At 58.3% G+C, this 55,643-nt stretch carries 59 protein-coding genes (2 of these 59 cut by a window edge); 23 read left to right on the top strand and 36 right to left on the bottom strand.

All coding sequences use genetic code 11. The features are described from left to right. On the top strand, window positions 1-629 hold the end of the coding sequence (locus tag AC2FEB_RS18065; protein WP_496675571.1) for a lytic transglycosylase domain-containing protein. Its footprint begins 1,345 nt before the window's first position; the window shows 629 of its 1,974 coding nt (coding positions 1,346-1,974); its start codon lies beyond the left edge, outside the window; it ends in the stop codon at window positions 627-629. On the opposite strand, the gene AC2FEB_RS18060 is transcribed toward AC2FEB_RS18065, so the two are convergent. Both AC2FEB_RS18060 and mnmC2 read right to left on the bottom strand, forming a co-directional pair. Continuing rightward, window positions 603-1,472, bottom strand: a complete 870-nt coding sequence (locus AC2FEB_RS18060) for a DMT family transporter (protein WP_496675569.1) — start codon at window positions 1,470-1,472, stop codon at window positions 603-605. The two genes, AC2FEB_RS18065 and AC2FEB_RS18060, sit on opposite strands and share 27 nt — an antisense overlap. Next, entirely contained in the window at window positions 1,469-2,134 is a 666-nt protein-coding gene (gene mnmC2, locus AC2FEB_RS18055; RefSeq protein ID WP_496675566.1) for a tRNA (5-methylaminomethyl-2-thiouridine)(34)-methyltransferase MnmC2, read from the bottom strand. Before mnmC2 ends, AC2FEB_RS18060 begins: the two co-directional genes overlap by 4 nt. A gap of 55 nt (window positions 2,135-2,189) precedes the next feature. On the opposite strand from mnmC2, the gene AC2FEB_RS18050 reads away from it, so the two are divergent. Further along, window positions 2,190-3,227: an NAD(P)/FAD-dependent oxidoreductase gene (locus AC2FEB_RS18050; RefSeq protein ID WP_496675563.1), complete on the top strand. Its 1,038-nt coding sequence runs from the start codon at window positions 2,190-2,192 to the stop codon at window positions 3,225-3,227. Here the strand turns inward: AC2FEB_RS18050 and AC2FEB_RS18045 are convergent. The 4 genes from AC2FEB_RS18045 to AC2FEB_RS18030 form a co-directional block, all read right to left on the bottom strand. Then, window positions 3,219-4,010 carry an HTD2 family dehydratase gene (locus AC2FEB_RS18045; RefSeq protein ID WP_496675562.1) on the bottom strand — a complete coding sequence of 264 codons (792 nt, stop codon included), beginning with the start codon at window positions 4,008-4,010 and terminating at the stop codon, window positions 3,219-3,221. The genes AC2FEB_RS18050 and AC2FEB_RS18045 overlap by 9 nt on opposite strands. 15 nt (window positions 4,011-4,025) lie before the next feature. Then, a complete protein-coding gene (locus AC2FEB_RS18040) occupies window positions 4,026-4,568 on the bottom strand; it encodes an NADPH-dependent FMN reductase (protein WP_496675560.1) in 543 nt (180 codons plus the stop codon). 132 nt (window positions 4,569-4,700) lie between these two features. Next, entirely contained in the window at window positions 4,701-5,372 is a 672-nt protein-coding gene (locus tag AC2FEB_RS18035) for a YiaD family glycine zipper/OmpA-like lipoprotein (protein ID WP_117872101.1), read from the bottom strand. Window positions 5,373-5,498: 126 nt separating this feature from the next. Further along, the gene (locus tag AC2FEB_RS18030; protein ID WP_496675557.1) at window positions 5,499-6,191 is read right to left on the bottom strand and encodes a helix-turn-helix transcriptional regulator; all 693 of its coding nucleotides are present in this window, start codon (window positions 6,189-6,191) and stop codon (window positions 5,499-5,501) included. Window positions 6,192-6,298: 107 nt separating this feature from the next. Here AC2FEB_RS18030 and AC2FEB_RS18025 point away from each other — a divergent pair, with 107 nt between their 5' ends. Beyond that, window positions 6,299-6,490 carry a hypothetical protein gene (locus AC2FEB_RS18025; protein ID WP_170345624.1) on the top strand — a complete coding sequence of 64 codons (192 nt, stop codon included), beginning with the start codon at window positions 6,299-6,301 and terminating at the stop codon, window positions 6,488-6,490. Window positions 6,491-6,492: 2 nt separating this feature from the next. Here the strand turns inward: AC2FEB_RS18025 and AC2FEB_RS18020 are convergent, their stop codons facing one another. Continuing rightward, complete coding sequence (locus AC2FEB_RS18020; RefSeq protein ID WP_496675554.1) at window positions 6,493-7,140, bottom strand: RluA family pseudouridine synthase; 648 nt, start codon at window positions 7,138-7,140, stop codon at window positions 6,493-6,495. Between the two features lie 96 nt (window positions 7,141-7,236). Here AC2FEB_RS18020 and AC2FEB_RS18015 point away from each other — a divergent pair, with 96 nt between their 5' ends. After that, the gene (locus AC2FEB_RS18015) at window positions 7,237-7,647 is read left to right on the top strand and encodes a nuclear transport factor 2 family protein (RefSeq protein WP_496675552.1); all 411 of its coding nucleotides are present in this window, start codon (window positions 7,237-7,239) and stop codon (window positions 7,645-7,647) included. A gap of 2 nt (window positions 7,648-7,649) precedes the next feature. After that, window positions 7,650-8,360 carry an SGNH/GDSL hydrolase family protein gene (locus AC2FEB_RS18010; protein ID WP_496675549.1) on the top strand — a complete coding sequence of 237 codons (711 nt, stop codon included), beginning with the start codon at window positions 7,650-7,652 and terminating at the stop codon, window positions 8,358-8,360. On the opposite strand, the gene rarD is transcribed toward AC2FEB_RS18010, so the two are convergent. From rarD to AC2FEB_RS17945, 13 genes are all read right to left on the bottom strand, one after another. Next, window positions 8,351-9,256, bottom strand: a complete 906-nt coding sequence (gene rarD / locus AC2FEB_RS18005; RefSeq protein WP_496675546.1) for an EamA family transporter RarD — start codon at window positions 9,254-9,256, stop codon at window positions 8,351-8,353. The two genes, AC2FEB_RS18010 and rarD, sit on opposite strands and share 10 nt — an antisense overlap. Window positions 9,257-9,519: 263 nt before the next feature. Beyond that, window positions 9,520-11,973, bottom strand: coding sequence for a GcvT family protein (locus AC2FEB_RS18000; protein WP_496675544.1), 2,454 nt, complete (start codon window positions 11,971-11,973; stop codon window positions 9,520-9,522). An 89-nt stretch (window positions 11,974-12,062) separates the two neighbouring features. Beyond that, a complete protein-coding gene (locus AC2FEB_RS17995) occupies window positions 12,063-13,040 on the bottom strand; it encodes a GlxA family transcriptional regulator (RefSeq protein ID WP_496675541.1) in 978 nt (325 codons plus the stop codon). 8 nt (window positions 13,041-13,048) lie between these two features. After that, a complete protein-coding gene (locus AC2FEB_RS17990) occupies window positions 13,049-13,942 on the bottom strand; it encodes a homocysteine S-methyltransferase family protein (RefSeq protein ID WP_299900891.1) in 894 nt (297 codons plus the stop codon). 11 nt (window positions 13,943-13,953) lie between these two features. Further along, window positions 13,954-15,006, bottom strand: coding sequence for a zinc-binding dehydrogenase (locus AC2FEB_RS17985; RefSeq protein ID WP_496675538.1), 1,053 nt, complete (start codon window positions 15,004-15,006; stop codon window positions 13,954-13,956). A gap of 1 nt (window position 15,007) precedes the next feature. Beyond that, on the bottom strand, window positions 15,008-15,295 hold the full coding sequence (locus AC2FEB_RS17980; RefSeq protein ID WP_496675535.1) for a cupin domain-containing protein: 288 nt from the start codon (window positions 15,293-15,295) through the stop codon (window positions 15,008-15,010). An 18-nt stretch (window positions 15,296-15,313) separates the two neighbouring features. Further along, entirely contained in the window at window positions 15,314-17,764 is a 2,451-nt protein-coding gene (locus AC2FEB_RS17975; RefSeq protein ID WP_496675532.1) for a GcvT family protein, read from the bottom strand. Window positions 17,765-17,779: 15 nt separating this feature from the next. After that, window positions 17,780-18,160, bottom strand: coding sequence for a GFA family protein (locus AC2FEB_RS17970; RefSeq protein ID WP_496675529.1), 381 nt, complete (start codon window positions 18,158-18,160; stop codon window positions 17,780-17,782). A 4-nt stretch (window positions 18,161-18,164) separates the two neighbouring features. After that, window positions 18,165-18,788 carry a LysE family translocator gene (locus AC2FEB_RS17965; RefSeq protein ID WP_299641966.1) on the bottom strand — a complete coding sequence of 208 codons (624 nt, stop codon included), beginning with the start codon at window positions 18,786-18,788 and terminating at the stop codon, window positions 18,165-18,167. Continuing rightward, window positions 18,788-19,357: a helix-turn-helix domain-containing protein gene (locus tag AC2FEB_RS17960; protein ID WP_299900905.1), complete on the bottom strand. Its 570-nt coding sequence runs from the start codon at window positions 19,355-19,357 to the stop codon at window positions 18,788-18,790. The genes AC2FEB_RS17965 and AC2FEB_RS17960 overlap by 1 nt, the downstream gene beginning before the upstream one ends. Before the next feature lie 333 nt (window positions 19,358-19,690). After that, entirely contained in the window at window positions 19,691-20,440 is a 750-nt protein-coding gene (locus AC2FEB_RS17955) for a hypothetical protein (RefSeq protein ID WP_496675526.1), read from the bottom strand. Window positions 20,441-20,581: 141 nt separating this feature from the next. Continuing rightward, a complete protein-coding gene (locus AC2FEB_RS17950) occupies window positions 20,582-21,037 on the bottom strand; it encodes a GAF domain-containing protein (RefSeq protein WP_496675523.1) in 456 nt (151 codons plus the stop codon). A gap of 72 nt (window positions 21,038-21,109) precedes the next feature. Further along, window positions 21,110-22,282: a thiolase family protein gene (locus AC2FEB_RS17945; RefSeq protein WP_496675521.1), complete on the bottom strand. Its 1,173-nt coding sequence runs from the start codon at window positions 22,280-22,282 to the stop codon at window positions 21,110-21,112. A gap of 102 nt (window positions 22,283-22,384) precedes the next feature. On the opposite strand from AC2FEB_RS17945, the gene AC2FEB_RS17940 reads away from it, so the two are divergent. From AC2FEB_RS17940 to ggt, 3 genes are all read left to right on the top strand, one after another. Then, window positions 22,385-22,723 (top strand): STAS domain-containing protein, encoded by a 339-nt coding sequence (locus tag AC2FEB_RS17940; protein ID WP_496675519.1) that lies wholly within the window; start codon window positions 22,385-22,387, stop codon window positions 22,721-22,723. A gap of 21 nt (window positions 22,724-22,744) precedes the next feature. Beyond that, the gene (locus AC2FEB_RS17935) at window positions 22,745-23,194 is read left to right on the top strand and encodes an ATP-binding protein (protein WP_117872065.1); all 450 of its coding nucleotides are present in this window, start codon (window positions 22,745-22,747) and stop codon (window positions 23,192-23,194) included. A gap of 217 nt (window positions 23,195-23,411) precedes the next feature. Beyond that, window positions 23,412-24,989 (top strand): gamma-glutamyltransferase, encoded by a 1,578-nt coding sequence (ggt, locus tag AC2FEB_RS17930; protein ID WP_496675517.1) that lies wholly within the window; start codon window positions 23,412-23,414, stop codon window positions 24,987-24,989. Between the two features lie 35 nt (window positions 24,990-25,024). Here the strand turns inward: ggt and hspQ are convergent, their stop codons facing one another. Continuing rightward, window positions 25,025-25,351: a heat shock protein HspQ gene (hspQ, locus tag AC2FEB_RS17925; RefSeq protein ID WP_117872061.1), complete on the bottom strand. Its 327-nt coding sequence runs from the start codon at window positions 25,349-25,351 to the stop codon at window positions 25,025-25,027. A 79-nt stretch (window positions 25,352-25,430) separates the two neighbouring features. Here hspQ and AC2FEB_RS17920 point away from each other — a divergent pair, with 79 nt between their 5' ends. Next, window positions 25,431-26,312, top strand: a complete 882-nt coding sequence (locus tag AC2FEB_RS17920) for an AEC family transporter (protein WP_117872059.1) — start codon at window positions 25,431-25,433, stop codon at window positions 26,310-26,312. Between the two features lie 62 nt (window positions 26,313-26,374). Further along, window positions 26,375-26,953, top strand: a complete 579-nt coding sequence (locus tag AC2FEB_RS17915; RefSeq protein WP_117872056.1) for a transglycosylase SLT domain-containing protein — start codon at window positions 26,375-26,377, stop codon at window positions 26,951-26,953. Window positions 26,954-26,970: 17 nt separating this feature from the next. Here AC2FEB_RS17915 and AC2FEB_RS17910 read toward each other — a convergent pair whose 3' ends face one another. The 4 genes from AC2FEB_RS17910 to AC2FEB_RS17895 form a co-directional block, all read right to left on the bottom strand. Beyond that, entirely contained in the window at window positions 26,971-27,567 is a 597-nt protein-coding gene (locus tag AC2FEB_RS17910; RefSeq protein ID WP_117872054.1) for a LolA family protein, read from the bottom strand. Between the two features lie 39 nt (window positions 27,568-27,606). Further along, window positions 27,607-30,531: a DNA translocase FtsK gene (locus AC2FEB_RS17905; protein ID WP_496675511.1), complete on the bottom strand. Its 2,925-nt coding sequence runs from the start codon at window positions 30,529-30,531 to the stop codon at window positions 27,607-27,609. 14 nt (window positions 30,532-30,545) lie between these two features. After that, on the bottom strand, window positions 30,546-31,727 hold the full coding sequence (locus AC2FEB_RS17900; RefSeq protein ID WP_496675509.1) for an aminotransferase class I/II-fold pyridoxal phosphate-dependent enzyme: 1,182 nt from the start codon (window positions 31,725-31,727) through the stop codon (window positions 30,546-30,548). 108 nt (window positions 31,728-31,835) lie between these two features. Beyond that, complete coding sequence (locus AC2FEB_RS17895) at window positions 31,836-33,164, bottom strand: amidase (protein ID WP_496675506.1); 1,329 nt, start codon at window positions 33,162-33,164, stop codon at window positions 31,836-31,838. 52 nt (window positions 33,165-33,216) lie between these two features. Here AC2FEB_RS17895 and AC2FEB_RS17890 point away from each other — a divergent pair, with 52 nt between their 5' ends. Further along, the gene (locus AC2FEB_RS17890; protein ID WP_496675504.1) at window positions 33,217-34,479 is read left to right on the top strand and encodes an FAD-dependent monooxygenase; all 1,263 of its coding nucleotides are present in this window, start codon (window positions 33,217-33,219) and stop codon (window positions 34,477-34,479) included. Here the strand turns inward: AC2FEB_RS17890 and AC2FEB_RS17885 are convergent. The 4 genes from AC2FEB_RS17885 to AC2FEB_RS17870 all read right to left on the bottom strand — a co-directional run bounded on the left by AC2FEB_RS17885 (window position 34,476) and on the right by AC2FEB_RS17870 (window position 37,105). Continuing rightward, on the bottom strand, window positions 34,476-34,661 hold the full coding sequence (locus tag AC2FEB_RS17885) for a Trm112 family protein (protein WP_117872046.1): 186 nt from the start codon (window positions 34,659-34,661) through the stop codon (window positions 34,476-34,478). The genes AC2FEB_RS17890 and AC2FEB_RS17885 overlap by 4 nt on opposite strands. Further along, entirely contained in the window at window positions 34,658-35,299 is a 642-nt protein-coding gene (locus AC2FEB_RS17880; protein WP_496675500.1) for an LON peptidase substrate-binding domain-containing protein, read from the bottom strand. The genes AC2FEB_RS17885 and AC2FEB_RS17880 overlap by 4 nt, the downstream gene beginning before the upstream one ends. A gap of 27 nt (window positions 35,300-35,326) precedes the next feature. Beyond that, window positions 35,327-36,241, bottom strand: coding sequence for a thioredoxin (trxA, locus tag AC2FEB_RS17875; protein ID WP_496675498.1), 915 nt, complete (start codon window positions 36,239-36,241; stop codon window positions 35,327-35,329). Window positions 36,242-36,316: 75 nt separating this feature from the next. Then, a complete protein-coding gene (locus AC2FEB_RS17870; RefSeq protein ID WP_496675496.1) occupies window positions 36,317-37,105 on the bottom strand; it encodes an exodeoxyribonuclease III in 789 nt (262 codons plus the stop codon). Between the two features lie 242 nt (window positions 37,106-37,347). On the opposite strand from AC2FEB_RS17870, the gene AC2FEB_RS17865 reads away from it, so the two are divergent. After that, window positions 37,348-38,166, top strand: coding sequence for a DUF2189 domain-containing protein (locus tag AC2FEB_RS17865; RefSeq protein WP_496675494.1), 819 nt, complete (start codon window positions 37,348-37,350; stop codon window positions 38,164-38,166). A 218-nt stretch (window positions 38,167-38,384) separates the two neighbouring features. Here AC2FEB_RS17865 and AC2FEB_RS17860 read toward each other — a convergent pair whose 3' ends face one another. Beyond that, window positions 38,385-39,071, bottom strand: a complete 687-nt coding sequence (locus AC2FEB_RS17860; RefSeq protein ID WP_117872957.1) for a response regulator transcription factor — start codon at window positions 39,069-39,071, stop codon at window positions 38,385-38,387. A gap of 162 nt (window positions 39,072-39,233) precedes the next feature. On the opposite strand from AC2FEB_RS17860, the gene ribA reads away from it, so the two are divergent. Together ribA and AC2FEB_RS17850 are read left to right on the top strand one after the other, a co-directional pair. After that, entirely contained in the window at window positions 39,234-40,325 is a 1,092-nt protein-coding gene (gene ribA / locus AC2FEB_RS17855) for a GTP cyclohydrolase II (RefSeq protein WP_496675491.1), read from the top strand. Continuing rightward, entirely contained in the window at window positions 40,322-40,822 is a 501-nt protein-coding gene (locus AC2FEB_RS17850; RefSeq protein WP_496675489.1) for a L,D-transpeptidase family protein, read from the top strand. The genes ribA and AC2FEB_RS17850 overlap by 4 nt, the downstream gene beginning before the upstream one ends. On the opposite strand, the gene AC2FEB_RS17845 is transcribed toward AC2FEB_RS17850, so the two are convergent. Together AC2FEB_RS17845 and AC2FEB_RS17840 are read right to left on the bottom strand one after the other, a co-directional pair. Continuing rightward, a complete protein-coding gene (locus AC2FEB_RS17845) occupies window positions 40,806-41,465 on the bottom strand; it encodes a YggS family pyridoxal phosphate-dependent enzyme (RefSeq protein ID WP_496675487.1) in 660 nt (219 codons plus the stop codon). The genes AC2FEB_RS17850 and AC2FEB_RS17845 overlap by 17 nt on opposite strands. 101 nt (window positions 41,466-41,566) lie before the next feature. Further along, window positions 41,567-42,622 carry a porin gene (locus AC2FEB_RS17840; protein WP_117872956.1) on the bottom strand — a complete coding sequence of 352 codons (1,056 nt, stop codon included), beginning with the start codon at window positions 42,620-42,622 and terminating at the stop codon, window positions 41,567-41,569. Window positions 42,623-42,907: 285 nt separating this feature from the next. Here AC2FEB_RS17840 and AC2FEB_RS17835 point away from each other — a divergent pair, with 285 nt between their 5' ends. The 4 genes from AC2FEB_RS17835 to holA all read left to right on the top strand — a co-directional run bounded on the left by AC2FEB_RS17835 (window position 42,908) and on the right by holA (window position 47,629). Next, window positions 42,908-43,390: a DUF3576 domain-containing protein gene (locus tag AC2FEB_RS17835; RefSeq protein ID WP_117872955.1), complete on the top strand. Its 483-nt coding sequence runs from the start codon at window positions 42,908-42,910 to the stop codon at window positions 43,388-43,390. 72 nt (window positions 43,391-43,462) lie between these two features. Then, complete coding sequence (gene leuS, locus AC2FEB_RS17830) at window positions 43,463-46,126, top strand: leucine--tRNA ligase (protein ID WP_496675484.1); 2,664 nt, start codon at window positions 43,463-43,465, stop codon at window positions 46,124-46,126. Further along, window positions 46,113-46,604 (top strand): LPS assembly lipoprotein LptE, encoded by a 492-nt coding sequence (gene lptE, locus AC2FEB_RS17825; RefSeq protein ID WP_299643929.1) that lies wholly within the window; start codon window positions 46,113-46,115, stop codon window positions 46,602-46,604. The genes leuS and lptE overlap by 14 nt, the downstream gene beginning before the upstream one ends. Next, window positions 46,601-47,629, top strand: coding sequence for a DNA polymerase III subunit delta (gene holA / locus AC2FEB_RS17820; protein WP_496675482.1), 1,029 nt, complete (start codon window positions 46,601-46,603; stop codon window positions 47,627-47,629). The genes lptE and holA overlap by 4 nt, the downstream gene beginning before the upstream one ends. Window position 47,630: 1 nt before the next feature. Here the strand turns inward: holA and AC2FEB_RS17815 are convergent, their stop codons facing one another. Beyond that, window positions 47,631-48,815, bottom strand: coding sequence for a TIGR03862 family flavoprotein (locus AC2FEB_RS17815; RefSeq protein ID WP_496675480.1), 1,185 nt, complete (start codon window positions 48,813-48,815; stop codon window positions 47,631-47,633). 48 nt (window positions 48,816-48,863) lie between these two features. Between AC2FEB_RS17815 and AC2FEB_RS17810 the strand changes: the two genes are divergently transcribed. Further along, complete coding sequence (locus tag AC2FEB_RS17810; protein ID WP_496675478.1) at window positions 48,864-49,160, top strand: HNH endonuclease; 297 nt, start codon at window positions 48,864-48,866, stop codon at window positions 49,158-49,160. On the opposite strand, the gene AC2FEB_RS17805 is transcribed toward AC2FEB_RS17810, so the two are convergent. The 3 genes from AC2FEB_RS17805 to AC2FEB_RS17795 are packed head-to-tail and all read right to left on the bottom strand — an operon-like array spanning window position 49,161 to window position 51,243. After that, a complete protein-coding gene (locus tag AC2FEB_RS17805) occupies window positions 49,161-49,898 on the bottom strand; it encodes a VOC family protein (protein WP_496675475.1) in 738 nt (245 codons plus the stop codon). Then, window positions 49,895-50,503, bottom strand: coding sequence for an enoyl-CoA hydratase/isomerase family protein (locus tag AC2FEB_RS17800; protein ID WP_496675472.1), 609 nt, complete (start codon window positions 50,501-50,503; stop codon window positions 49,895-49,897). The genes AC2FEB_RS17805 and AC2FEB_RS17800 overlap by 4 nt, the downstream gene beginning before the upstream one ends. Further along, entirely contained in the window at window positions 50,500-51,243 is a 744-nt protein-coding gene (locus tag AC2FEB_RS17795; RefSeq protein ID WP_117872017.1) for an SDR family oxidoreductase, read from the bottom strand. Before AC2FEB_RS17795 ends, AC2FEB_RS17800 begins: the two co-directional genes overlap by 4 nt. A gap of 140 nt (window positions 51,244-51,383) precedes the next feature. Between AC2FEB_RS17795 and AC2FEB_RS17790 the strand changes: the two genes are divergently transcribed. The 4 genes from AC2FEB_RS17790 to AC2FEB_RS17775 all read left to right on the top strand — a co-directional run. Continuing rightward, on the top strand, window positions 51,384-52,898 hold the full coding sequence (locus AC2FEB_RS17790; protein ID WP_496675469.1) for a DUF2125 domain-containing protein: 1,515 nt from the start codon (window positions 51,384-51,386) through the stop codon (window positions 52,896-52,898). 172 nt (window positions 52,899-53,070) lie between these two features. Continuing rightward, window positions 53,071-54,417: a TldD/PmbA family protein gene (locus tag AC2FEB_RS17785; RefSeq protein WP_496675467.1), complete on the top strand. Its 1,347-nt coding sequence runs from the start codon at window positions 53,071-53,073 to the stop codon at window positions 54,415-54,417. Then, window positions 54,404-55,204 carry an inositol monophosphatase family protein gene (locus AC2FEB_RS17780; protein WP_496675465.1) on the top strand — a complete coding sequence of 267 codons (801 nt, stop codon included), beginning with the start codon at window positions 54,404-54,406 and terminating at the stop codon, window positions 55,202-55,204. Before AC2FEB_RS17785 ends, AC2FEB_RS17780 begins: the two co-directional genes overlap by 14 nt. Then, on the top strand, window positions 55,201-55,643 hold the beginning of the coding sequence (locus AC2FEB_RS17775; RefSeq protein WP_496675463.1) for a 3-deoxy-D-manno-octulosonic acid transferase. Its footprint extends 796 nt past the window's final position; the window shows 443 of its 1,239 coding nt (coding positions 1-443); the start codon lies at window positions 55,201-55,203; its stop codon lies beyond the right edge, outside the window. The genes AC2FEB_RS17780 and AC2FEB_RS17775 overlap by 4 nt, the downstream gene beginning before the upstream one ends.

Below are 55,643 nucleotides of genomic sequence, written 5' to 3'. Positions count from 1 at the left end.
TGGGCGATCTGGTGATTGAACTGCAACAACCGCATCTGGCCGTAATGATCGCCAAACGGGCGGCGACCAACGGTACTGTCCTTCCTGCGGCCTATTACCCGGTTCACCCGGTGGCCGATATGCGATTGCCTATGGCAAAGGAAATGACACTGGCCATCGCGCGCCGCGAAAGCGAGTTCGACCCGGTTGTTGTCAGCGGTGCAGGAGCGCGCGGTCTGATGCAAGTAATGCCCGCCACGGCCAAGCTGGTTGCAGGTGAGTTGGGCATTCTCGGCGGCCATCAAACCGGGCGTTTGACCACCGACTGGAAATACAACGCAAAGCTTGGGGCCAACTACCTTTCCGGTCTGGCGGCCGATTTCAACGGCAACGTGGTGATGATGGCCGCGGGGTATAACGCCGGGCCAAGACGACCGATCTCGTGGATGGAACGCTATGGTGATCCGCGCGCTGGCGAGGTTGATATCGTCGACTGGATCGAGACGATCCCGTTCAGCGAAACGCGGAACTACGTTATGCGCGTGACCGAAAGCCTGCCTGTCTACCGTGCCCGCCTGGGGCAGGCCGCCCTTCCGATTCCTTTTTCGCAGGAACTGATCGGTTCATCTCTGGCGGCGTTCGCGCCATAAGGTGAACAGGCCTGCGGCCACGACGATGGTTGCGCCCGCCATGACTTCGGGGCGCAACGTTTCGCCAAAGATCGAAATTCCCAGGATCGCGCTCCAAACCAGGTGGAAATATGCAAAGGGTTGAACCGCACTGGCTTCGGCCATCTCATAACACTTGATCAGCAACCAGTGCCCGAATACCCCACTGACGCAAAGCAGCGCCATCCAGAGCCAATCGCCGCGCGCCATCGGCTCCCAGAACCACATGCCAAACACGGTCATCGCCACGGCACCGGCGACACCGGTCCAGAAAAAGCTGGTCGCCGCGCTGTCCTTACGGGCAACATATCGCGTCAAAAGACCATAGATCGCAAACAGAAACGCAGAGATCAAAGGTATGACAGCCCACGGGTTAAAGACCCCGGCACCCGGTTGCAGAATGATCAGAACTCCGATGCATCCTACGCCGATCGCGACCCACCGCCGCCATCCGACATTTTCACCCAGAACCGGCCCGCTCAGCGCGGCGACAAGCAAAGGATAGCAAATGAAGACGGCCATACTGTCGATCAGGCCAAGGACCGTAAACCCGAACACCGCGATGCATATTTCGGCAGCCAGCAACACGCCCCGCACAATCTGCAAAACCAACTGATTGGTCTTTGTTGCCGCCTTTAACCCACCTGGGGCCCGCGCAGCCAGAGCGATGACGAAAGCCGCAAAGAACCAATAGCGGATCATGACCACCATGTAGGTGTTGTAGGTTCCGGCCAGATGGCGCGAGATACCGTCCTGCAGGGCGAAGACAATCGTCGCGCCCACCATCAAGACGATGCCCGCGCCTACATTGTTCTTCTGGGTCATGCCTTGTGTGCCCGCGTCATGTGCCGCTTGCGGCCATAGCCGGGCGTGCGGGTAACGTTGAAACCGGCACCCTCAAGCCCCCGGCGCACAAAACCAGCGGCCGTATACGTGGCCGCCGTCCCCCCCGTGGCAGTGTGGTTTGCCACTTCCTGCATCAGGTCCGCGCCCCACAATTCAGGGTTCTTGGCCGGTGAAAAGCCGTCGAGAAACCAGGCATCTGCCATACCCTCCCAGTTCGGCAATGTCTCGCGCGCGTCGCCGATCACCACCTCAAACTGAAGCGACTCCAATGTACATGTGCGCCCCGTCCAATGCGCCAGAAACCGGCTGCTCCACGGATGCAATTCAGGAAAGGACTCAAGCGCACGTTGCATGTCTTCCGCGGCCATGGGAAAGGCTTCGAAACTGGTAAAACGCAATGGCCCTTTCTGGCCGGATGCCTCCCATTCTGACCAGGCCGTCAGCAGGTTCAGGCCGGTGCCAAAACCCAACTCGGCAATGTGAAACCCTGGCGTAAACCGCGCAGGCAAATCATTTCCCGCCAGAAACACATGGCGCGTCTCTTCCAGCCCGTTCTGCAACGAATAATAAGGGTCGTCGAAGCAATCCGAGACCGGGATCTGATCTTCGGTCCACGTCAATTTGGCGCGCTGGTCTGCCATCGGGGAATCCTGTACCTAAGCGGCGCGACACTGAACAACGTAAAGGAAATTGGCAATGGTCGATGTGACGGTTCGCGGCGCAGGAATTTTCGGCCTGTCCATCGCCTGGATTTGTGCGCGACGCGGCGCAAACGTGCAGGTTGTCGATCCGTTCGGACCGGGCGCGGGGTCCAGCGGAGGTCTGGTCGGCGCGTTGGCCCCGCATGTGCCGGAAAACTGGAACGCCAAGAAAGCTTTTCAGTTCGACAGCCTGATTATGGCTGAACCGTTCTGGCGACAGGTCGAATACACCGGCGGGGTTTCTCCCGGCTACGGCCGGCTGGGCCGTCTTCAACCAATCCCGGACACGCGTGGCCTGGAATTGGCCCGCCAACGCGCAGGCACCGCAGATGAGCTTTGGCAAGGCCGCGCGGAATGGCGTGTCGTCACCACGGCCCAAGCGGGTTCATGGTGCCCGCCCAGCCCCACAGGTTTTGTCATCCGGGATACGTTGACGGCACGGATACACCCAAGGCGGGCCTGCGCCGCTCTTGTCGCTGCTCTCGAAGTCATGGGCGTCCAGGTTGTCAGAGATGGCGATGACAACAAGGGACAAATTGTCCACGCTACCGGCATTGCAGGATTACAGGAACTGAACACAGCCTACGGCAAGACCATAGGGAACGGTGTCAAAGGACAAGCCGCCCTGTTGCGCTTCGACGCGGGAGAAGTGCCGCAACTATTCGCCGACACGGTTCACATTGTGCCTCATGCTGACGGAACACTTGCGATAGGATCAACCTCGGAACGGGACTACGATGACCCAACCAGCACGGACGAGTCGCTGGATGATGTGATCGACCGCGCCACGCGTGCGCTGCCTCTGTTGCATGGGGCCGAGGTGATCGAACGCTGGGCCGGAGTGCGCCCACGCAGCAAAAGCCGTGCACCGATGTTGGGGGCACATCCACTGCATCATGGTCAGTTCATCGCCAATGGCGGGTTCAAAATCGGGTTCGGCATGGCCCCCAAAATCGCCGAGGTCATGGCCGATCTTATGCTGGAAGACCGGGATACGATCCCTGATGAGTTCCGGCCCGAAGCCTCACTGTGACTGTACGACGGCCTGCATGCATTGCCGCCCGTCAGGGCCGCGCACCCACATCTTTTCATTTCTCCGGCACAACTGGGCAGTTTCGAAATGCATCAACGGTGAAGTCGCACGGAACGAAAACGATGCAAGCGGACCGCTCAGGTCGACCGCGAACAGCATCAGAAGTTGCGCCAATAGCGGCCCGTGCACGACCAGCCCGCCGTATCCTTCCACATCGCGCGCATAGTCCAGATCATAGTGAATACGGTGGCCATTGAAGGTCAGAGCCGAGTAGCGGAACAACAACGTTGAATCGAACCCGACTTCGCGGACATCAGTTTCATCGGTGCGCGCTCTGGGCGGTTGAGGCATTTCAGCATCCGGCGCAGGATCTTCGCGATAGACAAGATCCTGCCACTCTGTCAGGCGCAACTGACCGTTCTGCCAGATCTCGTGCCGTAAAGTGACAAAGCCCAACGGGCCGGACCGCCCCACCTTGGTGCCTTGACTTTCAAGAACCGATTTCTTTTCGGCGGTGATCCCTGCGACCAATGGTGCGTGAAAGGTCAACCGCCCCCCGGCCCACATTCTGCGCGGCAACCCCATATCCGGGATCAGGCCCCCAACCTTGGGATGCCCATCCCTGCCCAATGCGGCAGCCGGTTGCGCGATCCAGAAATAAAGCTGATGGAAGAAGGGCGGCAAATCCGAACCACTGGCGATCGTAGGCACAGCGCCCAGCGCCACCTGAAATGCGGCCGCTCGGGCCGGGTCCAAGAGATCGGTCTGTCGCTCTTGCGTCATTTGTCTGACCCGCGCTCAGAAACCGGCCTCGGCCCGAAGTTTCTGCATCAATTCATGCAAAGGCTTTTCGTATCGATCCGAACGCAGCTTCCCCTGATCGTCGAACTCACTCGAACTGTTCGCCAGATGGATTTCGGGCCCCTGCTGGATGCGCGGCTGAAAGGGAACCATACAGGCCCGCAGGATCATCTGCGCCCGTTCCCCGCCTGCACGACCAGCGGCCGCCGACATTACCGCAACCGGTTTGTCGGCCCATGGATTGCCTTGCGTACGGCTGACCCAATCCAGCGCGTTCTTCAGAACGCCTGATGGACCCTTGTTGTACTCAGGTGTCGAAATGATCACCGCATCGGCTTGCGCGATCTGATTGGCCAGCGTCTGAACCGTCTCGGGAATCCCTTCTTCGCCTTCCAGATCACCATCGTAGAGGGGCAGGTTCAAATCCGCTTCAACAAAGCTCACCGGATCGAACAACCGTGCCGCCTCGCGCAGAAGCTTACGGTTGGTCGCGTTCTGGCGCAGGGACCCGGACAGGCCAAGAAGGGTCGGTTGGGACATCGGGAAAGCTCCGTTTCTGTGTTTGTCGCAAGTTAGACCGAGTTCACCCTGATCCAAACCCCATTTGACGCACAGTCAATGCGCGAACGGGGCCGCCCAAAGGGCGACCCCGCTGTTCACAGTACGCAGTGGTTACGCGTTTCCGCTGGGCACCACGACAATCTCGACACGCCGGTTTTGCGATTTTCCTTCCGGCGTGAGGTTGGAGGCGACAGGGTTGTTTTCGCCCTGCCCGATCGTGCGAATACGGTTGTAGCTGACACCATTGGCCTGAAGAATATCGGCCACGGCATTTGCGCGACGCTCTGATAGGCCCTGATTGTAGGTTGCGTCTCCGTCGCTGTCGGTGTGACCGATGATCTGCACGTTCGAGTTCGGGTAGTTGACCAGGTTCTGGCCCACTTTCACCAGATCAGACCGCAGCGCCGGGCGCACGGTCGAACTGTCGGTGTCAAAGGTGATATCATTCGGGACCGTCACAATCAGGCGATCGCCTGCGTTGACGATTGTAATTCCGTCATTTGCCAGCTGTTGACGCAGCTCCGCGGCCTGCTTGTCCAGTTGATTGCCAATCACACCGCCCCCGGCAGCACCGATTGCAGCACCGGCCAGCGCACCAAGACCCGGGTTCGAGTTATTGGCAATCGCCCCGATACCAGCGCCAACCAGACCACCCAATACGGCGCCCTGTTTGGCGTTCTGGTTCGGATCGTTTTGTACTGTCAGCGTGGCCGGATCGGTACAGGCCGCCAACACAAGGGCTGAACACAAGCCTGTGGCCACGAAAAACTTGGAAATCGTCATGATATCACCTTCTGCTCCAGCACCCGTTATTCGGGCATGCTTCGTTTTCCTCAGTATATCACTGTGCAGGCTTGGTGGCTCAAGCAACAATGCGGTGAAGTAGGCGAATACCCGCCAAACACGTATTCACACCGATTCAACGAGCGTTTCTGTATTCTGCTGTTCCTGCCAGAGATCGCGCAACGACCTGCTCTGTCCTGAAAAGCTTTCTTCCGTGCATTCGCTGGACCAGATACGGTCGGTGCGGAAATGGCGAAAGCCGTTGCGCAGTTCACACCAGCCTGCCAGCATCGTGCATTCGATGTGGTAGATCAGCGCCAGAGGACGCACGACCCGGGCCGTGCGTTCGCCTTCGCCATCTTCATAGGTGATACGAATTTTCCGTTCTGCCCGAATGGCCTCGCGGTAATGTGCGATCGATACACAACCCTTTTCCGGATCGTCCGCCGGGGCACCCCATGGCGCCACCTGTAGCCAGTCTGCAGGACAATGCAGCGCGTCTATCTTCTGGCATATCCGGTTGGCGGCCCTTTGCAGGTGGCTGTCGCCGGTACGTGCAAGAAGGGACAGGCCAACCCACAAAGCCTCAACTTCTTCTGCATCGAAATTGAGCGGCGGCAAATCGTAGCCGCGTCGCATCACGTACCCAATACCGGCCTCTCCTTCGATGGGCGTCCGTTGCGCCTGTAACTCGGCAATGTCCCGATAGACCGTGCGCACGGACACCTCCAACCTTGCGGCCAGTGCCTCTGCCGTGACCGGAGTGCCCGCAGCCCGCAGGATCTGGATGATTTCAAACAATCGGGTCGAACGGCGCATGGCATCCTCCTGTCAACATGCTGACACCCTAGCACACCCCACTGACAAGAAGGTGTCAGGAGTAATGGGCCAGATTGGAATGGCAACAAAAAAAAGGAGCACGAAAAATGCCTTACCTCGACACCCACGTCATGATGACACTCAGGCTGGGGCAATGGTCTCAGGACCACACCCTGCGCGCCTTCGAGATCGAGCGCGAAATCGCCATGGCCCGGCAGTGCAAGCAACCTGTTTCAAAGAAACGATCAAGACGTTTTTCGCTGGGAAATCTGAAGATGCTCTGGACCAGCACGGCCTGAAATCAGAACTCGGGCCGGGCCCGAAACTTCATCGAAACCCCACCTTCCGGGTGCTTCAGGCGCAGCTCTTCTGAATGCAGCATCAATCTGGGGAAGTCCAGCGCATCGCCTGACGCATAGAATGGATCGCCCAGGATCGGGTGGCCCAGCGCCTGCATGTGAACGCGAAGCTGATGAGACCGGCCCGTTTTGGGAAACAGACGCACACGCGTCGTATCGCCTTCGGTCTTCACAACGCGCCAGTCCGTCACGGCAGGTTTGCCCGTCCCATGACAAACCATCTGTCTGGGCCGGTTGGGCCAGTCCACGATCAGAGGCAGGTCAACGGTACCGGTCTTGGGTTCCAGCTGCCCCCAGACACGGGCGACATAGGTTTTGCGGGTCTGACGCTGCTCGAATTGCATGCTCAGGTTGCGCTGCGCGTGCGGCGTTTGGGCAAAGACCATGACACCGGACGTATCCCGGTCCAACCGGTGCACCAGCAGTGCTTGTGGAAATGCATCCTGCACCCGGGTCAACAGACAATCTGACAGATGCGCGCCCCGCCCCGGAACCGAAAGCAAGCCCGAAGGCTTGTTCACCACGATCAGCTGCGCATCTTCATGCAACACATCCAGCGGCGTTTGAGGGGGATCATAGGTGTCGCTCATGCAGGGTGCCTATCCCAGCTCGTGACCTCCCGCAACGTCGTCCTTGCATGCCCGCCCATGTTCGGTGACCTTCACCCCAAAAGCGGAGGAGATGCCATGCACCCGACAATTGAACGCATGCAAGAGGTTGTCGCGAAAGGCGATGAGGCCTTGATCCACGAACTCTTGGCAGAAGATGTGCAGTTCCTGCCACCAACCTACTACAGCACCTGGGCAGGGCGCGCTCCGGTCGCTGCCGTTCTGGGGCATGTCGGGCAGGTGTTTTCAGATTTTCGTTATCGGCGCGTCATGGGCGACGGGAAAGACTGGGCGTTGGAGTTCCAATGCAAAGTCGGTGATCTGGATGGTATCGGCGTGGATCTTGTTACGCTGAATGACAGCGGGTTGATTCAGACTTTCGAGGTCGTCATGCGCCCCTACAAAACGGTGGGTGCCTTGCGCGATGCCATGATGGCGCGGGTCATGACCGACGCTCGTTTTCTTGAATTCAAAAACGCGCTGAGCTGACAATGCCGCGTTCCTTAGCTGTCGATCAGATTTTGCGGGTGCCTTTGCTTCCGGTGCTTGCCGCGCAGGGCCTTTCGGTGCAACGGAACGCTCAGCTGCTGCCGGAACCGACCGGCGCGCGCGAGGGCCGCAGAGGTCGCGGGCCGCGTCTGCGGCTTCTGATCATCGGTGATAGCTCGGCAGCCGGAGTGGGCGCAGGCACGCAGGATCAGGCGTTATCCGGACATCTGGTCAACCGTCTGGCCAGGCACTACGTGGTCGAATGGCAGCTGGAAGCGGCAACCGGGCACACCACGCAGGATACGATTGACCGCCTGACGCAAATAGATGGCGAATTCGATGCTGTCGTTACGGCACTCGGAGTCAATGATGTCACCCGAGCCGTGACACGTGGGCAATTTACAAGCCGCCAGACCCGTCTCATCCGCTTACTTTCCGAAGGTCTGGGCGCTCGTCGCATCGTCGTAACCGCTGTCCCGCAGATGAACAGGTTTCCGGCCTTGCCTCAGCCGCTGGCTTGGGTGCTTGGATGCCAAGCCGCGCGCCTGGACCAGGGGCTGCAAGAGGTTGCGGCTGCTTTTCCGCATGTTCAACACCTGCCACTCGACCTGCCGGACGACCCGGCGCTGGCTGCACCGGATGGCTATCATCCCAGCCCCCGGGCGTATGCGCTTTGGGCAGATGCAGCCGCGCGTCTGTTGCTTCAGGCCTGAGTGCGCACCTGCCGGATCATAGGGATCGAGTAAACAACCAGAGCCGCCCAGATCAGTGGGAACGCAATCATCCGGCCTGTGTCTATCTTCTCACCGAACAGGGTTATTGCTGTAATGAAAATCATGGTCGGCGCAATGTATTGCAGGATGCCCATTGTGGACAGGCGCACCAGTTTGGCGCCATTTGCGTAAACCAGCAACGGCACGGCCGTCACAACCCCGGCGCAGGACAACAATAGAGTGTCCGACATCGCCACGCCGAAATGTCCTGTGCCCTGCACACCCAGAAAGGTGATATAAACCAGTGCCGGAATCAAAAGGATCAGGACCTCAAGCAGAAAACCCTGGTTCGGCCCAATCGGCAGCGAGCGTTTGAAAAACGCGTAGAACCCCCAGCTGACCATCAACCCAAGAGCGGCCCAAGGCAATCGACCGGCTTCTACCACAAGTACCACCACACCCATCACAGCCAACCCGACCGCGAACAGTTGTGTCCTTGTCATGGGTTCCCTCAACAAGATCGCCCCCAGCGCAATACTGAACAGAGGGTTGATGTAATATCCCAGCGCTGCATCCAACGCGTTGCCCGTAGAAATGGCCCATACGTAAATCGCCCAGTTCACGGAAATTAGCGCAGCTGTCAAAGCGGCCATGCCTAACATCTTCGGATTGCCAAGCGCAGCCTTCAGATCCCGGGTTCGGCCCAGTACCACTAGCAACAACCCCGCCACGGGTACTGACCAGATAACACGATGCGCCACGACCTCGACCGGCCCCATATGATCCAACGCTTTCATATACAGAGGCAGGAACCCCCACAGGACATAAGCCGTGACTGCCAACGCAAGTCCTTTTGGTGTGTCCGTGTTCTGAGAAGGTAAGAGCGGGTCAGCCACATCGGGTCTCCGGTTGCTACCGGTTCGGTTTACGGCAGAACTGAACAGGTTGAAAACTCTGAAAACAGTGAAGTGTCACATAACGATGTTTGATGAGTTATCGGACCACGCTTTTCAGGTGACGTCTGAAATGCGAGGCTCTGCCTCGCGCTCCGGGATATTTGGGGCCAGATGAACAAGGGGAACCAATCTTCATCTGGCCGAAAATATCTCGGGGGAGTCGCCGAAGGCGGCGGGGGCAGAGCCCCCACCGAATACCATGGTCACACCTTCACCCGTTCGGATTTGGGATCATACATGGGTTTGAGTGACGCTTCGGCTTTGACCTTCACGCCACACACGTCGATCTCGTAGGTCGACGCCAGAACGTCGGCGGCTTTCTCTCCCTGGCATGGCACGTAGCCCAAACCGATGGCGCCGCCGAGAGTATGGCCATAGTTGCCGGAACTCAGGTAGCCCACGTACTCCCCATCCCGTACGATCGGTTCATTGTGGAACAGCAGTGGTTCGGAGTCTGTCAGGCGGAACTGGACCAGACGGTTCCGGGGACCGCTTTCCTTCCGCGCAATCACGGCCTCACGCCCAATGAAATCGCACCCCTTGTCCACCTTGACTGCAAAGCCCAGACCCGCATCGACGACGTGATCTTCGCAGGTGATGTCGTGCCCGAAATGGCGGAAGCCCTTTTCGATCCTACAGCTGTCCATCATGTGCATGCCGCACAGCTTGAGCCCCATGTCCTGCCCCGCCTCGTGCAGGGTTTCAAAGACGTGGCCCGCCATGTCGGAGGATACATAGATCTCCCATCCAAGCTCACCCACATAGGTGACGCGGTGGGCACGGGCGAGGCCCATGCCGATCTCGATTTCCTGCGCGGTGCCGAAGGGATTTGCCGCGTTCGAGAAGTCGTTGGGCGACACCTTTTCCAGCAAGGCCCGGGAATTCGGGCCCATCATCGCCAAAACGCCTTCACCCGCCGTGACATCGGTGATGACCACGTTGAAATTGCCAGAATGGCGCATCATCCAGGTCTGATCCGCCAGACGGGTCGCTGCCGGAGTGACCACCAAATAGGCGGTCTCGGTAAGACGTGTCACGGTGACATCCGCCTCGATTCCGCCGGAACGGTTCAGAAACTGCGTGTAGACGATCTTGCCATTGGGCACTGCGTAATCGCCGCCACCGATATAGTTCATGAACTTTTCGGCATCGGGACCCTCTACGCGGATCTTGCCAAACGAAGACATGTCGTACATGCCCACATTTTCACGCACAGCTCTGTGCTCAGCCGCGGAATTCTCGAACCAGTTCTGGCGCTTCCAGCTGTAGTTGTAATCGCGCTCTTGCCCTTCGTTGGCGAACCAGTTGGCGCGCTCCCACCCGGCCAGTTCACCCATCACGGCGCCCTGTTCCAGCAGGTGATGGTGGAACGGAGTCCGGCGAACACCGCGCGCGGTGGCTTTCTGGCGGAAGGGGTAGTGGTCGGCATAGAGCAGGCCTAGGGTCTCTTTCGAGCGCTCGAACAGGTACTGCTTGTTCCCTTGAAACGGTTGCATCCGACTGATGTCTACATCACCCAGATCGAACGGTTTTTCGCCCGTATCCATCCATTCAGCCAACGCCATGCCTGCACCACCGGCCGATTGAATGCCAATCGAATTGAACCCGGCGGCAACCCAGACATTGTCCATCTCGGGCGCCAGACCCAGATGATAGGCATCATCAGGCGTAAAGCTCTCGGGGCCGTTGAAGAAGGTGTGGATGCCCGCCTCGGCCAGCATCGGCATCCGTTCGCAGGCGGCTTCGAGGATCGGTTCGAAATGGTCGAAATCCTCGGGCAGCTGGTCGAATTCGAACGTGTCCGGGATGCCATTCATCGCCCAAGGTTTCGCGTTGGGTTCAAACGCACCCAGCAGGATTTTACCTGCATCTTCTTTGTAATAAGCACATTCGTCCGGCACACGCAGCACCGGCAGCTGGGTCAGACCATCGATGTTCTCGGTCACAATGTAGAAGTGTTCGCAGGCATGCAGCGGAACGTTCACACCGGCCATGCGGCCAACTTCGTGGCCCCACATGCCCGCGCAGTTTACCACCATGTCACATTCGATATGGCCCGAGGCGCTGCCGTCATCCGCGACCCAGTCCACACCAGTAACCGACCGGCCCTGCCTGACGATATCGGTGACCTTAACCCTCTCTTTCACCACGCCCCCGCGCTGGCGCGCGCCCTTGGCCAAAGCCAGCGCAATATTGGCCGGATCGCCCTGCCCGTCGAGCGGCAGATAGACGGCACCTTTGACGCCCTCGAGATTGATGTGCGGATACAGCTCCTGCACGCGCTCATTCGAGATTTCTTCGACCTCGACACCAAACGCCCGTGCCATCGCAGCCTGACGATAGATTTCCTCTTTGCGTTCTTCGGTCAGGGCCACGGTGATCGACCCACACCGCTTGAATCCCGTAGCGACGCCGGTTTCCTCTTCCAGCGCGCCATACAGCTCTTGGCTGTACTTCGCCAGCTTGGTCATGTTTGCGGTGGCGCGCAGCTGCGCAATCAGACCTGCCGCATGCCAGGTGGTGCCACTGGTCAGCTGCTTGCGTTCCAGCAGCACGACATCTTTCCAACCCTTCTTGGTCAAATGATACGCGACTGAGCATCCGATGACGCCACCGCCGATGATGACCACACGGGCCTTGCTGGGAAGATCAACCATCCTGAATTCTCCGCTGTGTCAGGTTTGGAATAAGTTGCCATGGAAGATCGTCAACAAATGCACCAAAAACGTCACGAAATCGGCAGTTTTCACCGATGTGTCGCCGCGCGCTTTTCCCGGCGCACGACAAAGGGCGTGACCCCAAAGAAGCTTTTGTAGACGGACGAAAAACCGTTCGGAAAACCACAAGCCAATCCAATTTCGCGAACGCTCATCGTGGTGTTCAGCAATAGGTTATTTGCCTTGGCCAGTCGCATTTCCCGGTAGAAACCGTTGGGAGTGGTTCCAAAAAAGGTTTTGAACTTACGCTCAAGGGACCGGTTCGACAGGTGCAGCGACTCGACAATCTGATTGATCGGCAGGGGGTCTTCGATATTGGCCTGCATGAGCTTTATGCACTGATCCAGCTTCGAATCTCCCGTCGCGGTCAACTTGGCGCCTGAGAATGGCTGCATCGAGGCGAAATCACGGATGTTCTCATGCAACATGATGTCGGCCACGGTCATCTTTGCAGGTCCCGAGATATGACGTCCGATCACTGCCAGGGCGATATCGGTTGTGGCCTCCATCCCGGCACATGTCACCACTGCGCCCTGTTGGGTTGCGATCGACAGTTTGGCTTCGAACCGGGCTCCGCGTTCCCGCAGGAACGATGCGTTCTCCCAATGGGTTGCCAAGTCGTCTGTACCCTGTTCGTCGATATAGCGGCTGGCGGCTTCGGCCAGCAGGAACACCTTGGCGTCCCGGAAGGTATAGTCCGACACCACCCGTCCCAACGACAAATCCGGGTGATCCGGATCTGAGTTGCCGATTACGAACAGGTAGTCCGCCTTAGGCAGTGACGGCACCGCTTCTGTTTGAACCACAGCGTCACTGCTGCTGGCAATCGGGCCACCTTTGAGCGAGCGATAGGTGAAGGTGAACGGAGGGCTTGGGCATACACGGTTGGCCAGCCTCAATACCTCAACCAACGAAGCCAGCTCCAACAACACGAAGCCCGGCGCGACAAGGATGTCGAAATGCCGGATGGGCTGATTTGGTGCTGCCGAAGTTGGTTTTGCCGCCATTTTCTTGTTCAGACGATGTTATGACCGGCGGCCCGCAACCGGTTCGCCAGTTCTTCGATATGATCCGGTCCGATTTCGCAGCACCCACCAACAATCGTTGCCCCCTGATCGACCCACCGCATCACCTGGTCCGCATAAGCCTTGGGGCTGAGGTCATGGCGCTCTTGCAGGGCATCCACGGTCGGCGCGTCCCGAAGGAAGCCATCTGAAATATGCGTAAATCCATTGGCGTAGGCCCCAAAAGGCCGATTCATGCCGGACAGAACCTCCAGCGCCGCCGGGATCGCCTCGGGACGGGAACAGTTGATCAACACGGCATCGGGCGAAAACTCTTTCACCAGCGGAGCAATGTCCGCCAACGGTTCGCCGGACCTGAGAAAGCCGCCATCGTCATCATTGACCGAAAGGGACAGCCAAACCGGTTTTCCGCATCCGGCCGTGCCTCGCAGTGCGCCCTCGGCTTCCTGTATCGAAGACACGGTCTCGATCAGAAACAGATCGACCCGAGCGGCCATCATGGTCACAAGTTCGGCGAACTTTTCAGCCGCGTCTGCCGGGTCCGGGTTAAGATCGGGTCGATATGATGCCAGCAACGGCCCCAATGCACCCGCGATCCGCCCCTCGGTTTCCGTGCGGGCACGTTCGGCCTGTGTCAGGGCAGTGTCGATCAGGGTGGGCATATGATCTTCCATCCCCACCCGCACCAGACGAGAGCGATGCACGGCATAAGTATTGGTTGTCGCGACCGTCGCACCCCGGCGGAAATAATCGCGGTGCACTTCTCCGACCAAATCGGGGTGATCGATCATCACGCGCGTCGACCACAGCGGTGTCGCCCGATCGCCACTGCGTTTTACCAGTTCCTGCCCGATAGAGCCGTCCAAAAGGGTGATATCTGCCATGTCGTTACTCCTCAGGGCACCAATACCAATTTTCCCGGAAGAGTCTTTGACTGAAAGTCGGCCTGTGCAATGCCAATATCCTTCAGCGGATAGGTCCGGGAAACCAGCGGCTTGATCCGTCCGGTATTCACCAGTTCCACAAGACGGTCAAAGACTTCGGGTGCCTGATGCGTACACCCATGTATGGTTATGTCGCGCAGGTAGATGTCGCGCAGATCAGCTTCGACAATCGGGCCAGCTATTGCCCCCGAAACGGCGTAGTGCCCGCTGGGTTTCAGGGAAAGGATCAGCGATGGCCATACGGGGCCACCTACAACGTCGATCACCACATCGAACATATCTTGCGGCAGCGGGTCGTTCCGGTCAAACGTGTTCTCTGCCCCCTGAGACTTCACGATTTCTGCTTTGGCCTCACTTGTCACACCCCAAACCGAAGCCCCGCGCAGTGCGGCGAGTTGCACCGCCGCCAGACCTACGCCTCCTGAAGCGCCGGTGATCAAAACCTTTTGTCCTGCGGTAACACCTGCACGTGTCAATAGATTTTCGGCCGTGCCAAAGGCGCAAGGAATGGCTGCGATTTCCACGTCCGTAAGGGGCGAAGCGCTGACATCATAAAGATCATCCGCTTCAACAAGGCAGTATTGGGCAAAAGCCCCGTCGATCTCGGACCCAAGCGCAATGAAGCCCTGCGGGTTTCCAGGGCGTGGGCGCGGAATGTTTATCGGACATGTCACGCGCTGGCCTTGTTCGAAACCTGCCCCGACACCAACCGCCTCAACAATGCCGCACAGGTCACCACCCTGAATGCGGGGAAAGTGCAATGCACCGCCCCAACCACCGGCTTCAACGTCCTGATCAACGGCATCCGTTGCACCGGTGACATCCGATGAGTACCAACCGACCCGCGTGTTGATATCCGTGTTGTTCACTCCCGCAGCGGCGACACGGACAACAACTTGCCCTGCCCCGGGTTCAGGAACCGGGATATCATCACGCCATTCCAGAACCTCGGGTCCGCCGTGGCCGGTCAGGTAGACGCCCGACATGGTTTTAGCGGTCGTCATCTCAGACCTCATCATCCGACTGATCCGGACCGTGGATCGTGATCTCCCGCCCATATCGATACCATCCACCTTCAACCAGGAAATCAACCTCGCCTTCCAGAATACAGAACGTTTCTGCGCGGCTGTCATGACAATGAAGGCCAAGCGCGATGCTGGCCTTCAGATTGTCTTCTACAGTCGCAAACGCCACGTCTGTGTTTTGACCCAACACCCTTAAGTAGGTGTGGTCGTTCTCTCGGTCATAGTCGGGACCCTCTCCCGGTCCCGGTTTGGCGCATCGATTGCTCATGGCCGTCTCCGATAGGGGTTAAGCGCGCAACCGCTCGTTCTCGGGATCCCAAAGCGGTTGGTCCTGCTGTACCACAGCACGGCACTTCTGGCCGTAGATTTCCACCTCGAGCTCGGTTCCGGGGTTTGCAAGCTCGGCCTTGATCATGCCCAGTGCGATGGACTTGCCGACGCGGTAACCCCATGCGCCGGACGTGGTTTCGCCGACGATCTCACCGTTCTGCCAGATACAGGACATGTACGGCGCATCGCAATCACCCGCATCGACAGTCAGGGTGACGAACGACTTTTTAACGCCCTGCTGCTTTTCGTTCAGGATCGCTGCCTTTCCGGGGAAGTCCTGTGGTTTGTCCAGTTTGACAAATCGCTCCAGGCCGCCTTCCAGCAGCGAGTAGTCGGTCGACAAATCGCCTTTCCACGCGCGATAGCCTTTTTCGATGCGCAGCGAGTTCAGCGCGTACATCCCGAACGGCTTGGCACCGGCGTCGATGATCGCATCGTAGATCGCAGGCATATGCTCGTTCAAAGCGTGCACTTCCCATCCCAACTCACCGGCGAAGGAGACGCGGATAAGATGAACAGGCTGGCCTGCAACGGTAGCAGACTGATGGGTCAACCAACCCAAGGTCAGATCAGCATCTGTCATACCCGAGAGGATCTCACGCGATTTCGGACCGGTGACAATCAGGGTGTCACGTGTCGTGGTGACATCCTCGACCGACACTGTGGAAGGCATCACGTTCATCAGGATATCGCGATCGTGCCACTGCGCGGTTGCCGCCGTGATCATCATGAACTCGTCTTCGCCCAAACGAATACAGGACATCTCGGTCAGGATACGGCCGCGGTCGTCAGAGACGTAGATGAGGTTCATGCGACCGACCTTTGGCAATCCTCCGGTTGCGAGGCCGCGCAACGCCTCGGCGGCGCCGTCTCCCTTGACCATGAAGCGCGAGAAGCCAGGCAAGTCCAACACGCCACAATGGTCTCTCACGGCCTCGCATTCTTCTTTGATCCGCTGCTCCCACGGGCCGGACCGACCCCAAGTGTGGGTTGCCTCAAGCGATGTGTCATCACCCGGCTTTGCAAACCAGTTCGCCCGTTCCCATCCGTTATAGGGCCCCATCACGCCGCCCAGCGCTTTGACCTTTTCATGGACAGGTGACAGTTTCTTGTCGCGCGCAGCGGGCCATTCGTGATGGGGGAAGTGCATGGCGTATTCGTTGCCGTACACTTCCATACCCTTACGGTTGCAGTAATCCTGATCCGTGTAATCGGTATAGCGGCGCGGATCGACCGCCCACATGTCCCACTCGGTCGCACCATCAACGATCCACTCGGCCAGCACCTTGCCTGCCCCGCCGCCTTGCGCGATGCCAAAGGTAAAGGTGTGCGCCTCGAACGCATTCTTGACGCCGGGCATCGGGCCAATTAGCGGCAAGCCGTCCGGCGCGTAGGGAATCGGTCCGTTGATGACACGTCCAACACCCGAGGTTGCCATCAGCGGCACCCGCTCCATCGCGTCGGTGACGATGTCCTCGATGCGGTCCAGATCGTCATTCCATAGCTGGAACGAGAAATCCTCGGGCATTGCATCGTCTTCGGTCATCCAGTGGCCCTTACAGTTGGGCTCATAAGGACCAAGGTTAAAGCCGTTCTTTTCCTGCCGCAGGTAGTAGGAGATATCCACATCGCGCAGCAGCGGCAGCTTCTTGCCTCCGTTCGCTTTGGACCATTCCTCGACTTCAGGCACTTCGTCGGTCAGCAGGTACTGGTGGCTCATGACCATTGCGGGAACGGTACGACCGCCGAACGGCTTGAACCACTCCCCCACGCGCTGTGCGTAGTAGCCGGCCGCGTTAACGACGTAGTCACAATCGATGTCACCCTTGTCCGTGTGAACGGTCCAGGTTCCGTCGTCGTGCTGGGTGACGCCGGTCGCCGGGCAGAAGCGGATGATCTTCTGGCCCATGTCCCGGGCCCCCTTGGCCAACGCCTGTGTCAGCTGGGCCGGGTCGATGTCGCCATCTGTCGGGTCGTACAAAACGCCTTCAAGATCGTGCGTTTCCAGGAATGGATAGCGCTCTTTAGCTTCTTCCGGTGTCCACATCGCCATCGGGATGCCCTGATAGCGGCCCATTGCCATTGCGTGTTCGAACTCCTGCATCCGCTCTTTGCTGTGCGCCAAACGGATCGAGCCCGAAACATGATAGTTCATCGGGTAATCAACCTCTTCGCCCAAGCGCGAATACAGCTCGGTCGAGTACCGCTGCATATTCATGATTGCCCATGAATTCGAGAAGGTCGGAACGTTGCCCGCCGCATGCCAAGTCGAACCCGCGGTCAGTTCGTTCTTTTCCAGAAGGACACAATCGGTCCAACCCTTCTTGGCCAGATGAAACAGCGAAGACGCCCCCACCACACCGCCACCGATAATGACCACGCGGGCTTTTGTTGGAAAATCACTCATGAGTCTTGGTCCCTGTTACTGTGCCCGTTGGGGCAGATCGTCCGTGATGTCGTAATAATCGCCCTTGTCGGCCACAAAGATGTGCCGGGCGAGTTGTAATCCGGTGGGCGAATCGAAGGCCCCCATAGAAATCGAAATCGTGTCTTCGTCATTGTGCTGCCAGAAGAGGAATGAACCGCATGAACGGCAGAAACCGCGACGGGCGGTGTCCGAAGCGCGAAACCACGCAAGTGTATCGCTGGCGGTGAAGCTGAGGTTATCCTGATGCGTCCAGGTCGAAGACCAAACATGGCCGGACTGTTTGCGGCATTGACCGCAATGGCAGGCCGAGGGCGGCGACAGCTCTCCGTCGATGGTGAAAGCAACTGAACCGCAAAGGCAGGACCCGTTGTGCATATGACTACCCCCTTGCCGCTGGAGCGGTGCTGGTTCCCAACAACACGCCGTAGATTATGAAACAGGCCGCCATCACCCGGCGCACCCAGATATTGAATACCGCGCCCAGCGCCGCCTTACCCATCAAGGCGCCCAACACGGTGAAACCGGTATAGCTGAGTGTGGTGATGATCAGCGCGGTTGGCATGATCACGACCATCTGCTGCCAGATCGGAACCTCGGGCTGAACGAATTGCGAGAACGCCGCGAGATATCCGGCGACACTTTTGGGGTTGATCGTGGCCACTGCCAGCGCGTGCAAATAAACGTGCCGGGCCGGGCGCTCCGAAACCGGTGCGGGCTTTGTTGCGTTCATCCACCCCCGCACGCCCAGCCAGATCAGAAAGCCCGCGCCGACCAGCTTGGCCATGAAGAAACCGGTCGGAGAAGCGGCAATCAGGGCAGTGACGCCCAGCGCGGACAGGATCAAAAACATGCTGGCCTGTGTCAGGATGGCCAGTACACCCAGCATGGCCTTCGAAAACGGCAGGCTCATCCCGTTCGAGATGCAGTTGACTGCATTCGGCCCCGGTGTGGTGACGAATACCACCCAGAAAAGCGCGAATATGGTCCAGGCCTCAAACGACATCAATACACCGGTGGAGCAATGACCCAGATGGCCACGGCAGGTTCATCATAAGGGTTAGCCCATTGATAAGGTTCATGTTTGATCCGAAAACTGTCACCCGGAGTCACCAGGAATTCACGCGACCCGATCGTCAGGTTCAATCGGCCTGAGATCATGTAGCCCACTTCCTGCGTCGGGCGGTTGGCTGGTGTCTGCATCCGTGAATTTGGCTCGAAAGTGGAATGTACCATTTCGAAATCATCGGTCAGATCCGGCGACAGCAACTCTTCAATCAGCCCTTCTTCGCCCGATCCCATCGGGCGACGCGACCCGGCACGCACAACGTAGCCCTGTTCGTCTGCGGGGGCAGCGGAATGCGCAAACAGCATCGACATGGGCACGCCAAGGCACTCGGCAATCTGGCGCAGATCCGAGATTGAAGGCTCTGACAGGTCACGCTCAACCTGGCTCAACCAACCGACAGAGCGATCCAGCCGGGTTGCAATCTCGGTCAGGGTCAACCCTCGGGCCTTGCGCAAGGCCCGCAGGTCAGCACCTAGTGTCGCGCTTTGGGGGGCTTGGCTGTTCACAGGCCGCTCCGAATCTCGTGAAATTTTTTCCTCATTTTTCACGATGGAGCAAGTTTGTGAAATTTCCAAGTGATTTTTCACGTCCGCTTTTGTTTGGACGTTGACCACTACAGCTTGCCGACAACGGAGTTAATGGCCAGCTGGCGCGTAAGGCCCTGAAACACCAAACAGTCGCAGGGTAGCAGCAGCCGGATTTCAGCATTCTTCGTGCAGTGATATCATTTCGCAAAGACATCACACGCCGTTCCACTGTCGCGCTGCGGCGACATCGGCGATCCTTCACGCCGGGGGCACGTCCTGAATCACCCTTGATCTTGGACAGCCCGTCTGGCTTTAGAATTGAAGGCCGGCAAAAACCTTCACTTCATCCAGCACATGTTGAGGCCAACGACGGGTGAAACTGTCAGCAATCGTTTCACGCTTTTCCGGCTCAAGCCCTGCAAGCAAGCTGGGAAAGCGGCGGCGGTTTCTGGGCAGCGTCCACATTTCGATGTCATTTTCAAAACAGTAGCGGGCAAAACGCACATCGACAAACTTCTCGCTGCCCTCCATGTAATCCAGCGTTGGGAACAGCGACCCGGACAACATGACGGTTCCGGTTCCCAACTGGTGTACTCTGGTCGAGTAGGTCAGCCGTTGGTTCATGCGCAACAACGTGCGCTGCCGTATCGACTTGGGTGTGGGATTTGTGAATGTCGTGGCATGATAGCCGAAGACACGCTTTTCCAGTCCGACGCCCCGCGCCCGGCGTATGGTCTGACGGGCATAGTTGTCCGCATATTCGATATCGTCGTCGACAAGAAAAACGGTGTCTTCCGGATCAGGTTGGAAAATGAACTTGCCGACATCCTTGTAGTCCCGCTCGGGGATCACGGCCGTGACGTTATCGAACTCGCCCAGAAAATCGGGCACATCCTGATATTCGTTCAGGCAGATGAAAACCCTGTCGACCTGCGGCGCGATGCTTGCCACCGAATGGGGCAATACGCCGACGCGATCAGGGAATGTCGCCATATGGGCGCGTCTGATCCCTTTTTTGGGCGCTTCATCCGCGACCGTCGGATTGATGTCAGACTCTTGCATCCCTGAGAAACACCCCAAAACGAAACTTCGTTATGGATTTTGATAGGAGATCGCTTCGAAGCCTGCAAGACGAAGTCCGCCGGGCCGTCCAATCGCCCGGAAATCCCCTGTTTTGATGCAGGACCGCAACGACGCCAGAGGTTAGCAGGCCGCAAACACCGCGGTCAGAATGCTTTCCAGGTTTTGCGCATCCTGTTGCGTGAAAGCATCCGGCTGGTCGCTGTCAATGTCAAAAACGGCAATCACTGTGCCCGACGAGTCCCGCACCGGCAGAACAAGTTCGGACCGGGTTGAACTGGCGCAAGCGATGTGACCCGGAAACGCGTCGACATCCGGCACCAGTTGCGTTTCGCCCATTCTTGCGGCGGCACCGCAGACGCCCCGCTCGAACGGGATAACCAAACAACCATGCCCACCCTGATAGGGGCCAATTTTCAGAATGCCCGGCTCGGTGACACGATAAAACCCGGTCCAGTCAAAACGATCGTCGGAATGGTGAACCTCGCAGGCGACAGTGGCCATGAGAGCAACCTGATCCGTTTCGCCTTCGGTCAGGGCCGCGATGGTCTTGGCAAGCGTTTCGTAATCGGCAGTCATTGATTGCAACCCCTTCGGATGGCCGAGAGCACTGTCCCCGAACCTTCGGAGTATTTGGAAAATGAAGCAGGGTCAAACGCGTTCAATGGCAATGGCCGTGCCTTCACCTCCGCCAATGCAGATCGCCGCGACACCCCGCTTGAGGTTTCGTTTTTCCAGCGCATTCAACAAAGTAACGATGATGCGGGCACCAGAGGCACCGATAGGGTGACCCAGGGCACAGGCGCCGCCATTCACATTCACCTTGTCACGCGGAAGGTTCATCTCGTGCATGAAAGCCATCGGGACAACCGCGAAGGCCTCGTTCACTTCCCACAGGTCGACGTCATCCTTGCCCCAACCTATGCGCGACAAGAGCTTCTGCGCCGCCGGGACCGGAGCCGTCGTGAAAAGGCCGGGGGCCTGAGCATGACTCGCATGACCCAAAATCCGGGCCCGAACCGTTATGCCCTGCGCTTCGGCGGCTTCTGCCGACGCAAGAACCAGCGCCGCCGCGCCGTCTGAAATTGAAGACGAGTTGGCAGCTGTCACCGTACCGTCCTTGCGGAACGCAGGCTTCAGCGTCGGGATCTTCTCGGGGCGGGCAGATTTGGGCTGCTCATCTGACTCCAGCAGAATTTCACCCTTTCGCGTCCGGACCGTAACAGGCGCGATTTCCTGATCGAATGCACCACTTTCCTGCGCAGACAGCGCGTTGGACAGAGATTGCAGCGCATATTCATCCTGTGCTTCACGGGTGAACTGGTACGCCTCGGCACAATCTTCGGCGAAAGTCCCCATCAGACGGCCTTTGTCATAGGCATCTTCAAGGCCGTCAAGGAACATGTGATCAACCACCTGGCCGTGGCCAATGCGGGCACCGCCGCGCATCTTGGGAAGAAGATACGGCGCGTTGGTCATGCTTTCCATGCCACCCGCGACCATCGTATCTGCATGGCCCAAGGCAATTTGGTCAAAGGACATCATTGCGGCCTTCATCCCCGAACCACACATTTTGTTCAGCGTGGTGGCGGGAACCTCTTCGCCCAACCCAGCCGCGAATCCTGCCTGCCGGGCAGGTGCCTGGCCTTGTCCCGCAGGCAAAACGCAACCCATCAGCACTTCGTCAACTGACTGCACCCTCGCCTGCTGCAATGCCGCGCGGATTGCTTCGCCCCCGAGGTCAGCCGCAGCAACACCATCAAACATGCCCTGGAATCCGCCCATCGGTGTGCGGGCGGCCCCTGCTATAACAACGTCTCTCATCCAGGTTTTCCTCCTGCTTTCCGGCTCTTGAATACCGAATGGTAAGAATTGCCGTCTAGCGTATTTCTACGACTCATTTTCAGTTTGGAAGGCGGCGGGATCATGGGGCTGACCAGCAAGACAACCGGCGAAACTCAGATCATCACCGTTCATGCCGACCGGATCGATGCTGCAATGGCCATTCAGTTCAAAGAAGACATGCGCGCCAATACCGAGGACAGCGCTCATCGCATTGTTCTGGATCTGTCCGACGTCGAGTTCATTGACTCCAGCGGCTTGGGTGCAATCGTTGCCTCAATGAAACAGCTGAGGAAAGATCGGAGGCTTGATCTGGCCGGATTGCAGCCAGTGGTCGAAAAAGTCTTCCGCCTGACACGCATGGATACGGTTTTCAGGCTTTTTGAAACACTGGATGACGCGTTGTCAGAGACGGACGCCTGACGGCGGCAAGGGATAGATGGCGTGGAGCCGATTGAAAACAAGACCTGTCTGGAACTGACGTTCCCTGCAACCGAATCCGAAGCCAGTGCGGGCATTGCAAAGCTCAGCGTCGGTCTGGCGGAGCGGGGATTGCCGCCCCACAAAGCCGGTGATGTGAAGATTGCGTTGGCTGAGGCCATCAACAACGTCGTGGAGCACGCGTATAATGGCGTTGCCCCTGCCAAGGTTCAGGTTACCTGTCGACTGGACAGGGATCTTCTGGACATCTTGATCTCGGATACGGGTCGGCCGCTGCCTGGATACCGACCTCCAGATGGCACCCCTGCTCCACTTGGATCCGACCTCCAGGAGCTTCCCGAAGGCGGGTTCGGCTGGTTCCTGATACATCGTCTCACCAGCGATATCCGGTACGAGCGGCGCAGTGGATGCAATCGGCTTTCCCTGCGATTTGACTTTGAACCCAATGGATGACCGACCACAATTGGTCACAATAAGGTCATTTTCGAAACATTGTCGCGCCGCAAACAACCGCCATACAGTGACTCGTAGCTCAGATAGCTTCCCTCGGCGCCGCATATCACAGCCCCCACCCAGTGAATGGCGCCGAGGAAATTCTCTCCTGAAATCGCTGGACAATCGCTGATGAGTGAATAGCTTTCCCTTGTTCCAAAGAGAGAGAGAATTCGCCATGCGTGATCTGCACAGTCCCGGCCGATCCGAAGTTTTTGCCACGCAAGGCATGTGCGCGACATCGCATCCGCTGGCGGCCAAGGTGGCCATAGATATCCTGGGCCAAGGCGGCAACGCGATGGATGCCGCGATCGCCGGGGCTGTTCTTCTTGGAATTTGCGAACCACAGATGACCGGATTGGGTGGTGATTGTTTCGTTCTGTTCAATCGCGCAGGCGAAAACAAGATACGCGCACTTAATGGATCGGGCCGCGCACCGGCTGCCGCGCAATCACAGATGTTGCGAGACCGAGGCCTGCCATCCATACCTTTGGACGGTCCGGATGCCGTGACCATTCCCGGAGCCGTGGATGCCTTCTGCCGCCTGGCGGAAAGCGAAGGGCGTTTGGGGCTGGAGGCGATCCTGCGCCCTGCGATTCACTATGCCGAACAGGGCGTTCCGGTTGCACCCAGGGTCGCTTTCGACTGGCAATCCGGGGCGGCAACCCTGCAAGGAGCTGCGCGCGATCATTATTTGATCAATGGGCAGATCCCGACAACCGGGCAGGTCTTTCGCGCGCCTGGACAAGCTGAAGTTCTGCGTCAGATCGTCAGTCATGGACGTGATGCGTTCTACTCTGGCGATATCGCCAACGACATGATCGCAGCACTTTCAGCTATGGGCGGCGTCCACACCACCGACGATTTTCAAAACACGAAATGCACGGAAACAGAGCCGATGCGCGGAAGCTATAACGGCGTTGATCTGGTGGAACATCCACCGAATGGTCAAGGTGCAACCGCAATTTTGCTTCTGAACATCCTGAAACACTTCGATCTGGCCAGTATGGACCCGGTCGGCGCAGATAGGGTTCATATCGAAGCAGAAGCGACCAAACTGGCATATGACGCGCGCAACCGGTTCATCGCAGACCCGGACCATATGGTCAGAACAGAGCGCTTCCTTGACCCTGACGTAGCCGCCAGACTTGCGGCTCTCATCGATCCCAACAATGCAATGCCCGCAGCGGCGCCTTTGACTGAAGCCATCCACAGGGACACCGTGTACATCACTGTCGTCGACCGCGATCAGATGGCTGTTTCACTGATCTATTCTATTTTCCACAGCTTTGGATCCGGTATCGCATCAGAAAAGTACGGTATATTGCTGCAAAACCGCGGGGCCGGATTCACATTGCAACCCGGCCACCCCAACGAGCTGGGAGGCGGTAAGCGCCCGATGCACACGATCATTCCGGGAATGCTGACCGAGAACGGTCGTGTTGCGATGCCTTTTGGCGTCATGGGCGGGGCCTATCAGCCAACCGGACACGCGCGCTTCGTTTCAAACCTCACTGACTTCGGGTTGGGGTTGCAGGAAAGCATCGATGCGCCGCGCGCCTTTTTCGACGGATCGGTTCTGAAACTGGAACGCGGGTATCCCGAGGAGGTCGCGAAACAATTGTCCGATATCGGCCACAATATTGAAGTACCGGAAACGCCACTTGGCGGAGCGCAAGCGATCCGAATCCGAAACGACGGTATTTTGGAAGGTGCAAGCGACCCACGCAAGGATGGCTGTGCCCTTGGATATTGATCAGTGGCGGCCCTGTGGCCACCCGTTCGGTTCACCTAGTTCAGGTGAAAATGCAAAGGATATGAACCGTCTTCGAATGGACCGAACATATTGGGGATATCCGGGTGCTCTACCGGTTCGCCGGAATAGTCGGCAACCAGATTTTGTTCTGAAACATAAGCAACATAGAAGGATTGATCGTTCTCGGCCAGCAGGTGATAGAACGGCTGCTCTTTCCTTGGGCGGCTGTCTTCCGGAATGGCCTGATACCATTCTTCGGTATTCGAAAACTCGGGATCCACGTCAAAAATCACCCCTCGAAAAGGATGTTTCTTATGACGAACCACCTGGCCCAAGCCGTATTTTGCACGTGTCTTTAGCATTGTTTCAGCCCCCAACGTTTTTTTACCCGTTTCCGGGCCGAAAAGCCAACCATTGATGTGAAAATCAGGGAAACAGTCTGTGAACCTTATACTGACAGTGTTCGAAATCGTGTCGCCGGTTTTTCTCTTGGCGGCTGTTGGTTTTACCTGGGTCAAGCTGGGGTTTGAATACCGCCTGCAATTCGTCACCCGCTTTGCAACGATGCTGGCAATGCCCAGCCTGATTTTTGTTGCCCTCATGCAAACTGAAATCCCGGGCAATGATCTGTCGCGCTTCACAATGGCGACCCTGGTTGCAAATCTGCTGCTGGCAGTGTTGTTCTGGCTGATCGTTCGAGGATTGAAACTGGACCCGCGAACGTATCTGTCACCTTTGATTTTCGGCAATACCGGCAATCTCGGCCTGCCGCTATGTATCTTTGCCTTTGGCCAGGTCGGCCTGGGGTACGCAGTCATCTTTCTGTCAGTCACCGCATTGTTTTCTTTCACCTATGGGATTTATCTGGTCGCCGGGAAAGGTGCGTGGGGACAGGTCGCGCGCCAACCAATGGCCTGGGCGACGATCCTTGGCGCCGTATTTCTGTCGCAGGGGTGGCAGACGCCGACATTTCTGACCAACACGCTTGAGCTTCTTGGGCAAATGGCCGTCCCCCTGATGCTGGTCACGTTGGGTGTGGCAATCGCCCGCCTGACCTCGCGAAGTCTGGGGCAGGCGCTGTGGCTGTCGGCGCTGAAGCTGGCGGTGTGCTTTGCGCTGGGATGGGGGATCGGAGGATGGTTTGATCTGGATACAATCGCATTTGGCGTTCTGGTTCTTCAGATTTGTACACCGGTTGCCGTGACCTCTTACCTGTTGGCCGAACGGTTTGGTGCCGATTCCGATGCCGTCGCCGGCATGGTCATGGTGTCCACTGTGCTGTCCGTAGCGGCGTTACCGGCTATTCTGGCAATCATTTTATAGCGATTGTGATTTCCTCAGCGCTCAATCTGCGCTAGAATACCCAAAAAAAAGGCACGAGGCACATGAGCAGAATTCTTTTCGTACTCCTAGGGGTGCTGCTTCTGGCATCCTGTGGGGGCGGCTCCAAACAGCCGCCCAGCAGATTGAACGACGCGTGCAGTATTGCGCGTGAAAAACCCGACTTTATCAAGGCCTTCAAGAATACCGAGCGCAAATGGGGCGTTCCGGTTCACGTTCAGATGGCGACCATCTATCAGGAAAGCCGGTACAAGCATGACGCGCGCACGCCGCACAGATATGTTCTGGGCGTGATCCCGATGGGCCGTCAAAGCAGCGCTTATGGCTATGGTCAGGCGCTTGATGGTACGTGGGAGCAATACCAGCGCGAAACCGGAAAACGCCGGGCTAAGCGGGATCGCATCCGCGACGCCTCGGACTTTATCGGCTGGTACATGAACAAAAGCTACGAGCGTAACGGCATCCATCCCAGCGACACGCGCAATCAATACCTGGCCTATCATGAAGGCCATACAGGCTACGCGCGTGGCAGCTACAACAACAAATCCTGGTTATTGAACGTTGCCAATGACGTGGACGCACGCGCGCAGCTATATCAGGCACAGTTGGCGAACTGCCGATAATGATACATACAAGCGGGTCAGCGATTGCCTGACCCGCTTCTCTTTTTGTCCGAGAACAGCTTCTGATCAAGGCGACCGCCTTCATTCAGGGCGCCCAGCAATACCGTTGTCTGGCTGCCGGCATTGTCGTGGATCACCCATTTACGCAGCTCGACCGGATTGTCCGTGAACATCAGTTCGATCCGGCCCGCTTCGGGGTTTTTAGGGTCCTGCGCGGTGACAACCGTGGCCGTCCCATCAAAGCTGTGACCCATGACCATATTCGCCTGGCTCAGGTTCACGTTGCGCGCCAGCACGATGGACAGGGGCGTGCGTTTAAGCGGGTATTGCTCGGGCGGCTGGTTCGATTTCGGATCAAAGATCTGAACACTCCCCGAACGCGCCAGAACCACTGCACTGTTGGGGGGGTCATATTCAAACCGCATCTTTCCAGGTCGCTGCATCCACAGCTTTCCGGTGCTCAGTGAGCCATCATCATTCACCTGCGTGAATGTCGTCTGAACCGTCTTCAACCCGTTCAGGTAATTGGAAATCTGCGAAAGCGGCAGTTTGTCCGCAGCCCATGCGGCGGGTGCGGCCAGTGTCAAAGCAAGGGCAAAAGCAATCTGTTTCATGCCGTACAGATAGGCCTTCTGCCCTTGTTATTAAATATCTTACTGTTCGGGGACGAGGATTTCGCGTTTCCCGACATGATTTGCTGACGAAACAACGCCTTCGTCTTCCATTTGCTCAACAAGCCGCGCAGCTTTGTTGTAGCCGATGGCAAGTTTTCGCTGAATGTACGAGGTCGAGCATTTGCGATCCTTGATCACGATCGCCACCGCCTGATCGTAGAGCGCATCCTCTCCGTTCGTATTGCCACCTGTGTTCAGCCCCAGAACGGCATCGATATTGTCAGCCTTATCTTCGGCCGGGCCATCCAGCACCGTGCTGACGTAATCCGGCGGACCGAACTGCTTCAGGTGGTTGACGATTTCCTCGACCTCTTCGTCCGACACAAACGGACCGTGGCAGCGGGTGATTTTGGCGCCTCCGGCCATGTAAAGCATGTCACCCTGTCCCAGCAGCTGTTCGGCCCCCATTTCACCCAGAATGGTGCGGCTGTCGACTTTCGACGTCACCTGGAACGAAATCCGCGTTGGGAAGTTTGCCTTGATCGTACCGGTGATCACGTCGACCGATGGACGCTGTGTGGCCATGATCAGGTGAATGCCCGAGGCCCGCGCCATTTGCGCCAGACGCTGGATACAGGCTTCGATCTCTTTACCTGCAACCATCATCAGATCTGCCATCTCATCGACGATGACGACGATATAGGGCATCGCCTCGGGCGCGAACTCTTCGGTTTCGAACGTCGGTTCGCCGGTTTCATCGTCAAACCCGGTCTGCACCGTGCGGCTGAACATTTCACCCTTGGCCAAAGCGTCCTTCACACGGCCATTGTAGCCCGCGATGTTGCGAACGCCCATTTTGGACATCTTGCGATAGCGATCCTCCATTTCGCCCACGACCCATTTCAGGGCAACGACCGCCTTTTTCGGATCGGTCACAACGGGTGAGAGCAGATGCGGGATGCCATCATACACAGACAGTTCCAGCATCTTGGGATCGATCATGATCAGACGGCATTCATCCGGCGTCAACTTGTACAGCAGCGACAGGATCATCGTGTTGATTGCCACCGATTTACCTGACCCGGTGGTGCCCGCTATCAGCAAGTGCGGCATCTTCGCCAGGTTCGCTACAACGGATTCGCCGCCGATATCCTTGCCCAACGCCAGGGGCAGCGCCTGGTTGCCATCGCCAAAGTCACGGCTGGCGAGGATTTCGCGCAGAACCACCATTTCGCGATTCTCGTTCGGCAGTTCGATACCGATCACCGAACGCCCCGGCAAGGTCGAAACCCGCGCCGACAGCGCCGACATTGAGCGTGCGATGTCGTCGGCCAGGCCGATCACACGGCTTGCCTTCAGACCCGGAGCAGGCTCCAGCTCGTACATGGTGACAACCGGGCCGGGGCGAACGCTGACGATCTCGCCCTTGACGCCGTAATCATCCAGAACATTTTCCAGCATCCGCGCATTTTCTTCCAAGGCTTCATCGCTCAGATGGTGGCGCTGAATGCTGGACGGGTTCGACAAGAGGCCCAGAGGTGGCAGTTCGAAGTCGGAGTGCCGCTCTTCAAAGGATAATGCAGGCTGCGCTTCGGCCTGTGCACGGCGTGACGGTTGCGGTGTGCGGCGTACCGGTTGCGCAACCACAGGCTTGCGCGGTTCGGCCACCGGGATTTTCATCGCCGGGCGTGGTTGCAGAACAGCCTCTTCTACATCCTCGAAGACCGGGTCATCGTCCGCGTCCGGTTCGGGCGCATAGTGGTTCTGCACTGGCTCGGGCGCGTATTCGACCGGCTCGGACTCCTGCCATTCTGATATGTCATCCGCTGTTACGGGTGGTTCGGGCGGCAGACCCGTGGCTGTCACCGGCGGTTCCATCGGCAGGCCATCCGGCTGGCTTGTGTTCAGGATCAACGGGCCGGGGCGGCGGCCACGTCCTTTGGTCAGTGGAAGGTTCGGATCGGGTTCGGGCGTCACCTCACCGGTGGCCACTTTGCGATTGCGCACAGCTGCCGAGATTTTCGACCGGATGCGATCTTCACCTGGCATCTCGTCAAAACCCATGATGGGCTCCGGATCGACCAGCTCAGGTTCGGGCATAGGGTCAGGGCGGCGGATAAGCGACGGCATTCGCGACAGCAGGCCGCCTTTTACCGCAGGTTCCGGGCTTTCCAGCTCGGGCTCTTCAAAGGTTGGATCGGCATAAGCCAGATCGTCTTCAAACAGGGCCTCGGCCGCCGCGCCACGCGCAAGTTTGCGCTCTTCCCACTGTGCCCGGCGATCTCGCGCAGCCTGCGCAGCCGAGGCCGCACCACGCCCCATCAGGGTCATCAGCATGTCGTATGCCATAACGAGACCCAGCAAGAAGGCTCGGAATCCCTTTTTCACATCAGTTTTGGTGAAGCCCAAAACAAATATGCCCAGCGCGATCATCCCGACCGCCATGGCCAGAGACATCAGCTTCACCAGAAAATGTGACGAAATCGGCAGCAAGGTCAGCAACGCGCCCATGACGGTATCGCCAAACAATCCGCCCAGACCATAACTGTGAGTGGCACGCCAATCGGCATCCGGGACCAGCGTCGCGGCATACACCGACACAACAGCGATCCAAATCGGCGCAAAGATCAGACGCGCGATGGCACGGTCTTCCCCAAAATGGCCGGCAAACCGAAGACCCCATCCGATCAGAATCAACGCGATGCCCCAGCTTCCCCAGCCGACGATCATAAACAAGGGTGCAGCGATCGAGGCACCAATCCGCCCCATCCAGTTTTGCACCGGCGCGTCGGTCGACACCATCCAGTTGGGATCATCGGGTGTGTAGGACCAGATCATCGCGGCCGCTGCCAAACCCAACAGGATCAGGGCGATGCCAATCAACTCCTTGCTACGTCGCTCCAAGGCTGCCTGCGTTGTGCTGTCCAGCAATGGATCGCGGTTGCGCGCGTTATATGATGCCATTTTGCCCTCGTACCTCACGAATAGATGCAGTCGCGGAGTGTGATCAGACCACGCTGCAACTCTGTTTTTGGGGCCACCAACGCAACCCGGATAAAGCCTGTGCCCGGGTTTTGTCCCGGATCGCCTTGGGAAAGATATGCGCCCGGCAGGACCCGAACGCCGGTTTCTTTCCAGACCTTCAATGCAGTGTCTTCGCCATTCTCGACCGGCAGCCACAGAAAGAACCCTGCCTCTGGTGACATGTATCCCTGCACGCCAGCAAACACTTCATCCGCAATGGCGTATTTTTCCTGGTACAGCGCGCGGTTTTGTTCGACATGAGTCTCATCTGCCCACACCCGGGCAGCGGCTGCCTGTAACGGCAGTGGCAGCGGCGATCCGGCATATGTGCGCAATTGCTTGACCTGTTTGATCGTCTCAGTGCCGCCCGCGATTAGACCCGAGCGCAACCCCGCCAGGTTCGAGCGTTTGGACAGCGAGTTGAAAAGCGTGATCCGCTCAGGGTCCGCGCCCAGGTCCTGCGCTACAGTCAGAACCCCTGTCGGCGCTTCTTCCCGGTAAATCTCGGAATAACACTCATCCGCAAAAATGCGGAAATCGTACTGCTCGGCCAGACGGATCAGTTTGGTCCAATAATCGCGCGAGGCAACGGCCCCCTGAGGATTGGCCGGTGAACAGATATAGGCCACGGCAGTACGGTTCAGCACGTCCTCAGGTAGGCCAGCATAATCTGGCAGATGGCCCGTCGCGGCGGTGGCTGGCACGAAGTATGGCTGCGCGCCAACTGACAGCGAGGCGACCATGTAGACCTGATAAAACGGATTCGGGCACAGGATGATCGGTTGCTCACCATTCTTCTGTTCCGGGCACAAAGCCATGGCGGCGTTGTATAGGCCCTCGCGCGTACCGTTCAACGCCATCACGTTGGCATCAGGGTCCATCTGAACCCCATATCGCCGCTTGATCCAGCCCGTGATCGCACTGCGCAGGTCATCCGAGCCTTCGTTCGGGGGATATCCTTGGAACCCGGCGGCGTTTTCCATGATGACATCCGTCACCCAAGCCGGAAAGTCATGGGTAGGCGCACCAATGGTCATATGAACGACATCACCGCCCGGCTGGTGACGATCCAACAGAGCGCGCAGACGCGGGAATGCATAAGCCGGTAGGTTCGAAAACCGCTCGGGGAAATCCATAATACTGCCTCAACATCGGGGTCATTGGTGCCCCGTTTTTTTAGCAGATTACAGTCCGTGGGCCTCTTCGTCCAGACAAAGAGGTTCCGAATCAGGGGATTGTGGCATTCAGGCCAGCACCGATTCCGCTGCCGAACCAAGCCGCAACAACGCCTCTTCCGACCCTGGATAACCCAGCATCATCAACCCGCAACCGGGGGTTCCGGTGGGCAGGCTCAGCGCCGCAAGCCCCATCAGATTTCCAATACGCGTGTTGCGCAGGGCCAGCAGATTCTCGGTCACGTAGTAGTCGTGATCGCTGAGCAAGCGGTCCAGATTGGGTGGCAAAATCGGAGCCGTCGGCGCCAGAACCGCATCAAACGCCGCGGTTGCTGCGTCCCACGCGCTGCGACACGCCTTGAGCTTGGCCCAGGCGGCCACATAATCGGGGCCCGAATATCCCATGCCGATGCGGAATCGTTCGAGAATCTCGGGATACATCGCTTCGGGATTGGCTTCGATGACATCGCGCCACAGCCCATAGGCCTCAGTCGTGTATACGATGCTGGTCAACGTCATGGCTTCGTTCAACTCGGGCACTTCCAACGGCACGATCTCGGCACCCGCGTCCGCAAGTTTGGCAACGGCTTCGTCATACGCTTTGCGCGGCGTGTCGCGCAGGTCGTCCTTGGCGATGTTCTGCAAATCGGCAAAACGGCGTCCTTTCAGCGAAGCTCCACGCAGATCAGCAGGCGTTCCCCCCTCGAGCAAAGCCAGCACATGCGCGGCATCCTCGACCGAACGCGCCACAGGTCCAACCGTGTCAAACCGCAGGCAAAGCGGTACCACACCTTCCAGGCTGAGCCGCCCTGCAGTGGTTTTCAGCCCCACCAGACCATTCCAAGCCGCCGGGATACGCACCGAGCCGCCCGTGTCCGACCCGATGCCACACGCCGCCAACCCCCAGGCGACCGAGGCCGCCGCCCCTGAAGACGACCCCCCGGGCACTGCTGCCTCGTCATGAATGCAAGGCGGGGTTTCGGTGATCGGGTTCAACCCGAGACCGGAAAAGGCAAGCTCGCTCATATGCGTCTTGCCCAGACAAACCGTTCCCATCTGAGTCGCGTTGCCCAGCACCAGCGCATCCGCATCTGGTACGCGATCCTTCAACAGAGCCGAACCGGCCTCGGTCACGGTACCGGCGGTGTCGAACAGGTCTTTCCAACTGATCGGGACCCCGTCCAGCAACGACCGTCGCAATCCCAGTTTGGCACGCTGCTGGGCGGCTTCAGCCTCAGCCCGGGCGCGGTCATGGGTGACGCGGGCATAAATGCGGTCCCGATGCGGATGAACGTCAATAGCGGACAGGTAGGTTTCCGTCAGTTCGACCGGATCGATCTGGCCCATGCCAACGCCACGGCCCAAATCACACGCGGTCATGGTCAACCAGTCCTGCATCTTACCCCTCCTGATTTTTCGGCTTTGGGTGACGGTAGCGACAGGACTGCACATGGACAATCCCGAAAGGGCGCGCATATTGCAGGGCATGACACAGGCTTCTGACATTCTGATCGTGGGCGGCGGGCTAAACGGCCCTGCTTTGGCGCTGGCACTGGCACAAACCGGTCACTCGGTCACGGTGATCGATGCGCTGGTCGAAAAGGTGCGCAAGAACGCGGCATTCGACGGGCGTGCCTATGCGCTGGCTCTGGCCTCACAGCGGTTGTTGGATGCCATCGGCGTCTGGGGCCGCGTCGCGCAACACGCCCAACCAATGCTGGAAATCAAGGTTACAGATGGTCATGCCGGAACAGGACCATCGCCTTTTTTCATGCATTTCGACCATGCCGAGATCGAAGAAGGCCCGATGGGGTATATGGTCGAGGATCGTCACCTGCGCCGTGCTTTTCTGGACGCGATGGCCGAAGAGCCGCGCATCACCCAAGTAAGCGGTAAATCCGTCGTTTCGCAACAGGCCGACACTGCCAAAGTGACCGTGACGTTGGACGACGGCACAACCTTGGGCGGCAGCCTGCTGATTGGGTGTGATGGTCGCGGCAGCGGAACCGCGTCACGGGCCGGCATCAAACGCACCGGTTGGGATTATGGCCAGACGGCATTGGTCTGCGCCATCGAACATGAGCTGCCACATAATGGCATTGCGCATCAGTTTTTCATGCCACCCGGTCCGCTGGCGATTCTGCCGTTGACTGGCAATCGCAGTTCCATCGTCTGGAGCGAACGCACCGAAACCGCACAGCACATCAACGCCCTGCCCGAGGGTGATTACGTGCAAGCGCTGCGCCCGCGATTTGGCGATTTTCTAGGCAAAATCAGTCTGGCGGGTGATCGTTTCACTTACCCGCTGAACCTGACCATCGCCAATTCCTTCATCAGTGATCGCATGGCGTTGGTTGGGGATGCCGCGCACGGAATGCACCCCATTGCCGGTCAGGGCCTGAATGCCGGCCTGCGCGATGTCGGCGCCCTGGCTGAAGTTCTGACTTTGGCGGGACGGCGCGGCGAGGATATCAGCTCGCTTATCGTTCTGGAGCGCTATCAGGAATGGCGCCGTTTCGACACGGCCTCGCTGGCGATGGCGACGGATGTCTTCAACAAGATGTTTTCAAACGACAATCCGTTGCTGCGCCTTGGACGTGACATTGGCATGGGAGTTGTCGGCGCTTTGCCCGGACTGCGTCGCGGTTTCGTTCGCGAAGCTGCCGGGCTGACAGGTGATTTGCCCAAGCTGTTGCAGGGGCGCTCGATTTAATCCAGCTTCCGTGCCTCATCGACCAGCATGACCGGAATACCGTTACGGATCGGAAAAGCCAAACCGGCGGCCTTTGAAACAAGCTCTCGCTTTTCGGCGTCATAGTGCAGCGTCGTATGCGTTTGCGGGCAGATCATTGCCTCGAGCATGTGGCGATCAAAGGCGTGTTCAGGGTCTGTCATTGAAGTTTTTCCTCACTCGATCCGCCACGCATGGCGAATTCAATCAGCGTCACCAAAGTCTCGCGCCGGGTGCGAAGGCAGGGGGCCTCCAGCAGGGCCTGCTTGTCCTCGGGGTCGAAATCCAAAAGCATCGACAGAGAATTCACCAAAAGCTCATCCTCGGCGTCCTTGAGCGAGTCCCAATCGGTGGACAATTGGCGGGATGAAAAGAAACGCTCCAGCAATGTCAGGAACTTTGCGCGGTCGAACTCGTTGTCTTTCTCAACCTTGCCGAGGTCACGGTCGAACCCTTCCCACGAGACTGCGCACCGCCGGTAGGGCGTGAAAGCGTCCAGCTCTGACAGGACCCTGAACCGGGATACACCGGTCAACGTGATCAGGTAGCGGCCATCTTCCGTTTCCGAAAACTGCGTCACCCGCCCTGCGCATCCGATACGGTGCAGCTTGTCTTCATCACTGATCGAGGGGTTGGGTTGAACCATCGCGATCAACCGTTCCTTGGTTTTCAGCGCATCGTCCAGCATTTGAAGATAGCGCGGCTCGAATATGTGCAGCGGCAAGCGCGAGCGGGGCAGCAGCAGTGCCCCGGGCAATGGAAAAACGGATACTGTATCCGGCAGGTCGGCGGGATGCATCATGTTCCCAATTCTAGCTCTGATCGAAGATTAGGCAAATATCATCGAGCTGAGTTTGCGGCGTCCGTTCAGAACAATTGGGTCATTGGCCTTGAGCGCATCGAAGATCGTGAAAAGCTGGGTCTTGGCCGCGCCCTCATTCCATTCACGATCCCGGCGGAACAGTTCCAGCAATTGTGCCACGGCTTCTTCCACATCGCCGTTCGCGTGCAGCGCCTGCGCCAGATCAAAGCGGGCCTGATGGTTGTCCGGATCAGCCTCGACAGCTGCCATCAGCTCGGCGACGGGGCCGGCATCTGCCGCCTGCTTGGCAAGTTCCAGTTGCGCATGTGCGGCCTCCAGCTCGGCCGAAGTAGAAATCTCGGCCGGAGCGCCGTTCAGGATCGCCTCTGCCTGCTCCAGATCACCGGTGGCGATATGCGCCCGCACCAGCCCACCATAAGCCGCGGCGTGGTTTGGATCTTCACCCAGAATTGCGGCAAAAGTCTGAGCCGCGTCCGCAGCCGCACCTTCGGCAAGCATTTCCTCGGCAGCCTGCACGGCATCCTCCAACTGGCCGCCCGGGCTTTCACCACCTGCGGCTTCGATCACACGGTCCACGAAGGCCTTGATCTCGGATCCCGGCAACGCGCCTTGAAACCCGTCCACCGGCTGGCCCTTGAAAAAGGCATAGACGGTCGGAATCGACTGGATGCGCATTTGCGCAGCAATTGTCTGCGCCTCATCCACATTGATCTTGACCATCTTCACCGCGCCTTTCGCGGCTGTCACAGCCTCTTCCAGCATCGGGCCAAGGGTTTTGCACGGGCCACACCAAGGCGCCCAGAAATCGACGATCACAGGTGTTTCCTGCGAGGTTTCGACCACATCGGCCATGAAAGTGGCCTCGGTCCCGTCTTGGATCAGATCGGTTGCTGGGGCGTCTCCGCCGTTCAGAAGGTCCATGGCAATCACTCTTTCGTTCGAATTTGCGCCCTATATGCAGTCGCTGGCCGCGGAAACCAAGGGCTGAGTTGCGGATCAGACGTCGAAACTGGCAAAGACCGGAGCGTGATCGCTGGGTTTTTCCCACCCACGGGCATCCCTCAGGATACGGCTGGAATGGCCCGCGTTCGAGATATCGGCCGTAGCCCAGATATGATCCAGCCGACGCCCCTTGTCTGCCGCATCCCAATCCCGGGCGCGATAGGACCACCAGCTGTAAAGCTGTCCTTCCTGAATATCCTGACGGGTGATATCGACCCAGCCGCCTGCTTCCCGTGTCTCGGCCAGATGCTCGACCTCGATGGGCGTGTGCGAGACGACCTTCAGCAGTTGTTTATGTGACCAAACGTCATCCTCACGCGGGGCGATGTTCAGGTCGCCGACAAGGATGGATTTAGCCGGCTTTTCCGCACGGAACCAATCGCGCATATCAGTGAGGTAGTCGAGCTTTTGGCCGAATTTCTCATTCACGTCCCGGTCCGGCACATCGCCGCCCGCCGGAACATAGAAGTTATGAATCGTGACACCGTTTTCCAACCGACCGGCAATGTGGCGGGCATGTCCGAGGCCTGCGAAATCCTGATCGCCAACCTCTTCCATCGGCAGGCGCGACAGGATGGCGACACCGTTGTACCCTTTTTGCCCTCGCGCAATCATGTGCGTGTAACCCAGTTCGGCAAAACCTTCGGTCGGGATTTTCTCAACCGGTGATTTACATTCTTGCAGGCACAATACATCTGGGGCTTCTTCCTGCAGCAATTTCAGCACGATAGGCTCACGCAGGCGAACAGAATTGATGTTCCATGTGGCAAGGGTGAAAGGCATGTCGGGGATTCCTTTGTCGCGATTGGCGCAGGTTAGCGTGGCACAAAGCCAGTTGCCACGAGAAAAGGCAGCTTCATGCCTTGACTATCCGTCGGCAGGTCAACGAGCTTCGCCGTCGCGCTTTCCCTTGCCCTGATACCTCGCCTGATGCAGACTTGTGCGCGAATTAGGAATGTCTGTTTCACCGCTGGGTCTGTTCGCGAACAGACCCGACCGGCACTATGCTTTGGGAGGAGTGTGTCATGGCATCCGAATCCGCAGGTTCCACGCCGCCGGAAAACCTGACGCCACAGCAGCAGGCCATGCCCAAGGTCAACAGGGTCACTGTAGATGATATCACAGCGTCACTGAAGGCAGGGTTTTCCGACTTTCTGGCCCGTCCTGTCATGAGCGGTTTCTTCGGCCTTTTCTTTGCGGTTTTCGGAATTCTGTTGGTTTGGGCCCTGATCTGGCTTGGCCAGATCTGGATGATTATCCCTGCCATTGTAGGCTTTCCGCTGATCGCACCTTTTGCCGCCGCCGGGCTTTATGAAATGTCGCGCCGTTTGCAGAAAGGTGAAAGCTTTGGCTGGTCTGAAATCCTGACCGTTATGGCCAATCAACGCAAACGTGAAATGGGCTGGATGGCCTTTGTCACTCTTTTCATTTTCTGGGTATGGATTTACCAGGTTCGGCTTTGGCTGGCGATCATCCTCCAGAACGCATCCTTTTCGGATTTCGACGGGTTTTTGAACGCCGTATTCTTCACACCGCAGGGTTGGGTATTCCTTGCCGTAGGCACCTGTGTCGGCGCATTCCTGTCGGCCGTACTGTTTTCGGTGACCGTCGTCGCCATGCCTTTGCTGCTCGACCGAGAGACCAACTTCATTTCCGCCATGTTGACCTCTTTGCGCGTCGTATCGGAAAGCCCGGTGGTCATGCTCGGCTGGGCGGCGATCATCTCGGTTACCATGCTGTTGTCGCTGGTTCCGGCGTTTCTGGGGCTGATCTTTACCCTTCCGATCCTTGGCCACACCACGTGGCACCTTTACCTGCGCGCCGTTGCCCCAGCGGAAGGGTAAACCGCCGCAGAGCTCACCTCCATCATTGGTCAAATATCGGTCAATGCGGCTGTCTGACTTGTGTGGAAACCTTCCCTCAGCAACGAAAAAAAAAGCCGGGCCATTCGGCCCGGCAGTCCAACAGGGAGGTACATGTCATAACCCGGACATGCACGGGTTGGGAGTAACCTAATTATGAGTACAGAGTATCACTTTGATCCACATCAATCCACAACCAGTTAAGACACGAGCCTATATCCACCCGATTCTGTGACCAAAAGGCGCGCATTGGACGGATCGGGCTCGATCTTCTGACGCAAACGGTAGATGTGGGTTTCCAGCGTGTGGGTCGTGACCCCGGCATTATAACCCCACACTTCGTGCAACAGCACATCCCGCGCCACGACGCCATCGGTCGAACGGTACAGGAACTTGAGGATGTTGGTTTCTTTTTCGGTCAGACGGATTTTGCGATCTTCTTCCGTGATCAGCATCTTCATCGCTGGCTTAAAGGTGTAGGGGCCAAGCACAAATACCGCGTCTTCGGATTGTTCGTGCTGCCGCAGCTGAGCGCGGATACGGGCCAACAACACCGGGAATTTGAATGGTTTGGAGACATAATCGTTCGCGCCGGCGTCCAGGCCAAGGATCGTATCGGCATCGCTGTCATGACCGGTCAGCATCAGGATCGGGCTTTTGACACCCTGTTTGCGCATCAGGCGACACAGTTCCCGCCCATCGGTATCGGGCAGACCAACATCAAGAATGACCAGATCATAGATCGCTTCGCGCGCGCGCTCCATTGCGGACTGGCCGTCTGACGCTTCGAAAACGTCAAAATCCTCGGTCATTACAAGTTGCTCGCTGAGCGCCTCGCGCAGATCCTCGTCATCGTCCACCAACAGGATTTTCTTGAGTTGAGCCATTTCCCGGTCCTCCAAACGCTTTTCCATCACTTGCGCGCGGAATATGCAATCAACAAGATTTGCTGCAACGGTTTCACGCCTTCGTGTCAGAGTTGGCAGAAATGTTTCACATTTCCTTTCGAAAGAGCTAGGAGAAGGGCTCAGCGTTATAGGGTAACATAGATGAGTCTCATTCCCGATATCACCGAACTTCTGGCCAGGGCCCGGGCCGATCTGCGCATGGGCGTTCCTGTGGTGCTGACCGATGACAGAGGCTTTAGCGTTGTGGCGATCTCTGCGGAAACGCTCAGCCCACAGCGCCTGGCTGATCTGAAAAAGCTCGGGGAACCAGTGGTGGCCATTACCGGGCGGCGGGCTGAAACTCTTAAAGCGCGGGCCTATGACGGTGATCTCGCGCGGGTTTCGATTCCCGCTGATGCAGACATCACATGGGTGCAGGCGGTTGCCGATCCCTCAGACGATCTGAACGCGCCGATGAAAGGGCCGCTGATGACCGAGCGCCACGGTAACGCCAATCTGCACCGCATAGCAATTGCGTTGGCCAAGTCGGCTCGCATTCTTCCTGCTGCGGTCGTCGTGCCAGTTGAAGACGGCCGGGCCTTGGCCGCTTCGCATGGCCTGACCTGCATTGATCACACACGCGCCGCGCCGCATCTTGCGGACCGCAGCGCCTTGCATGAGGTGGTCGTCGCCCGCCTTCCGATGGAAGTGTCCGAGGCCGGTCGCCTGCATGTTTTCCGCCCCGAAGATGGCGGAGAAGAACATTACGCGGTCGAAATAGGCCGCCCGGATCGGGACAAGCCGGTTCTGGCCCGGTTGCATTCTGCCTGTTTCACGGGCGATCTGATGGGCAGCCTGAAATGCGACTGCGGTCCGCAATTGCGCGGCGCCCTGGCACAAATGGGGGCCGAAGGGGCAGGTGTTCTTCTGTACCTGAACCAAGAAGGGCGCGGTATCGGGCTGGCCAACAAGATGCGAGCCTATTTTCTTCAAGATCAGGGCTTTGACACGGTAGAAGCCAACCACAGGCTCGGCTTTGAAGATGATGAGCGCGATTTCCGACTTGGATCGGATATCCTGAAATCTCTGGGTTTCAATTCGGTGCGCCTGCTCACCAACAACCCCGCCAAGATCTCGATGATGGAGCGGGCAGGCATTGCCGTAACCGAACGTGTACCATTGAAAGTAGGCGAAACCGCGCATAACCGGGGATACCTGGCCACGAAAGCCGCGAAATCCGGGCACTTGCTGTGACCCCAGACGATCTTGTGCTTTCCCCGCGTGGCGTTCGCTTTCTTGGCAGGACTTTCGCCTGTTCCATTGGCAAAGGCGGATTGAGCAACACGAAACGCGAGGGCGATGGGGCGACACCTACGGGATGCCATCGAATCGTTGGAATGCTCTACCGACCTGATCGGCTGATCGCACCCAACTTCTGGGCGATCCCGATTGGGCCGATGGACTTATGGTCGGATGACGTAGAGGACACCCATTACAATCACATGGTGTCTGCCCCTTATGCGTTCAGTCATGAAAAACTGCGCCGGGCCGATCCGCTTTACGATCTGGTCCTGTTGACAGACTGGAACTGGCCGAATGCGGTTCCCGGCATGGGATCGGCGATTTTTCTGCACCAATGGCGCAGGCCCGGTTACCCGACCGAAGGCTGCATTGCCTTCCGTCGGGACCATCTGCACTGGATTGCAGGGCGAATTTCCCTTGGAACGCGCCTGATTATCCCAGAGGTTTGACCCGCTCGCCGAAAATGGCCGATCCGACGCGGACATGGGTCGCGCCCAATGCGATGGCCTGCTCGAAATCACCACTCATACCCATCGACAACCCCTCAAGCCCGTTGCGTGCGGCGATCTTGGCCAAAAGCGCGAAATGAAGTGTGGGTTCTTCATCGACCGGCGGGATGCACATCAACCCACGCACCGGAAGGTCCAAAGACTGGCATTCCGCGATGAACCCGTCCGCGTCCGCAGGAAGAACGCCTGCTTTTTGCGCTTCTTCACCCGTATTGACTTGAATGAACAGGTCGGGGCAGCATCCCACCTCTTGCGCCAGCCGCGCCAGGGTTTTGGCCAGTTTGAGGCGATCGACAGAATGGATCGCATTACACAGTTCCATTGCCTGCCTGGCCTTGTTGGTCTGCAAAGGGCCGATGAGATGCAGATCGACAGCATCAAACTGCTCTTTGAAAGCGGGCCATTTGCTGGCCGCCTCCTGCACCCGGTTCTCACCAAAACACCTGTGCCCCTGTTCAAGAACAGCCTGAACCCGTTCGTTGGGCTGCACCTTGGACACGGCAATCAATTTTACCGAACCGTCCTGCCGTTGTGCTTTGGCTTCGGCTTTGGCGATACGCGCGGTGATCTCTTGCAACGACATGGGGCCCTCAATCTGTCTTTGGCGCAGAAAAACACCAAGTCAGCACAAAAGAAAAGGGCGAGTCCGAAGACCCGCCCTTAAACCTTACGGTTCAGATCAGCTTAGAAGTTGAACTGAGCACCGAAGTCAGCCTTCATAGTCGAGTCTGCGCAAGAGTCACAGTCGTTTACACCCAGACCACCGCGCAGCGATACACCGCCACCCAGGTCGTAGATCGCACCGATAGCAACCTGCTGAAGGTCAGCAGAGGCGTTACCGTCACCGTAGGTGAACAGCAGGGTGGTTGCAGCGCCCAAGTTGTAGGCAGCCGACAGACCCCATGCAGTACCGTCAGTCGCTGCAACCCCAGTTGAGTCGTCCGCGACAAACAGAGTACCCGAGAAGTCACCCCATTCGCCACCCAGGGTCAGAACGGTCAGGCTCGGATCGCTTACACCGGCAACACCCGCGTCGGTCTGACCATAGGCAACAGCGGCAGTGATGTTGTTGAAGGTGTAGGTTGCGCTGATGTCCCAGCGGTCTGCGTCAACGGTGGTCGAAGTTGTACCACCAGCTCCGATAACGGTAGCCTGTGCTTGGTCATACGATGCGCCAAACGAGAAGTCGCCTACGGAGTACTGGAAGAACACAGCGTTCGCACCCGAACCGGTCGACGAGTACGCCAGGAAGTTATAGTTAACGCCCGAGTACTGACCAGCGAACAGTTCCAGACCTACTTCGTTGCCGTAGTAGTTTGCCAGGTTGTCAAACGAACCTGCGACGTTGCCCGCGTCAACACGCAGACCACCGTAGATGACCGAGAAGCGTGCGCCGTTCAGGCCGGCCGAGTTTGCTTCACCGTTGCTGGCGTCTTCGTCGGCCTGCAGACGAACACGGCCTTCAAAACGTACGCCGCCATCGGTTTCTGCGATGCCGTCGATGTTCAGACGGAAGCGCGATACCAGAATGACGTCGTCGGTTTGAGCGGTCGAGCTTGCCAGGACGTCGTCGGCTGTCCCGTTCAGGCCATCGGCGCCAGGCCCACGAACGATGGTGGTTTCGCTACGATCTTCAGTGTAGCCAATACCAAAACGGCCATAACCGCTGAAGTTAACTTCAGCTGCTGCAACGCCTGCGGTCGCGATCAGCGCCGTCGATGCGAAGAGAACTTTTTTCATCTTGTTTCCCTCGGTTTCATTCAAAAGAGTTATCTACTCGACACATGCCTAGGCATATGTCTCAGCACGGACACCGTTTCGCTCTTTTTGCCCCTGTTGCGCAAGCTTGGCATAAACCCGGTCACGTCATTGGGGTCAGATTGGTGCAAGGATGCCACAGTTCCTTTTCGCCCGGATGCGGGTGATACACTTACATTTCAGAAGAATAGGCTTGTTGCAGCGAGGGTCCTTGGCTAGGAGTATGCCCTGAATACTGCACAACAAGTGAAACAGGACCTGCTGACAATGCGCCTGCCTACGATTTTGGGATTAATCATGCTGACCACCACTATTGCGGCATGCGGGCAGAATCGAACCACTTCGACATATTCCCCCAATCCCGCCAGCGGTAACTCCGATGAACGCGAATTGAACGATCCCGAACGTTCAACGTTGTGGGATATTTTTGACCGCAGCACGGCCGAGCAGACCACCAATGTAAACCGGTACCTGTGGGCAGCTTCTCTGGACATATTGAATTTCCTGCCAGTGCAGGAGGTCGATCCGTTTACCGGAGTGATCGTAACAGGTTACGGCACCCCTCCGGGTGGTGGCCGGTCATACAGGGCGACCGTACACGTCAGCGATCCGGCGCTTGCAGCCCGGTCTTTGTCCGTCGCCCTGCAATCCAGCGGTGGCGCCCCGGTAAGCGCGGCAACAACACGTGCCGTGGAGGATGCGATTCTGTCCCGCGCCCGTCAGCTGCGCATCGAGGACAACAAGTTCTAGCAACCCGCCGAAAATCACACTAATACCACGCCGGGTTCCTACCCGGCGTTTTCATTCACGAAGGACCGCACAATGTCGCGCTATTCGGCCACCGAAATCGAAGCAAAATGGCAAGAGGCCTGGGACAAGGCAGGAATCTTCACCGCCAACCACAAGGCGGACAAGCCGAAATACTATGTGCTTGAGATGTTCCCCTACCCGTCCGGCCGAATCCACATGGGGCATGTGCGCAACTATACGATGGGCGACGTCATCGCGCGGCACAAGCTGGCCACCGGGCACAATGTTCTGCACCCAATGGGCTGGGACGCGTTTGGGATGCCGGCGGAAAACGCTGCCATGGCGATTGGCGGTCACCCTAAAGAGTGGACTTACGGTAATATCGCCGACATGCGCGCCCAGATGAAGCCGCTGGGCCTGTCGATCGACTGGTCCCGTGAATTCGCCACATGTGACCCGGAATATTATGGCCAGCAGCAGGCACTGTTCCTCGACATGCTCGAGGCCGGGCTGGTCTACCGCAAGAACGCCGTGGTGAACTGGGATCCGGTCGACATGACCGTTTTGGCCAATGAACAGGTGGAGAACGGGCGCGGATGGCGCTCGGGCGCGCTGGTGGAACGGCGCGAGCTGACACAGTGGTTCTTCAAGATCTCGGATTATTCCGAAGAACTGCTGGACGCTCTGGACACGCTGGAAAACTGGCCCGCCAAGGTTCGGCTGATGCAGGAAAACTGGATCGGCAAGTCGCGCGGCCTGCAATTCGGGTTCGAGCGCACGGATGGTGGGGAACCGATCACCGTCTACACAACGCGCCCCGACACGCTGCTGGGTGCGTCCTTCGTGGGGATCTCGCCCGATCATCCGATCGCCAAACAGCTTGAGGCCGAAAACCCAGAAGTTGCTGAATTCGTTGAGGAATGCCGCAAGGGCGGCACCACGGAAGAAGCCATCGAAACCGCGGAAAAGCTGGGCTTTGACACCGGTATCCGCGTCAAGCACCCGCTGGACCCGAACTGGGAACTGCCGGTCTGGATCGCCAATTTCATCTTGATGGATTATGGCACCGGCGCGATTTTTGCCTGCCCGGCCCATGACCAGCGCGACCTTGATTTCTGCCGCAAATACGATCTGCCCGTGGTCGATACGTTCTTTGCGCTGGACGACGACACGCCGGTCGATAAGATCGCCTTTGTCCCGCCAAAGACCGAAAAAGTCCGCTGGGTGAACCATTTCGCGGGCCTGACCGAAGCAACCGGCGAAGAAGCGATCAACGCCACCGTCGATTTTGCCGAAAAAGCCGGTTGGGGCGAAGGAGTAACCAAGTATCGTCTGCGTGACTGGGGCTTGAGCCGTCAGCGCTATTGGGGTTGTCCGATTCCTGTCGTTCACTGCGACAGCTGTGGTGTGGTCCCTGAAAAGAAAGAGAATCTGCCGGTTCGCCTGCCCGACGATGTCACATTCGACAAACCGGGAAATCCGCTGGATCGTCACCCGACGTGGCGCGAATGCGCTTGCCCGAATTGTGGTGCCCCCGCCCTGCGCGAGACCGACACGATGGACACGTTCGTCGATTCCTCATGGTATTTCGCCCGTTTCACCGCTCCACGTGCCGAAACCCCCACTGATCTGGCCGAGGCGGAATACTGGATGAATGTCGACCAGTATATCGGCGGTATCGAACACGCGATTCTGCACCTGCTGTATTCACGGTTCTTCGCACGCGCGATGAACATCACCGGGCATTTGCCGGACAAAGCCATCGAACCCTTCGACGCGCTGTTCACCCAAGGCATGGTCACGCATGAAATTTATTTTACCCGAAAACGCTTTAAGCGATCGGACGTAATTGACGGCGAAGAAAAGGAAATCGGCGTAACAAAGGCGGTATTTCACTACCCCGAAGATGTGATCGTTGGCTTGTATGATGGCAAGCGAGTTGGAGTGCTAAAAGCTGACTACAACGAAGATTTATCGTTCTCAGAAAACTACTCAGTTGTAAAACATGATGCGACGAAGGCTGTGGAAACAGTACCGTCAGCCAAAATGTCAAAGTCCAAGAACAATGTTGTAGATCCAATCGACATCATCTCGGCCTTCGGCGCCGACACAGCCCGCTGGTTCGTTCTATCCGATTCGCCGCCCGAACGGGACGTGGAATGGACCGCTGCGGGGGCTGAGGCCGCGTACAAGCACCTCAACCGTATTTGGAACCTCTGTGACAAGATCGGTGCCATGGACCCGAACGCCACGGGCGAAGGGGATGAGGATCTGCTGCGCGAGATGCACAAAACCATCCGCGACGTGACTTTGGGTGTTGAAAGCTTTGGCTTCAATGCAGCCATCGCCAAGCTTTATGCCTTCACCAACACCCTGGCAAAATCCAAGGCAGGTGCTGCGGCCCAAAAGCAGGCCATCAAAACGCTGGCACAGCTGATGTCGCCGATGACACCACATCTGGCGGAAGATATTTGGGCCCATCAGGGCGGCGAAGGCCTTGTGGCTGTTGCGCCATGGCCCGTCGCCGACGAGGCGATGCTAGTCGATGACACCGTCACCTTGCCGATTCAGATCAACGGCAAGCGTCGCGCGGAAATCAGCGTGGCCAAAGATCTGGACAAAGCTGAGGTTGAAAAAATCGCGCTCAGCACCGAAGCTGTCCAAAAGGCGCTGGAAGGTAACGCGCCGAAGAAAGTGATCGTAGTTCCGGGCCGGATTGTGAATGTCGTCGTTTGATCGCAGAACCTTTTTACTGATGCCGCTGGCGCTGGTCGCCTGCGGCTTTGAGCCTGTCTATGCACCTGGCGGATCGGGTTCGGCCTTGTACGGCCGTGTCGAAGTGTCCGCCCCCAACACCGTGGAAAGCTATTTGCTGGTCCAAAATCTGGAACAGCAACTGGGACGAAGCGCCGGGTCGGTCAACGACTACAAGCTGGATGTTCAGGTTTCGACCGTAACACGGGGCGCCGCAATCACCACAACCAACGAAACGCAACGCTACACCATCGACGGAAGCGCGCAGTATGCCCTGCGGTCCAACGCAACCGGTCAGATCATCGCCTCGGGCTCGGTGGCGGACTTTGTGTCCTATTCTGCCGCAGGGTCGACCGTTTCCACATTGGCGGATGAGCGCGACGCCAAAGAGCGATTGATGGTGATTCTATCCAGTCAGATCATGAATCGTCTTTACGCTACACCGGATCTGGCCGCATGAAATTGAGCCCGCGCGAGGCTGATGGGTACTTTGCCAAGCCAGACGCGGACAAGATCGGGCTGCTGATCTATGGCGCGGATGCGATGCGCGTTGCGCTCAAGCGGCAACAGGTGCTGGCCTCTCTGCTTGGCCCCGGAGCCGAAGAAGAAATGCGTCTGACCCGCCTGCCGGGTGGCGATCTGCGCGGCGACCCCGCTCTGCTGTTGGATGCGGTCAAGGCGGTCGGCTTTTTTCCCGGCCCACGCGCCGTTTTTGTGGAAGACGTTACAGAAACCGCAGCACCTGCGATTCTGACGGCGCTGGAGGACTGGGCACCCGGCGACGCCCAGATCATCGTGACGGCGGGACAGCTGAAGCCCAGCTCGAAAATTCGCAAAGCGTTTGAAGGGCACCCTGCGGCGTATGCGGTAGGCATTTATGACGATCCTCCGTCGCGCGCCGAAGTAGAACGAGTTCTGTCCGAAGCGGGTATGAAGAACGTGCCTCGCGATGTCATGTCTGCGATCAGCGAATTGGCCGTCAGCCTCAGCCCCGGTGATTTTGCCCAAACCGTTGAGAAGCTGTCGCTTTACAAGCGCGGCGACAACACTGAACTGACCATCGACGACATCGAAGCGTGTGCGCCGCGCTCTACCGAAGCGGCGCTGGATGACGTTCTCAACGTTGTTGCCGAAGGCCGCGCGGGTGAGATCGGGCCGCTGATCCGAAGGTTGCAGGCACAAGGCACCAATGGCGTGACACTCTGCATCGGGGCGACCCGGCACTTTCGGACGCTCTATGCCTGCGCCTCGGATCCCGGTGGTGCGGCGCAGGGCATCGGCAAGCTGCGCCCACCTGTCTATGGCAAACGGCGTGACCGCATCTTGCGGCAGGCGCAGGGTTGGGGGGCGGCCAAGCTGCAAACTGCGCTGACGGTTCTGACGGATACGGATTTGTCGCTGCGGTCCGCCGGGCAAACAGCCCCTGCCATGGCGCTGGTGGAACGCGCGATGATACGTTTGGCGATGTTGGCGCGATCCCGCTAAATCACTTGGCCGTTTCAAGCCAATCTGCGGCGGCCTGACCGGCCCAGCGCCCAGTAGCAAAGCAAGCCGTGAGCAGATATCCCCCGGTTGGGGCCTCCCAATCCAGCATTTCACCTGTGCAGAACACACCCGGCAGGGCCGTCAGCATCAGCCCGTCATCCAGCGCTGTCCGTTTCACACCACCTGCGGTCGAAATGGCTTCATTCATCGGGCGAAGTCCGGCATGCCGGATTGGCAGCTTTTTCAACATGCTCACTTGCACGGATTGAGAGTGGCCGCCGCGTTTTGCCATTTCATGAAATAGGGCGATTTTCTGAGCGGACAGGTTCAGCGACTTTCTCATCCACTGGGATAACGTTGTTTTCGACCGTTTTGCAGAAAACCGCGCCAGCAGAACCTGTCGATCCAGATCGGGCATCAGATCAACAAACAAAGGCTTCCCCGCACGCAAGGCCGGTGTCAGAGAATAAAGCCCGCCGCCCTCCAGACCGGTCTCGGAAATCGCTGCCTCTCCTCGACTCTCAAGGTCGCCTGCAATCCATCGGACCGATTTCAATGCGGCCCCGAAATGAGGCTGCATATGAGAGCTCCAATCGACTGAAATAGCTGAGTTCGCAGGTTCAAACGGAGCCAGAGCCACACCTTTACTGCCCAATATCTGCGCCCAGTGACCGTCCGAGCCAAGGCGGGCCCAGCTTGCGCCGCCCAGTGCCAGCACGGTGACATCCGCTGAGATACTGCGCCGCCCGTCCGGGGTGTCAAACACCAGCGCTTCACCGTCCCAGCCGGTCCAACGCCAGCGGGTCCTGACCTCGAACCTGGACTCGCCCAACCGTGCCAGCCAGGCCCGCAACAAAGGCGAGGCCTTCATGGATTCAGGAAATACACGCCCCGTCGAGCCGACAAACAGCGTCTGACCCAGATCACGCGCCCAGCGCTGCACCGCCTCGGCATCAAAGGCTGAAATGATCGGGCGCAACCAATCCGCCGCCACTCCATAGGCGCGGATCAGGTCATCAAGCTGCTCGTCCTTGGTCAGGTTCAGACCCGACTTCCCGGCCATCAGGAACTTGCGCGCGACCGAAGGTTTGGCCTCGGCCACCAATACGGAATGCCCGGCTGCTGCCAGTTGCTCGGCTGCCATCAACCCGGCGGGGCCTGCTCCGATCACCACTGCCTGCGCCATTCGCACCCTCTTGCCTTCGCCCGTCACAGGCGCAAGTTTCATATCGTCATGACGAACAGCGATCCGATCTGCCCGCTTTGCGGCCGCCCGATCCCCGACGGGGGTGGCAGCCTGCATCTTCTGATCCCAAAACTCAAAGGAGGCAAGGGCGGACCGACCGTTCTGCTGCATCAGATCTGCCACAAAGAGGTGCACGCCACCCTGACCGAAGCCGAACTGGCGCGCAGTTTCAACACGGTCGAGGCCTTGCGTGCGCATCCAAGGCTTGAGAAATTTCTGATCTGGGTTCGCAAACGCCCACCCGGGTTTCGTTCGAAAGTTCCGGGCAAGCGGCGCGGGAGGTGATCAGCCCGGCAGGATCGGGTCGCCGAAAGTATCTGTCAGTGGTTCGGACAGACCTTCGATCTCGATACCCAGAAAGTCCGGCACATGGGCGAATTGTGCGCCCGCAATATGCTGGAATTCCATCGTCGTATAGGCGCGTTTCCACAGCCATTCGCGGTTTTCAACAGCCCAAAGATCAGGATTGGGAGGGGTTTCGTCCATAAAGGCATAGAAATGCAGATCGAAGCCGTAGGGGGCGACCTCCTGCATCGACAACAACGACATGCCCTGGGCACGCCAGAACGCGTCTTCGGCGGCAATATCGCCGGTTCGAAGGGTAATCTGGCCGATCCGAGCCTGCGCAAAGGGCGCGTCGGGGTCCGCCGCATGCGGCGGTCGGTTGCCTTCGAAATCATGTTGCAGCAGTTCGATGACGAACCCTTCGGGATCCGCAAGATGGCACATGTAGCCGATGTCCAGAAACTGGTTCGGCGCGCTCACTGGAACGTCAAACCTGCGCAGATGAGCCGCGGCAAGATCGACATCCGGTACAGTGATTCCTATCTTCCAGTACCGCTGCCCCTGGTCATGGGTGTACCCTCCTCCACCCGATAGCAACAAAATGTCTGCGTCTACGCCGTCATAGCCGACACGACGGTCGGTTTCTGCTTCGCGAACGGACATGCCCAGAACGTCGCGATAAAACGTGGCCAGCCGATCCGGATCAGCGACCCGCACGCGTAGTGCAGACAGCCTCATGAGCACAACCTTGCGATTCCCGCTGCGATCTCGGGGTCGGCGTTCACGCTGTCGGCCACCAGATCGCGTGCGGCTTGCATCAGGTGATCGGGGTCGACAATCCGGTCCACCAGGCCAAATTCATACGCTTCCTGCGCGGTGATTTTCTGACCGGCCACAAGAATCAACTTGGCCCTTGCCGGTCCGACCAGAGCCGCCAGCCGCGCGGGGTCGGACGGTTGTGGCAGAAACCCCAGCTTCATCACCGGATAGAAGAACTTAGCCGACGGCACGGCAATGCGCAGATCACAGGCCAGTGCCATACCATTGGCCCCGCCGGCCAAGGTGCCGTTCAGTGCGGCGACGGTCAGACAGGGCAGCGCGGCAATGGCGCCAGACAGTCTTTCCCAGACATCCGACCTGGCCAGACCGGCGCGTGCCTCGTCCAGATCCGCCCCGGCGCTGAACACTTTGCCCGCGCCGGTCAGGATCAACGCCTTCGCGTCTTTCGCAGACTCGGCAATCTCGGCCAGTTCTGACAGCATGGCCCCCGTCAGGGCGTTTGCTTTGTCAGGGTTATTGATCGTGACAATCCAGAGGCCGTCCTCTTTGGTCGATTCGATCATATCAGCCCGGCCCGCTTGCGAATGTCATCAAGCCGCAGCGAAATTTCAGTGCCAAGGAACTCATCTGCATCATCGGAGCACATCCACAGCAGCGCCCGTGCGGGCCAATCTGCGGGGATGTGGACATCCCAGTCCAGCTGACTGACGGGATTGATGCCGCTGGCCTTGATCGAACGCTGCATTTCGGTGGCCACCGTCCCCGGTGAAAGACCCATGGCGCGAATACCATTATGGGCTTCTTCCAGATGCAGGCATTCGGTGAGCATCTTGGCCCCAGCCTTCGAGGCGCAATAATGGCTCCAGGCTTCGACCGGGTTCGACGCTGCACCGGACGAGATCGTAAGAATACTCCCCCCTCCAGCGGCCCGCATCACCGGCAACGCCGCGCGCATCCCGTAGAAAATGCCTTTCAGGTTGATGTCGATGGCCTTGCTCCACGCCGCTGTATCAGCGTTCGAAAGATGAAAGATCGGATCGATCACACCCGCATTGCCGATCAGAACATCCAGCCCACCGAACCGGTCCACGCATGTGGCCACGGCTTGCTCGACCTGCGCGAAATCGCTGACGTCACAGGCCAGTGCGATGGCCTGATTGCCCAATTCTGCGGCCAGCGCGTCAATTTGATCATGGCTGCGGGCCACCAATGCGACATTGGCACCAGCTGCGGCAAAAACGCGCCCTGCCTCGGCCCCAATTCCACGGCTGGCCCCGGTTATGAGAACAGTTTTTTCCTGCATTTGCCCCTCCTCACGCATTGCAATCTCTGTCGGCTACAGCCGTAACGCGGAAACGGGGAAAGGGTCCAGCCCTTGCCCCCTTGACGATACCGGCTGCAAACCCGACCATGCGCCACAAATTGATCAAGAAGGGTTACCTTATGTCCGTTTTCCTTCGCCGCAGTTGCGGCGCTGCTCTGGCTTATGCCGTTGCCACCCAAGGGGCGTTTGCCGACCTGTCAGCCAATGATGTCTGGTCCGACTGGCAGAGTTATTTCACCTCGATGGGTTACACCATCACAGGGGACGAAAGCACCGCAGGCGACGTTACCACAATTTCAAACATGACGCTTTCAGTGGCCTTTCCCGAAGAGGAAGGGCAGTTTCGGATGGTCATGCCAGAAATGACACTGACCGAAAATGATGACGGGACCGTTACCATTGGACTGCCGGAAAGCTTTCCCATGGAAGTCACCGGACAGGCCGAAGATGAAGATTTTGCGGCCACCGTCACCTATTCCCACAGCCAACTGAACATGGTCGTTTCAGGCACGCCAGAAGACATGACCTATGATTACACGGCTGACCAGCTGGGGGTGAAACTGGACTCGATTGAGGTCGACGGCCAGCCTTTGCCGAATGAAGTCTTTGGCATAAATGCCGAAGCAAGCGATCTGTCCGGCAGCTCGCGGATGCAGATCGGCGATAATCGCAATATCAGCCAGACCTTCAACGCAGCCACTTTAACCTATGATTTGAACTTTCAGGATCCTGAAAGCGGCGAAAACGGGCTGATCAACGGTCAACTGGATCAACTGGCATTTGAAGGCAACAACGTGATCCCCCCGGATTTTGACTTTTCGGACCCAGAAGCCTTTTACAAGGCTGGTTTCTCGTTTGACGGCACCTTCACCTATGCTTCCGGCAGCACTGATCTGAGCGGGACCAGCGAAGGTCAGGCGTTCTCGATGAACAGCACATCCGAAGGCGGGCGATTTGCAGCCAGCATCGATGCAGAGCGTATCGTCTATGACATTGACCAGAACAGCACGAAGATGGCCGTTACCACGGCGGGCTTGCCGTTCCCGATCGAGCTTTCGATGGCCAAGGCTGGCCTGAACTTCGAATTCCCCATCCAGCAATCGGACGAAGTTCAACCCTTCGGCTTTGGGCTGAACCTGACTGATTTCACCATGTCGGACATATTGTGGGGCATTTTCGATCCTGCGGGCGCACTGCCGCGTGATCCTGCGACGATTGCGTTGGATGCGACGGGTACTGCGAAAGTGCTGATGAACATATTCGATCCTGAAATCGACGTCGAATCCGACGAAGCGCCGGGAGAACTGCACTCGTTGAAGATCAACGACCTGCTGGTTTCGCTGGTTGGCGCCAAACTGACCGGTGACGGTGATTTTGCTTTCGACAACACCAATACCGAAGAGTTTGATGGCCTGCCCAGCCCAAGCGGCGTGGCGAACCTGCAACTGGTTGGAGCCAACCAGTTGATCGACACCCTGATCGGCATGGGAATCATCTCGGACGAAGACGCGCTGGGTGCCCGTATGATGATGGGTCTGATGGCTCTTCCGGGCGAAGAACCGGACACTCTGAACTCGAAGATCGAGTTCACCGAAGACGGTCAGATCCTGGCGAATGGTCAGCGTATCAAGTGACAATCAAAGGAAAGGGCCGCGCAACATGCGGCCCTTTCTCCGTCCTGCCGACCCTTGCACAAACCTCTGAAACGGCACGGGTTCACCGCGATCCTCAACATACAATCTGGTCACAGGTCTTGCGAGACGGGCAGTCCAAGGCTAGGTCCTTGGCAACCAACCCGGAGGCCTCATGACCCGCACACCAGAAGAAATCAGCCAGCACTTGCTTGACGCGGCCCGCAAGGCAGGCGCGGACGCGGCGGATGCCATCGTTCTCGACGGATCCTCTGTTTCGGTCGAAGTGCGGGGCGGGGCGCTGGAACATGCCGAACGCTCGGAAGGCACTGATTTGGGATTGCGGGTGTTTCTGCGCAAACGATCTGCCATTGTGTCCAGTTCCGACAGCCGGCCGGATACCTTGCGTGCAATGGCGGAACGAGCCGTTGCGATGGCCAAGGAAGCCCCCGAAGATCCGTTTTCCGGGCTGGCTGACAAGGACCAGCTGGTCACAGACTGGGACATAGAGTCACTGGAATTGACAGACTCTGCCCCGGCCCCGTCTGCCGAAGCCCTGATGCAGGATGCTCTGACGGCCGAGACCGCAGCGCTGGCCGTTACCGGTGTTACCCAAGTGTCAGATGCGGCTGCAAGCTATGGAACCCACCGTGTGCATCTGGCCGCCACAAACGGGTTTACCGGCGGATATGAACGCAGTAACCGGTCGATATCCTGTGTTGCGATCTCGGGCGAAGGCACCGGGATGGAACGGGACTATGACGGCGACAGCCGGACGTTCCAATCCGACTTGCGCAACGCGGATGAGATCGGTCGCACCGCAGGCGAACGCGCCGTGCAACAGGTTGGTGCGCGCAAACCTGAAACGGGTAATTTTCCCGTTCTCTTTGACGAACGAATCTCATCTTCGCTCATCGGCCACCTTCTGGCCGCCAGCAATGGTGCGGCAATTGCGCGGGGCGCATCCTGGCTCAAGGATTGTCTGGGGCAGGACGTTCTGCCCGTGCACCTGTCTCTGATCGAAGACCCGCATCGGCCACGCATCTCGGGCTCGCGCCCTTTTGATGCCGAGGGTTTGCCGACACAACGCCGGGCAATCGTGGAAAACGGCGTCCTGACCGGGTGGACGCTGGACCTGTCAAGCGGGCGAAAACTGGATATGGCGTCCACGGGTAACGCTGCACGCGGGGTCTCGGGCCCGCCTTCTCCCAGCAACTGGAACCTGAGTCTGACACAAGGCGATCACAGCCGTGCCGATCTGCTGCGCGATATGGGAACCGGGTTGTTGGTCACATCCATGATCGGATCGACGATCAACCCCAATACCGGTGACTATTCCCGGGGTGCATCCGGGTTCTGGGTCGAGAGTGGCGAGATCACGCATCCGGTCAATGAATGCACCATCGCGGGCAATCTACGGGACATGCTGCGCAGGATCATTCCGGCGAATGATGCCCGCCCGTATCTGTCGCGCGTGGTTCCGTCGCTTCTGATCGAAGGAATGACACTTGCCGGCAACTGACCTGCCCCTGCTGATCGAGGCGGCGTTGGAGGCCGGCAAGATCGCCACACGCTATTCCGGCACGCAAGCACAGCGCTGGGACAAGCCTGACGGCGCCGGGCCAGTGACCGAAGCGGATCTTGCTGTCAACGCGATGCTGGAGGAGCGGTTGTGTTCAGCGCGGCCGGGCTATGGCTGGCTCAGTGAGGAATCCGAAGACTCACCCGACCGGCTGAACCGCAGCAACACTTTCATCATCGATCCGATCGACGGCACCCGAAGCTTTGCAGAAGGCGCGCGCACCTGGGCACATTCCATAGCCGTCGCCGATGACGGCGTGGTGACGGCGGCGGTCATTTACCTGCCGCTGCGGGATTTGCTGTACACGGCGGCACAGGGTCAGGGCGCGACTCTCAATGGTGAGACGATCACGACCTCCGTTACCGCAGAGCTTTTGCAATCAGAAATTCTGGCCGCCAAGCCAAACCTTGACGCACGGCATTGGCGCAACGCGCAGGCACCAGAGTTCGAACGCGCGTACCGCCCGTCGCTTGCCTATCGCATGGCTTTGGTTGCACAGGGACGGTTCGATGGCATGCTGACCCTTCGCCCCAGTTGGGAATGGGACATTGCCGCAGGCGACCTGATCATTCAAGAGGCAGGCGGAATCTGTTCGGACCGTACGGGTCAACAGTTGATCTTCAACAATGCGCACCCCAGGCTGAACGGCGTGATCGCAGCCAGCACCGCGATTCACCAGCAACTGTCCGCATTGCTGGACCCGGCCGGGCCGGGAATCGGAACATGAGCAAACCGCGCTCGCTCAGCCTGGCCGCCTACAGGGTGTTGTCATGGGGGATGCGCAACGGGGTTGCGCCGCAATCGAAAATGCCGCGCCCCGAAGGAGAGTTGGTATGGATACAGGTTGCCACTCCGGATCGACTTCGGGCAGTGACCGACTTCTGCCGTCGGTTGCTGCAGGTCAGGGCCAATCTGAATTTCCTGCTCACAGTCCCCCCGGATGAGGATTTGTCCAACTGGCCGGATTGCAAGTTCCCTTTGATCAACTTGCCGCAGGAACAGAGTGGAGCAGCCCGCGAGTTTGTCGAATACTGGCGTCCGAACATGGGGGTGTGGGTCGGTGGCGACCTGATGCCCAACATCATCACGCGCGCTGACGAACAGGCGATCCCGCTGGTCTTGTTCGACGCTCAGTTCAGCGTCACACTGTCCCGAAACGCCCGCTG

The organism is Ruegeria sp. YTSC106, from assembly GCF_059609765.1.
The sequence above is the reverse complement of the archived record's forward strand: the minus strand, read 5'-3'. Positions and strand labels throughout refer to the sequence as shown.

Excerpts from the sequence above, each read along its gene's own strand:
- AC2FEB_RS18060 (WP_496675569.1), bottom strand. The coding sequence starts at position 1,472 with ATGACCCAGAAGAACAATGTAGGCGCGGGCATCGTCTTGATGGTGGGC.
- mnmC2 (WP_496675566.1), bottom strand. The coding sequence starts at position 2,134 with ATGGCAGACCAGCGCGCCAAATTGACGTGGACCGAAGATCAGATCCCG.
- AC2FEB_RS18050 (WP_496675563.1), top strand. The coding sequence starts at position 2,190 with ATGGTCGATGTGACGGTTCGCGGCGCAGGAATTTTCGGCCTGTCCATC.
- AC2FEB_RS18045 (WP_496675562.1), bottom strand. The coding sequence starts at position 4,010 with ATGACGCAAGAGCGACAGACCGATCTCTTGGACCCGGCCCGAGCGGCC.
- AC2FEB_RS18040 (WP_496675560.1), bottom strand. The coding sequence starts at position 4,568 with ATGTCCCAACCGACCCTTCTTGGCCTGTCCGGGTCCCTGCGCCAGAAC.
- AC2FEB_RS18035 (WP_117872101.1), bottom strand. The coding sequence starts at position 5,372 with ATGACGATTTCCAAGTTTTTCGTGGCCACAGGCTTGTGTTCAGCCCTT.
- AC2FEB_RS18030 (WP_496675557.1), bottom strand. The coding sequence starts at position 6,191 with ATGCGCCGTTCGACCCGATTGTTTGAAATCATCCAGATCCTGCGGGCT.
- AC2FEB_RS18025 (WP_170345624.1), top strand. The coding sequence starts at position 6,299 with ATGCCTTACCTCGACACCCACGTCATGATGACACTCAGGCTGGGGCAA.
- AC2FEB_RS18020 (WP_496675554.1), bottom strand. The coding sequence starts at position 7,140 with ATGAGCGACACCTATGATCCCCCTCAAACGCCGCTGGATGTGTTGCAT.
- AC2FEB_RS18015 (WP_496675552.1), top strand. The coding sequence starts at position 7,237 with ATGCACCCGACAATTGAACGCATGCAAGAGGTTGTCGCGAAAGGCGAT.
- AC2FEB_RS18010 (WP_496675549.1), top strand. The coding sequence starts at position 7,650 with ATGCCGCGTTCCTTAGCTGTCGATCAGATTTTGCGGGTGCCTTTGCTT.
- AC2FEB_RS18000 (WP_496675544.1), bottom strand. The coding sequence starts at position 11,973 with ATGGTTGATCTTCCCAGCAAGGCCCGTGTGGTCATCATCGGCGGTGGC.
- AC2FEB_RS17995 (WP_496675541.1), bottom strand. The coding sequence starts at position 13,040 with ATGGCGGCAAAACCAACTTCGGCAGCACCAAATCAGCCCATCCGGCAT.
- AC2FEB_RS17990 (WP_299900891.1), bottom strand. The coding sequence starts at position 13,942 with ATGGCAGATATCACCCTTTTGGACGGCTCTATCGGGCAGGAACTGGTA.
- AC2FEB_RS17985 (WP_496675538.1), bottom strand. The coding sequence starts at position 15,006 with ATGACGACCGCTAAAACCATGTCGGGCGTCTACCTGACCGGCCACGGC.
- AC2FEB_RS17980 (WP_496675535.1), bottom strand. The coding sequence starts at position 15,295 with ATGAGCAATCGATGCGCCAAACCGGGACCGGGAGAGGGTCCCGACTAT.
- AC2FEB_RS17975 (WP_496675532.1), bottom strand. The coding sequence starts at position 17,764 with ATGAGTGATTTTCCAACAAAAGCCCGCGTGGTCATTATCGGTGGCGGT.
- AC2FEB_RS17970 (WP_496675529.1), bottom strand. The coding sequence starts at position 18,160 with ATGCACAACGGGTCCTGCCTTTGCGGTTCAGTTGCTTTCACCATCGAC.
- AC2FEB_RS17965 (WP_299641966.1), bottom strand. The coding sequence starts at position 18,788 with ATGTCGTTTGAGGCCTGGACCATATTCGCGCTTTTCTGGGTGGTATTC.
- AC2FEB_RS17955 (WP_496675526.1), bottom strand. The coding sequence starts at position 20,440 with ATGCAAGAGTCTGACATCAATCCGACGGTCGCGGATGAAGCGCCCAAA.
- AC2FEB_RS17950 (WP_496675523.1), bottom strand. The coding sequence starts at position 21,037 with ATGACTGCCGATTACGAAACGCTTGCCAAGACCATCGCGGCCCTGACC.
- AC2FEB_RS17945 (WP_496675521.1), bottom strand. The coding sequence starts at position 22,282 with ATGAGAGACGTTGTTATAGCAGGGGCCGCCCGCACACCGATGGGCGGA.
- AC2FEB_RS17940 (WP_496675519.1), top strand. The coding sequence starts at position 22,385 with ATGGGGCTGACCAGCAAGACAACCGGCGAAACTCAGATCATCACCGTT.
- ggt (WP_496675517.1), top strand. The coding sequence starts at position 23,412 with ATGCGTGATCTGCACAGTCCCGGCCGATCCGAAGTTTTTGCCACGCAA.
- hspQ (WP_117872061.1), bottom strand. The coding sequence starts at position 25,351 with ATGCTAAAGACACGTGCAAAATACGGCTTGGGCCAGGTGGTTCGTCAT.
- AC2FEB_RS17915 (WP_117872056.1), top strand. The coding sequence starts at position 26,375 with ATGAGCAGAATTCTTTTCGTACTCCTAGGGGTGCTGCTTCTGGCATCC.
- AC2FEB_RS17910 (WP_117872054.1), bottom strand. The coding sequence starts at position 27,567 with ATGAAACAGATTGCTTTTGCCCTTGCTTTGACACTGGCCGCACCCGCC.
- AC2FEB_RS17905 (WP_496675511.1), bottom strand. The coding sequence starts at position 30,531 with ATGGCATCATATAACGCGCGCAACCGCGATCCATTGCTGGACAGCACA.
- AC2FEB_RS17900 (WP_496675509.1), bottom strand. The coding sequence starts at position 31,727 with ATGGATTTCCCCGAGCGGTTTTCGAACCTACCGGCTTATGCATTCCCG.
- AC2FEB_RS17895 (WP_496675506.1), bottom strand. The coding sequence starts at position 33,164 with ATGCAGGACTGGTTGACCATGACCGCGTGTGATTTGGGCCGTGGCGTT.
- AC2FEB_RS17890 (WP_496675504.1), top strand. The coding sequence starts at position 33,217 with ATGGACAATCCCGAAAGGGCGCGCATATTGCAGGGCATGACACAGGCT.
- AC2FEB_RS17885 (WP_117872046.1), bottom strand. The coding sequence starts at position 34,661 with ATGACAGACCCTGAACACGCCTTTGATCGCCACATGCTCGAGGCAATG.
- AC2FEB_RS17880 (WP_496675500.1), bottom strand. The coding sequence starts at position 35,299 with ATGATGCATCCCGCCGACCTGCCGGATACAGTATCCGTTTTTCCATTG.
- trxA (WP_496675498.1), bottom strand. The coding sequence starts at position 36,241 with ATGGACCTTCTGAACGGCGGAGACGCCCCAGCAACCGATCTGATCCAA.
- AC2FEB_RS17870 (WP_496675496.1), bottom strand. The coding sequence starts at position 37,105 with ATGCCTTTCACCCTTGCCACATGGAACATCAATTCTGTTCGCCTGCGT.
- AC2FEB_RS17865 (WP_496675494.1), top strand. The coding sequence starts at position 37,348 with ATGGCATCCGAATCCGCAGGTTCCACGCCGCCGGAAAACCTGACGCCA.
- AC2FEB_RS17860 (WP_117872957.1), bottom strand. The coding sequence starts at position 39,071 with ATGGCTCAACTCAAGAAAATCCTGTTGGTGGACGATGACGAGGATCTG.
- ribA (WP_496675491.1), top strand. The coding sequence starts at position 39,234 with ATGAGTCTCATTCCCGATATCACCGAACTTCTGGCCAGGGCCCGGGCC.
- AC2FEB_RS17845 (WP_496675487.1), bottom strand. The coding sequence starts at position 41,465 with ATGTCGTTGCAAGAGATCACCGCGCGTATCGCCAAAGCCGAAGCCAAA.
- AC2FEB_RS17840 (WP_117872956.1), bottom strand. The coding sequence starts at position 42,622 with ATGAAAAAAGTTCTCTTCGCATCGACGGCGCTGATCGCGACCGCAGGC.
- AC2FEB_RS17835 (WP_117872955.1), top strand. The coding sequence starts at position 42,908 with ATGCGCCTGCCTACGATTTTGGGATTAATCATGCTGACCACCACTATT.
- leuS (WP_496675484.1), top strand. The coding sequence starts at position 43,463 with ATGTCGCGCTATTCGGCCACCGAAATCGAAGCAAAATGGCAAGAGGCC.
- lptE (WP_299643929.1), top strand. The coding sequence starts at position 46,113 with ATGTCGTCGTTTGATCGCAGAACCTTTTTACTGATGCCGCTGGCGCTG.
- holA (WP_496675482.1), top strand. The coding sequence starts at position 46,601 with ATGAAATTGAGCCCGCGCGAGGCTGATGGGTACTTTGCCAAGCCAGAC.
- AC2FEB_RS17815 (WP_496675480.1), bottom strand. The coding sequence starts at position 48,815 with ATGGCGCAGGCAGTGGTGATCGGAGCAGGCCCCGCCGGGTTGATGGCA.
- AC2FEB_RS17810 (WP_496675478.1), top strand. The coding sequence starts at position 48,864 with ATGACGAACAGCGATCCGATCTGCCCGCTTTGCGGCCGCCCGATCCCC.
- AC2FEB_RS17805 (WP_496675475.1), bottom strand. The coding sequence starts at position 49,898 with ATGAGGCTGTCTGCACTACGCGTGCGGGTCGCTGATCCGGATCGGCTG.
- AC2FEB_RS17800 (WP_496675472.1), bottom strand. The coding sequence starts at position 50,503 with ATGATCGAATCGACCAAAGAGGACGGCCTCTGGATTGTCACGATCAAT.
- AC2FEB_RS17795 (WP_117872017.1), bottom strand. The coding sequence starts at position 51,243 with ATGCAGGAAAAAACTGTTCTCATAACCGGGGCCAGCCGTGGAATTGGG.
- AC2FEB_RS17790 (WP_496675469.1), top strand. The coding sequence starts at position 51,384 with ATGTCCGTTTTCCTTCGCCGCAGTTGCGGCGCTGCTCTGGCTTATGCC.
- AC2FEB_RS17785 (WP_496675467.1), top strand. The coding sequence starts at position 53,071 with ATGACCCGCACACCAGAAGAAATCAGCCAGCACTTGCTTGACGCGGCC.